The 45,093-nt window shown below is 67.8% G+C and carries 40 protein-coding genes (1 of these 40 running past the window's edge); 14 read left to right on the top strand and 26 right to left on the bottom strand.

Features of this window, described 5'->3' with window-relative positions:
* Together ARTB_RS16415 and ARTB_RS16420 are read right to left on the bottom strand one after the other, a co-directional pair.
* On the bottom strand, nt 1-402 hold the 5' portion of the coding sequence (locus tag ARTB_RS16415) for an ABC transporter permease (RefSeq protein WP_243181495.1). It extends 381 nt beyond the left edge of the window; 402 of the gene's 783 nt are visible here — the first part of the coding sequence; it begins with the start codon at nt 400-402; the stop codon falls past the left edge of the window.
* Complete coding sequence (locus ARTB_RS16420; RefSeq protein WP_243181496.1) at nt 402-1,226, bottom strand: ABC transporter ATP-binding protein; 825 nt, start codon at nt 1,224-1,226, stop codon at nt 402-404. The genes ARTB_RS16415 and ARTB_RS16420 overlap by 1 nt, the downstream gene beginning before the upstream one ends.
* A gap of 215 nt (nt 1,227-1,441) precedes the next feature.
* Here ARTB_RS16420 and ARTB_RS16425 point away from each other — a divergent pair, with 215 nt between their 5' ends.
* The gene (locus ARTB_RS16425; RefSeq protein ID WP_243181497.1) at nt 1,442-2,137 is read left to right on the top strand and encodes a queuosine precursor transporter; all 696 of its coding nucleotides are present in this window, start codon (nt 1,442-1,444) and stop codon (nt 2,135-2,137) included.
* Nucleotides 2,138-2,321: 184 nt separating this feature from the next.
* On the opposite strand, the gene ARTB_RS16430 is transcribed toward ARTB_RS16425, so the two are convergent.
* The 6 genes from ARTB_RS16430 to ARTB_RS16455 all read right to left on the bottom strand — a co-directional run bounded on the left by ARTB_RS16430 (nt 2,322) and on the right by ARTB_RS16455 (nt 8,605).
* Entirely contained in the window at nt 2,322-3,263 is a 942-nt protein-coding gene (locus ARTB_RS16430; RefSeq protein ID WP_243181498.1) for a type IV toxin-antitoxin system AbiEi family antitoxin domain-containing protein, read from the bottom strand.
* 257 nt (nt 3,264-3,520) lie between these two features.
* A complete protein-coding gene (tgt, locus tag ARTB_RS16435) occupies nt 3,521-4,819 on the bottom strand; it encodes a tRNA guanosine(34) transglycosylase Tgt (RefSeq protein ID WP_243181499.1) in 1,299 nt (432 codons plus the stop codon).
* Between the two features lie 33 nt (nt 4,820-4,852).
* Complete coding sequence (locus tag ARTB_RS16440; protein ID WP_028278055.1) at nt 4,853-5,578, bottom strand: hypothetical protein; 726 nt, start codon at nt 5,576-5,578, stop codon at nt 4,853-4,855.
* 52 nt (nt 5,579-5,630) lie between these two features.
* Nucleotides 5,631-6,713: a DUF6707 family protein gene (locus ARTB_RS16445; protein ID WP_243181500.1), complete on the bottom strand. Its 1,083-nt coding sequence runs from the start codon at nt 6,711-6,713 to the stop codon at nt 5,631-5,633.
* Between the two features lie 120 nt (nt 6,714-6,833).
* Nucleotides 6,834-7,373 (bottom strand): NUDIX hydrolase family protein, encoded by a 540-nt coding sequence (locus tag ARTB_RS16450; protein ID WP_079551800.1) that lies wholly within the window; start codon nt 7,371-7,373, stop codon nt 6,834-6,836.
* A gap of 38 nt (nt 7,374-7,411) precedes the next feature.
* Nucleotides 7,412-8,605, bottom strand: coding sequence for a PucR family transcriptional regulator (locus ARTB_RS16455; RefSeq protein WP_243181501.1), 1,194 nt, complete (start codon nt 8,603-8,605; stop codon nt 7,412-7,414).
* 153 nt (nt 8,606-8,758) lie between these two features.
* Here ARTB_RS16455 and ARTB_RS16460 point away from each other — a divergent pair, with 153 nt between their 5' ends.
* Genes ARTB_RS16460 through ARTB_RS16480 form a run of 5 tightly spaced genes read left to right on the top strand, consistent with a single transcriptional unit; the run spans nt 8,759 to nt 16,204 of the window.
* Nucleotides 8,759-10,096 carry an MFS transporter gene (locus tag ARTB_RS16460; RefSeq protein ID WP_243181502.1) on the top strand — a complete coding sequence of 446 codons (1,338 nt, stop codon included), beginning with the start codon at nt 8,759-8,761 and terminating at the stop codon, nt 10,094-10,096.
* A complete protein-coding gene (locus ARTB_RS16465; RefSeq protein ID WP_243181503.1) occupies nt 10,093-11,718 on the top strand; it encodes a thiamine pyrophosphate-dependent enzyme in 1,626 nt (541 codons plus the stop codon). Before ARTB_RS16460 ends, ARTB_RS16465 begins: the two co-directional genes overlap by 4 nt.
* 12 nt (nt 11,719-11,730) lie before the next feature.
* Nucleotides 11,731-13,158, top strand: a complete 1,428-nt coding sequence (locus ARTB_RS16470; RefSeq protein ID WP_243181504.1) for a gamma-aminobutyraldehyde dehydrogenase — start codon at nt 11,731-11,733, stop codon at nt 13,156-13,158.
* Between the two features lie 19 nt (nt 13,159-13,177).
* Entirely contained in the window at nt 13,178-14,932 is a 1,755-nt protein-coding gene (locus ARTB_RS16475) for an amidohydrolase (RefSeq protein WP_028278062.1), read from the top strand.
* 9 nt (nt 14,933-14,941) lie between these two features.
* On the top strand, nt 14,942-16,204 hold the full coding sequence (locus ARTB_RS16480; protein ID WP_243181505.1) for a M20 family metallo-hydrolase: 1,263 nt from the start codon (nt 14,942-14,944) through the stop codon (nt 16,202-16,204).
* 77 nt (nt 16,205-16,281) lie between these two features.
* On the opposite strand, the gene ARTB_RS16485 is transcribed toward ARTB_RS16480, so the two are convergent.
* The gene (locus ARTB_RS16485; RefSeq protein ID WP_243181506.1) at nt 16,282-17,052 is read right to left on the bottom strand and encodes a VOC family protein; all 771 of its coding nucleotides are present in this window, start codon (nt 17,050-17,052) and stop codon (nt 16,282-16,284) included.
* A 92-nt stretch (nt 17,053-17,144) separates the two neighbouring features.
* Here ARTB_RS16485 and ARTB_RS16490 point away from each other — a divergent pair, with 92 nt between their 5' ends.
* A complete protein-coding gene (locus ARTB_RS16490) occupies nt 17,145-17,744 on the top strand; it encodes a YdeI/OmpD-associated family protein (RefSeq protein WP_028278064.1) in 600 nt (199 codons plus the stop codon).
* 79 nt (nt 17,745-17,823) lie between these two features.
* A complete protein-coding gene (locus ARTB_RS16495; protein WP_243181507.1) occupies nt 17,824-18,606 on the top strand; it encodes a phosphatase PAP2 family protein in 783 nt (260 codons plus the stop codon).
* Here the strand turns inward: ARTB_RS16495 and ARTB_RS16500 are convergent.
* From ARTB_RS16500 to ARTB_RS16520, 5 genes are all read right to left on the bottom strand, one after another.
* Nucleotides 18,559-20,487, bottom strand: a complete 1,929-nt coding sequence (locus ARTB_RS16500; RefSeq protein WP_243181508.1) for a glycogen debranching N-terminal domain-containing protein — start codon at nt 20,485-20,487, stop codon at nt 18,559-18,561. The two genes, ARTB_RS16495 and ARTB_RS16500, sit on opposite strands and share 48 nt — an antisense overlap.
* A 164-nt stretch (nt 20,488-20,651) precedes the next feature.
* The gene (locus ARTB_RS16505) at nt 20,652-21,731 is read right to left on the bottom strand and encodes a tartrate dehydrogenase (protein ID WP_243181509.1); all 1,080 of its coding nucleotides are present in this window, start codon (nt 21,729-21,731) and stop codon (nt 20,652-20,654) included.
* Between the two features lie 35 nt (nt 21,732-21,766).
* On the bottom strand, nt 21,767-22,714 hold the full coding sequence (locus ARTB_RS16510; RefSeq protein WP_243181510.1) for a phosphoglycerate dehydrogenase: 948 nt from the start codon (nt 22,712-22,714) through the stop codon (nt 21,767-21,769).
* Between the two features lie 118 nt (nt 22,715-22,832).
* The gene (locus ARTB_RS16515) at nt 22,833-24,209 is read right to left on the bottom strand and encodes a cation:dicarboxylate symporter family transporter (protein ID WP_243181511.1); all 1,377 of its coding nucleotides are present in this window, start codon (nt 24,207-24,209) and stop codon (nt 22,833-22,835) included.
* A gap of 93 nt (nt 24,210-24,302) precedes the next feature.
* A complete protein-coding gene (locus tag ARTB_RS16520) occupies nt 24,303-25,469 on the bottom strand; it encodes a mandelate racemase/muconate lactonizing enzyme family protein (RefSeq protein WP_243181512.1) in 1,167 nt (388 codons plus the stop codon).
* 237 nt (nt 25,470-25,706) lie between these two features.
* On the opposite strand from ARTB_RS16520, the gene ARTB_RS16525 reads away from it, so the two are divergent.
* Nucleotides 25,707-26,408, top strand: coding sequence for a GntR family transcriptional regulator (locus ARTB_RS16525; RefSeq protein ID WP_243181513.1), 702 nt, complete (start codon nt 25,707-25,709; stop codon nt 26,406-26,408).
* A gap of 83 nt (nt 26,409-26,491) precedes the next feature.
* Here ARTB_RS16525 and ARTB_RS16530 read toward each other — a convergent pair whose 3' ends face one another.
* From ARTB_RS16530 to ARTB_RS16555, 6 genes are all read right to left on the bottom strand, one after another.
* Complete coding sequence (locus tag ARTB_RS16530; RefSeq protein ID WP_243181514.1) at nt 26,492-26,773, bottom strand: DNA gyrase subunit A; 282 nt, start codon at nt 26,771-26,773, stop codon at nt 26,492-26,494.
* A 162-nt stretch (nt 26,774-26,935) separates the two neighbouring features.
* Nucleotides 26,936-28,075 carry an aminopeptidase P family protein gene (locus ARTB_RS16535; RefSeq protein WP_243181515.1) on the bottom strand — a complete coding sequence of 380 codons (1,140 nt, stop codon included), beginning with the start codon at nt 28,073-28,075 and terminating at the stop codon, nt 26,936-26,938.
* A gap of 130 nt (nt 28,076-28,205) precedes the next feature.
* Nucleotides 28,206-29,390 (bottom strand): ABC transporter ATP-binding protein, encoded by a 1,185-nt coding sequence (locus tag ARTB_RS16540; protein ID WP_243181516.1) that lies wholly within the window; start codon nt 29,388-29,390, stop codon nt 28,206-28,208.
* Nucleotides 29,387-30,886 (bottom strand): ABC transporter permease, encoded by a 1,500-nt coding sequence (locus tag ARTB_RS16545; RefSeq protein WP_043436715.1) that lies wholly within the window; start codon nt 30,884-30,886, stop codon nt 29,387-29,389. The genes ARTB_RS16540 and ARTB_RS16545 overlap by 4 nt, the downstream gene beginning before the upstream one ends.
* A 110-nt stretch (nt 30,887-30,996) precedes the next feature.
* Nucleotides 30,997-32,052, bottom strand: coding sequence for an iron ABC transporter substrate-binding protein (locus tag ARTB_RS16550; protein WP_243181517.1), 1,056 nt, complete (start codon nt 32,050-32,052; stop codon nt 30,997-30,999).
* Between the two features lie 153 nt (nt 32,053-32,205).
* A complete protein-coding gene (locus ARTB_RS16555; RefSeq protein WP_243181518.1) occupies nt 32,206-33,423 on the bottom strand; it encodes a glycoside hydrolase family 76 protein in 1,218 nt (405 codons plus the stop codon).
* 194 nt (nt 33,424-33,617) lie between these two features.
* Between ARTB_RS16555 and ARTB_RS16560 the strand changes: the two genes are divergently transcribed.
* Together ARTB_RS16560 and ARTB_RS16565 are read left to right on the top strand one after the other, a co-directional pair.
* Nucleotides 33,618-34,439 (top strand): SDR family NAD(P)-dependent oxidoreductase, encoded by an 822-nt coding sequence (locus ARTB_RS16560; protein ID WP_243181519.1) that lies wholly within the window; start codon nt 33,618-33,620, stop codon nt 34,437-34,439.
* Nucleotides 34,436-35,638 carry an acyl-CoA dehydrogenase family protein gene (locus ARTB_RS16565; protein WP_243181520.1) on the top strand — a complete coding sequence of 401 codons (1,203 nt, stop codon included), beginning with the start codon at nt 34,436-34,438 and terminating at the stop codon, nt 35,636-35,638. The genes ARTB_RS16560 and ARTB_RS16565 overlap by 4 nt, the downstream gene beginning before the upstream one ends.
* Nucleotides 35,639-35,683: 45 nt before the next feature.
* On the opposite strand, the gene ARTB_RS16570 is transcribed toward ARTB_RS16565, so the two are convergent.
* The 4 genes from ARTB_RS16570 to ARTB_RS16585 all read right to left on the bottom strand — a co-directional run bounded on the left by ARTB_RS16570 (nt 35,684) and on the right by ARTB_RS16585 (nt 38,909).
* Entirely contained in the window at nt 35,684-36,562 is an 879-nt protein-coding gene (locus tag ARTB_RS16570; protein ID WP_243181521.1) for a DUF1684 domain-containing protein, read from the bottom strand.
* Between the two features lie 19 nt (nt 36,563-36,581).
* Nucleotides 36,582-37,202, bottom strand: a complete 621-nt coding sequence (locus tag ARTB_RS16575; protein WP_243181522.1) for a TetR/AcrR family transcriptional regulator — start codon at nt 37,200-37,202, stop codon at nt 36,582-36,584.
* Nucleotides 37,203-37,302: 100 nt separating this feature from the next.
* Entirely contained in the window at nt 37,303-37,896 is a 594-nt protein-coding gene (locus tag ARTB_RS16580; RefSeq protein WP_243181523.1) for a TetR family transcriptional regulator, read from the bottom strand.
* Nucleotides 37,893-38,909, bottom strand: coding sequence for an aldo/keto reductase (locus ARTB_RS16585; protein WP_243181524.1), 1,017 nt, complete (start codon nt 38,907-38,909; stop codon nt 37,893-37,895). The genes ARTB_RS16580 and ARTB_RS16585 overlap by 4 nt, the downstream gene beginning before the upstream one ends.
* A 166-nt stretch (nt 38,910-39,075) precedes the next feature.
* On the opposite strand from ARTB_RS16585, the gene ARTB_RS16590 reads away from it, so the two are divergent.
* From ARTB_RS16590 to ARTB_RS16600, 3 genes are all read left to right on the top strand, one after another.
* Complete coding sequence (locus ARTB_RS16590; protein WP_243181525.1) at nt 39,076-39,756, top strand: NADPH-dependent F420 reductase; 681 nt, start codon at nt 39,076-39,078, stop codon at nt 39,754-39,756.
* A 249-nt stretch (nt 39,757-40,005) separates the two neighbouring features.
* The gene (gene ppc, locus ARTB_RS16595) at nt 40,006-42,819 is read left to right on the top strand and encodes a phosphoenolpyruvate carboxylase (protein ID WP_243181526.1); all 2,814 of its coding nucleotides are present in this window, start codon (nt 40,006-40,008) and stop codon (nt 42,817-42,819) included.
* A gap of 187 nt (nt 42,820-43,006) precedes the next feature.
* Nucleotides 43,007-43,312, top strand: coding sequence for a hypothetical protein (locus ARTB_RS16600; RefSeq protein ID WP_018774310.1), 306 nt, complete (start codon nt 43,007-43,009; stop codon nt 43,310-43,312).
* Here the strand turns inward: ARTB_RS16600 and ARTB_RS16605 are convergent.
* Nucleotides 43,309-43,944, bottom strand: coding sequence for a DedA family protein (locus ARTB_RS16605; protein ID WP_243181527.1), 636 nt, complete (start codon nt 43,942-43,944; stop codon nt 43,309-43,311). The two genes, ARTB_RS16600 and ARTB_RS16605, sit on opposite strands and share 4 nt — an antisense overlap.
* Before the next feature lie 27 nt (nt 43,945-43,971).
* Nucleotides 43,972-44,934, bottom strand: coding sequence for an RluA family pseudouridine synthase (locus tag ARTB_RS16610; protein ID WP_243181533.1), 963 nt, complete (start codon nt 44,932-44,934; stop codon nt 43,972-43,974).
* Nucleotides 44,935-45,093 lie beyond the last annotated feature (159 nt).

A 45,093-nucleotide genomic window follows, 5' to 3' on the forward strand; every position in this document is an offset into this window, starting at 1 on the left:
GAGGACTATGACGATGAGCGCCGTCCACCACACGGCCGCGACCGCCAGCTTGGCGACGGCGAACCAATGACGGGCCACGGGCAGCGCGAGCATGTTCTTGGCGGTGGCATCACCGTACTCCCGGCCAAACAGGTAGGCGATGATGAAGGTCAGCAGCAGCATCCCGCCGACACCGAAGACCAGCGTGAGCATGTAGAAGTATTGGAGCCACGTCGCCTCAAGCCCGGCAAGGCTCGCTTTGGTACCCAGAAGCCCCAGCTGGGCCGCCCGCCCCGGTTCGCGCACGATCCACATGAAAAGCGCAATACCGAGCGGCATGATCGCGAGCACCGCCAGCGTGGCCCACGTCGCCTTGGCACGGTGGAGCTTCATGAACTCGGTGCCAAGAACCTGACCGAACATCAAACCGCGCCGCCTTCGGACGAAGCGCCGGTCCTCCGGCCATCGGCACCGCGCGCATCGCCCGTCCGCGCCAGGAAGTAGCGCTCCAGATCCAGTGTGAGCAGCGCCTGCTCGCGCTCTTCCGGGGTGTAGGCGTCGGTCGCGAACGCGCGCGCCTTCGCGGCGAGTTCGTCGCGCGACGACTCCTCGATGAGACGGCCGTCGTGGACGATACCGATGCGGTCGGCCAGGTGAGCGACCTCGGCGAGGATGTGGCTCGACATGAAGACGGTGGCGCCGCGATTGTCGGCGAGCGAACGGAGCAGCTCGCGGATCTCGACTATGCCGGCCGGATCAAGGCCGTTGGCGGGCTCGTCGAGCACGAGCAGTTCGGGGGAGTGCAGCAGTGCGCGGGCGAGGGCTAGACGCTGTTTGTTGCCGAGCGAGAGCTGCCCGGCGCGCCGATCGGCATAAGGATCCAAGCGCAGCAGCGTGATCGAGTCGGCGACCGACCGCGGCGGCGAGCCGGTGAGCCGGCGCTGGATGTCCAGATTCTCGCGCACGGTGAGGTTGGGGTAGGCGGTCGCGGTCTCGACGAGGAAGCCAACGCGGGCGAACACAGCGGTCTCGCCAGGGATGATGCGCTTGCCCAGGACGGTCACCTCCCCGCTGCTCGGCCGGATCAGGCCGAGCATCATGCGGATGGTTGTCGTTTTGCCCGCCCCGTTCCTGCCGAGGAACCCGTAGATCTCGCCCCGGCGGACGTCGAGGTTGAGCGAGTCGACGGCGGTGACGTCGCGGTACCGCTTGACGAGGGCGCGCGTGGAAACTGCGGTGTCAGGCATGGGGCTCCTCCTTGGCCCCATCCTGCCACCACGCCCGGAGCGTTCACAGGGTGAAGCTGCGGCTGCATCAGGCTCCCGCGCCGTCGGGTGCGAGAATGGAGGCGGTTCCGGCTGCTTGTGTTACCGGGACCGTCCAGTGCTAATACAGCCGGCCGCCCAGCGTGTTCCCTTTGCGGGTGTGGGCCGCCGAGCGAACCACTACGAATGGAATACCCATGACTTCCGCCAAGACCTTCCCGGCGTCAGCCGCACCAAGGTTCGCCTCGATCGGATCCCCACATTTCGGCATCATGCTCGCTGTCATGGCCGTGGTGCTGATCCTGTCCAACATCGGGGCGTCCAAGGGCGTAGCGATCGGCCCCGTCATCACCGACGGGGGCTTCTTCCTCTTCCCGCTGGCGTACATCCTGGGCGATGTCATCAGCGAGGTCTACGGCTTCAAAGTGGCGCGCAAGGCCATCATCACCAGCTTTGCGCTGTCCGTCTTCGCGTCGCTCTGCTACTGGGTCATCATCGCCCTTCCGGGGTTCGACAACGAATACGGTTCCGTCAAGCAGGCAGCTCTGGAAGGCGCACTGGGACCGGTCCCGCAGATTGTGCTGGCATCGCTGCTGGCCTTCCTCGCCGGCCAGACCATCAACTCCTGGATCCTGGTGAAGATGAAGGCGCGGACCGGGGAAAGGTCCCTGTGGGCGCGCATCATGGGCTCCTCCGTGGCGGGTGAGTTCGTGGACACCCTGATTTTCTGCAGCATCGCCGCATCCGTGATCGGGATTACCGACGCCGCGATGTTCGTGAACTACGTCCTCGTGGGCTTCCTCTACAAGACCCTCGTGGAGTTCGCCTTCGTCCCGCTGACCTCGCTCGCCATCGGCTGGGTCAAGAAGCGCGAACCGAGCTACGGCGCCTAGGACTCCTCCTCATCCTCCGGCCGCCGGCCAGTTGGGAGCCGGCCGGTTCGGAGCCAGCAGCCGCCCAATTCGCCGGAAACCCGCGGTGTCGCCGTAAGTTTCCGACGACATGGCGCGCTACCGGCGAATTCGAGTCTTTGGGGTGCGGGCTGCGGGGTGCCGGGCGCCGCAACGCATTCGACGCTCAGGGGTACCGGCGGCCGGCCAGCGCATGCAGCAGACGGTGCTTGAATTCCTGCTCGCGAAAGAGGTCCTTCCACTCCACGCGGACGAACCGCCAGCCCTCTTCCACCAAGGCCTTCTCCCGGCGCCGTTCCTCGAAGAGCACCTCGGCCGTGGGACTGTAGTCGAAGTACTTGATTTTGCCGTCGAACTCGAGGGCGACCTTTTCCTCCTTCCATGCAAAGTCCAGGCGATGGCGCCCGGCGCGGCTCGACACTTCCAGCTGCGGCTCAGGTGGCCGGATCCGCAGCCGCAGGATCAGGTCGCGGGTCAGGGTCTCGCCGGGAGATTCGGAGCGCGGATCGGCCGCGGCCAGGACGCGGCGGAAAGTCCGAATGCCCCGGCGGCCGTCCAGATCATCTGCCATGGCCTGCAGGGCGCCCGGGTCCGCGCCGAGTCGAAGCGCGTGGTCGGTGAGGATCAACGCCTGCCTGTAGGGCAGCAGCATGGCGCAGTCGGCCGTCGTGCGCTCCAGGGAAGTGGTCCGGAGGCCGTTCACCACGGCGACGTCATGGTCGGCGAAGGGGCGCGTGTGGCAGCGGACGTCCCTGCCGTGACGCTCGTTCGAAGGCCGTACCTTCTGGAGGACATGGATCACGTCATCCACTTCCCACAGGTGGAGAAGGCGGAGGCGCGCTGCGGAAGTGTGGCTGTAGTGGAAGGCACCTGTCGACGTCGTACGCGTTCCGTGGGCATGCGCGTAGATGAGCTGCCGGCTCCGGACAGTAGGCGACTGGACGTTCCAGAGACTGGCGCGGATGTAGCAGCCGTGCCGGAGCCGGACGAGAGTGCCTGAATCGAGGAGCGAGCGGATGGCGCGCGAGCTGAAGCCGAGATCCAGGAGCTGTTCGGTGCGCCAGAGGTTACCGGTCGGCGGCAGCTCCAGCACGGGGTTATGCGTCATGCCACCAGCTTCGGCCGCCGCAGGAGCGGGCGGGAGGCCCCGCCGTCGCTATGTGGATAACACGAGAGCGCCGCACCTTGGCTTCTTTTGGGGACGGCTGCTTTGGACGCCGCCCAATTCGCCGGAACTTGGCGAGGGCGCCGCAAAGTTACGGCGAAGTCGGTGGTTTCCCGCGAATTCGAGAGGCCGGCCGCTTCGGGTGGGAACGCGGGCGGTGGTGCCGCGGACGATGAGGTCCGGCTCGACGCCGGGACGCCCTAGGAGTAGTAGTTCGCCAGGGTCTCGGTCTTGAACTCGAAGAACTTGCCTGCCTCGATGGCGAGCCGGGCGTCGTCGACCATCTTCACCACGAAGCGCTCGTTGTGGATCGAGATCAGGGTGGCCGAGACCATCTCCTTGGCCTTGAACAGGTGATGGATGTAGGCCCGCGAATAGTTCAGGCAGGCGTAGCAGTCGCAGCCTTCCTGCAGCGGGCCGAAGTCGCGTTTGTACTTGGCGCCGGAGAGGTTGAACCGGCCGGTGGGGTGGTAGAACGCCGAGTTGCGGGCCACCCGGGTGGGGGAGACGCAGTCGAAGGTGTCCGCGCCGTTTTCAATGGCCGTGAAGATGTCGTCCGGTTCGGAGATGCCCAGCAGGTGCCGCGGCTTGTTCTCCGGCAGTTCCTCGTTGCACCAGCGCACGATCGTGCCGAGGTTCTCTTTCTCCAGCGCCCCGCCGATCCCGAAGCCGTCGAAGTTCATGGCGCCGAGATCGCGGCAGGCCTTGCGGCGCAGGTCCTCGTATTGGGCGCCCTGGATCACCCCGAACAGGGCCTGGTAGGGCTTGCCGGCGCGCTCGTCCGTGAGCCGCAAGTGCTCGGTGATGCACCGCTCGGCCCAGCGCCGGGTCCGCTCCAGGGACTCCTCCTGGTAGCCGCGGGAGTTCTGCAGCGTGGTGAGCTCGTCGAACGCGAACATGATGTCCGCGCCGATCTGGTGCTGGACGTTCATGGAGATCTCGGGGCTGAAGCGGTGCCGGTCGCCGTTGAGATGGCTCTTGAACCACACGCCTTCCTCGTCCACGTGGGCCAGGCGTTCTTTCCCGGGGGCGACGGCGTCGTCGGGCCCTGAATTGTCCACCGACTTCATGTCGATGACCTTCTTGAACCCGGAGCCCAGGCTCATCACCTGGAAACCACCGGAATCGGTGAACGTGGGCCCGCGCCAGTTCATGAACGCGCCCAGGCCGCCGGCCTCGTCCAGGATGTCCGCGCCCGGCTGCAGGTACAGGTGGTAGGCGTTGGCCAGCACCGCCTGCGCGCCGAGTTCGGCGATGGATTCCGGCAGCACGGACTTGACCGTGGCCTTGGTGCCGACGGCGATGAACGCCGGGGTCTGGATCTCCCCGTGCGGGGTGGCGATGGTGCCGGTCCGGCCCAGGAACTCACCGCCGTTGGCGGCAACCTGCCCGGCCGACGGCGGGCACGCCTCGCTCAGGCGTTTGCCCACGCGGAAGGAGAATTCGGACTGCCGGGCGGGCGCGGGGGACGAAGACGCGAAGTCAGGATTGGCTGGCACGGTTCAAGTGTGCCAGCTAACGCAGCTCAGGACTCAGTGGACGGGATCCGATGTGGGGTAGTTCTCAGCCCGCCACTTGTCCCAGTAGTCGCGGACCGCCTCCAGCTGGTGGGCCCCGAGGTCGTAGGTGGAGACGATTGCGAGGGATCCGCCGTCGGGCCGGACGTCGGCGATGGCGGGCTGGTCCGCCACGATCAGCAGGCCGTCCCCGTGCTCGGCATAGTTGTGGACCGTCAGGCCCACCTGGTGGTTGCTGCGGAACCACACTTTGCCGGAGATTTCCTCGCCCGTGGGCAGGGTGAGCGAATACGGGTCCCCCGGCGACGGGACATCATTGAGCCCCAGTTTCTCTATCGCGGAACCGCCGGAGCCGGGCACGGAGAAGAAGAAGGTCCGGCGCTTGCCGTGCGGGTGCCGTTCCAGGGAGAAGCGCAACTGGTGGAGGAATGTCAACCAGCCCTGGGTGATGTCCTCGTCCCAGGCCGCCCACTCGGAATTGTGGTCGATTGCCGCCCGGGTGACGCTGACCTCCGTGCCCGTGGGGACAGGTTTCAGGGTGAAAACGTCGCCGCCGTCGACCACCAGGGAGGTGTGGTCGGCGCCTTCGACCACATTGGGGCCGAAGTAGATTTCGTTGATTTCGGCCTCTTGGTCATCGGCCACCCAGCCGTGCCATTGGGCGATCTTGGCGGGTTCGCGCAGCATGGTCCAAACTTGCTGCGCGTCGGAATTGATCACAACGCTCAGATTGTTCGTCATGGGGTGAATCTACAACTCCGTGCCCGCCACGGGTAGGGCCCAACGCTAGACCTCAGGCGCGGACCGATTCGAGCTCGTTGGCGATCCGGCGTTCCAGCTCAACGGTGCCGATCGTTTCGGAGCCGCCGTGCGCGCGCAGGAACAGGAGCGCCTCGAGCCGCAGCAGGCGCCAGTCGCGTTCCGCATCCTGGTTCGCGTTGTCGATCGAGCGGAAGATTTCCTTGTCGTACAGGTTGGGCTCGTTGAGCGAGCGCTGGCGCACCTTGGCGTTGATCCTGGCCTTGAACGGGTCCGTTTCCATGGCCTCCGGCGCGCGGAGCAGTTTCTCGTAGATCCCGGCGCGCTGGTCCTGACCCAGCTGGCGGCAGATGTAGCTGGAGAGCGCCAGCGATGACTCCACGGAGGCCCAGCGGTCGGGGTTGCCGTCGAACGGCAGGACGTTGAGCAGGTCCGCGACCGCCAGGGCGTTGTCGGGGTCCTTGAGGGTGACGAAGAGCTCGTGCGCGAGGTCGCTGAGATCCTTCAGGCAGCTCCCGGACTTGGTGTTGATGCCCTTGGCGAGCCGTTCACTGAGCAGGAGCACCCCGACGGCGCCCGGATGGGCCTCGGCCGCGGCCTCCACCACCGACTCCGGCGTGCCGTCGGGTGCCGGGATGAGCGCCAGGTCCGCTTCGCTGGGTCCGCTCACGGCGGGGGGCGCAACAGGCTGGGGAGGAACGACGACGGCGGCGGCCGCCGTATTGTCGGGCCCGGCAGCGTCGGAGCCAGGTGCGTCGGACCCAGCAGTGTCGGATTCAGCTGCGTCGGGCCCAGGTGCGACCGGCTCAGCCTCGTCCGGCGCGGGGGCGCCGAAATCGGAAGGAGCTGGCGTGCCGGTCGCGCCGCCGTCGGACGCCGGGGTGCCGGCCCCGGCGTCGTCCGTAACGCGGACCAGTGATCCCGCCGCGATCCGCAGCACACCGCCACCGCTGAGGGTCGCCAACACCATGGCGGGAGTCCCAAAGTCGTCGGTTTCGACATCCACGCGATGGATCTCGGCGGAGCGGTTTCCGTCGGGCAGAATCAGGTGGTCACCGGCCCGCAGAGATCCAGCCTGCTGTTCACTGTAGTTCCGGGAGGCTGGGGGGTGGGTCATCGGGAGTCCTTAAAGTTCTCTTGCGGTCCGCCCAACAGTCTACAAAATCGGCCGCACGAAGTCGGGGACGCAGGGGAGCCCCCGAGAGTCCCCGGCCGGCGCCGGGCCCAAGGGAACCGGCTAGTTGCCGACTCCCGCGAAAGCCAGGGCCTGCCGGATCAGGGCCCCCCGGCCGCCGCTGAATTCGAGCTGCACGTCCGTGCCCATGACCTCCTGCGGGGTCATCCAGGTCAGCTCAAGGGCGTCCTGCCGTGGGGAGCATTCGCCGGTCACAGGAATGATGTACGCCAGGGCAACGGCGTGCTGGCGGTCGTCCGTGAAGCCGGTATGGGACGGCGACGGGAAGTACTCGGCCACGGTGAACGGCACCGGGCTGACCGGAAGCTGCGGGAAGGCGAGCGGGCCCAGGTCCTTCTCCATGTGGCGGAGCAGGGCGGCGCGGATGGTCTCGCGGTAGAGAACGCGGCCGGACACCAGGGACCGGACCATGGTGCCGTCCTCGTCGGCCTGCAGGAGGGTGCCGACCTCGTTCACGAACCCTAGGGGGTCCAGCCGGACCGGAACGGCCTCGACATAGACCATCGGCAGCCTGCCCCGCGCTTCGAACAGGTCGTCGTCGGAGAGCCAGCCGGGATTCGGGTCAGGGGTGCGCACATTCATGGTTAAGTTCTACCCCATCCCGTCCCCGAACCCCGGCGTCACGCCCAAGCGACGACGAGCCGGGCCGTCTGCGCCGGGACCGCCAGGTCCACGCCTGTCAGATCCTGAAAGCGGCTGATCCGGTTGAGGATGGTGTTGCGGTGGCAGAAGAGCTGCTGCGCTGTCGCCGTAATGCTCCCTGTTTCCAAGTAATGCTGGACGGTTTCTTTCAGCCGCTCCCGTTCGCCGCCGCGGCACCCGGACAGGCCGGCCTCAAGGTCGGCCAGCAGGTCCAGGCCGACGTCGAGCATTTGCTGCTTGGCCAGCCGGGCCCAGGCGGCCTCCGCTGACAGGGGCCCGGAATCGGAAGGCCGCAGCAGGGAGGCGAGGCTTCCGGCCGTGCGGGCGGCCGCGGGCAGCGCCCGCAGCCCGGCGACGCCCGGAACATAACCGCATGGGATGTCGGTCAACGCGGCGGGAACAGAGTGCCGGGCGCCGTCCCGGTATGGCGGGAGCGGCCAGAACGCGTAGGTGTTCCCACCGAATTCGTGGACGAAGAACCGGCTGCGAGTCTGTTGCCCGGAGCCCAGGCTGGTCGCGGCCGTTCGGAGACTCACTGCTGCGTCGCCACTGGCCGCCACGAGTCCGAAGCGGGCGGTCGAGTCCACGCCGAGGGCGGCGGCGACCTGGCTGACGGTCTCCGCGGTGGGGCTAGCCTGGTTGAAGAGCCGGGCAATGAATTCGCGGCGGATGCTGGACTCCTCCTGGGCCATCCGCACGCGTTCGGTCAGATAGCTCGTGTGGGTGCGCGTGGCGAATTGGTCCACGACGCGCCAGACCCTGTCCACACTGGATGCCAGCAGCGCGGCGTCCTCGGCATCGGCGATCTGCAGCAGGCCTTCCCAGATGATGCTGAAGTCCAGCCGGACGGCCGAGATGAGCGCCTCCGGCGGGATGCCGGCCCGGGCGCGTTTGGCGCCCAGATCGGCAGCAAATTCGAGGAGCGACTCCATCGCCGGACCAAGGGTGGACTGCTGCCGGAGTTCCTGTCCGCGCAGCCCGTCCACCAAGCGCCTGAATGTTTCGCGCGCAGTCACTTCGAGATCGCCGGAGCCCACCTGTTTTTCGGCATACTCGGGGATGTCACGGACCCTCGCCGTAAATGTTTCGGCCAGCGTGTCCAGCCGCCCGTGGAGCAGCTCCACCAGTTCGGCCCAGCGCAGGGAATCACCCGGCGAATGAAAATTGTGCATTCACACATTTTAGGCATGGAAATGCGTGATGCAATGCTAGTTTTTTGGACGAAATGTACTGGCAGAATGGAACAAGAGAAACCGGGTGAGCGCAGTCACACCCCGTCGGCCTTATCGGCCGGTTCCATCCCTTCCGCATTATTTGGAGTAATCATGGCAAGCAGCGCAAGCAACGCCACCACCACCGCCAGTCCGCAGTTGCCCCGGGTTGTCGATGAGAGCGTGGCCAAGAAAGTCGCCCTCGCGGCCCTCGTCGGAACGGCGCTGGAGTGGTACGACTTCTTCCTGTTCACCACGGCCGCAGCGCTGGTGTTCAACGCGCAGTACTTCGTGTCCCAGGACCCCTTCGTCTCGGCCATGAGCTCCTTTGCCACCCTGGCCGTGGGCTTCGTGGCCCGCCCGATCGGCGGCTTCATCTTCGGGGCCCTGGGGGACAAGGTGGGGCGCAAGAAGATCCTGATGGTCACCATCGTGGGCATCGGCCTCGTGACCGGGCTCATCGGCCTGCTCCCGAACTACATGACGATCGGCGTCGCGGCCCCCATTCTGCTGGTTGCCCTGCGCATCCTGCAGGGCCTCGCCGTCGGCGGCGAGTGGAGCGGCGCGGTGATCATCGCAGTCGAAAACGCCCCGGTTGCCAAGCGCGCCCGCTACGCTGCCCTCCCGCAGCTCGGCTCGCCTATCGGCACCATCCTGTCCTCCGGCGGCTTCTTCGGAATGCTCTACCTGGTGGGCCAAGCCAACTTCGATGCCTGGGGCTGGCGCATCCCGTTCATCGCGGCGATCCCGCTGCTGGCCATCTCGATGTGGATCCGCAGCAAGCTCAGCGAGTCCCCGGAATTCGAAGCCCTCATGGAGTCCGGCGAGACCGAGCACGCCCCCATCCGCGGCGTCCTGACGAAGAGCTGGCGCCAGATCCTGGTGGGCATGTGCTCGGCGCTGCTGGGCATCGGCGGCTTCTACCTCATCACCAGCTTCGTAGTCTTCTACGGCACCAAGGTGCTCAAGATGCCCTACGAAACCTTGCTTCTCGGCTCGCTCCTCGCTGCCGTCTTCGAAATCTTCGCCCTGATCTGGGCCGGGCGCATGGGCGAGAAATACGGTGCCAGCAAGGTCATCCTCTGGGGCGGCATCGCATCCGCCGTCATCGCCGTGCCGGTCTTCCTGGCCATCGACACCGCCAACCCCGCCCTGGTCATCATCGCCATGATCATCGGCGTGTGCACCCTGTCCATCCCTTACGCGGTGTCCGGAACGGCCCTGACCGCACTCTTCGCCACAAAGGTCCGGTACACCGGCGTCGCCATCACCTCCAACAGCGCGGGCGTCATCTCCGGCTTCGTGCCGCTGATCGCCACCGCCCTCGTGGCCGCCAATGGCAACTCATTCTGGCCCGGCGCCATCATCTTGCTGGTGGTGTCCGTATTGACCGCGCTGTCCGGCATTTTCCTCCCCGCACTGAGTATCGAAGAAAAGGGAATGAAGCATTGAGTACAACAACCACCGCCGGGCACCTGATTGTTGCCCAGCTGGAACGAGCCGGTATCCAGCGCGTCTACGGTGTTCCCGGGGAGAGCTTCCTGGATGTGCTGGACGGCTTGCACGGATCCTCCATTGAAACCGTGGTGACCCGCCACGAAGGCGGCGCCGGGTTCATGGCCCTCGCCGAAGGCCGGCTCACGGAGCTTCCGGGCGTGGCCATGGTGACCCGTGGCCCCGGTGCAGCCAACGCCTTCATCGCCATCCACACCGCGCACCAGGACGCCACCCCGATGATCCTGTTCGTGGGCCTCATCCCGGTCGCGGACCGCGGCCGGGAGTCGTTCCAGGAATTCGAAATCAACGCCTGGTTCGGCAGCACCGCCAAGAAAGTCGTGACGCTCGACGACGCCGCCTCCGCCGCCCGCGTGGTTGACGACGCCATCTTCACAGCACTCAGCGGCCGGCCGGGACCCGTGGTGATCGGCCTGCCCGAAGACGTGCTGGTCCACGCGATCGAATCGGCCACGGTGGAGCCCCGGACCGTCGCCCGGACTGAACCTGCAGCAGCCGATCTCGCCGGCCTCGAGACGCGCCTGGCCGCGTCCAGGAAACCCCTGATCGTGGTGGGCGGCGAAGGCTGGGACCAGGCATCCTCCGACGCGCTGGCCGGCTGGGCCACCCGCCACGGCGTCCCGGTGCTCGCAGACTTCCGCGCCTACGACGCCGTCCCGCACAACAGCGACGCCTACGCCGGCTACCTCGGCTACGCCCGCAGCGACGCCAACGCCCGCCGCCTCGACGAGGCCGACCTGCTGGTCTTCGTCGGCTGCGTCCGCGCCGACGTGCTCTCCGACGGCTACAAGCGCGGACTGGATGCCGTCACCGTCGTCGCCCACCCCGGCGCCGATCTGCTCGGCCACTTCGGCCGGCTGGACCAGCACATCCCGGCCCACGTCGCGTCCTTCGCCAACGCACTCGCCGCCACGGAATCCGCGGTGGAACCCGCGGCCGGCTGGCTGACCGGGGCCCGCGCGGACTACGAAAAATTCTCCACCGCGCAGCCGGATGGAGGCACGGGGGTGGACCTCGCCGTCGTCATGGAAATCCTCAAGCAGGAAATGGACGACGACGCCGTCATCACCTACGGGGCCGGGAACCACTCGCTGTGGCCGGCCCGCTACCTGAAGCACAACACCGCGAACTCACTCGCCGCACCCCGCAACGGGGCCATGGGCATGGGGATCCCGGCGGCGGTGGCTGCATCCCTGGCCTACCCCGGCCGCCAGGTGATTTCCGTGGCCGGTGACGGTTGCTTCATGATGAACGGCCAGGAAATGGCCACGGCCATGGGCCACGGCGGGAAGTTCATCGCCCTCGTGGTGGACAACGGCATCTTCGCCACGATCCGTGAGCACCAGGAAGGCCACTACCCGGGCCGGCCCTCGGGCACACACATGACCAACCCGGACTTCGCCGCACTGGCCCGGTCCTACGGCGGCTACGGCGAACGGGTCGAGACGGCAGAGGACTTCGGCGCCGCTTTCCGCCGTGCCGTCGACTCCGGGCTGCCGGCAGTCCTGCACCTCCCGCAGGACCCCACCACCCGCTCGCCCAAGACCGCCAGCAACTGACCGGAGCCTGTCATGATCACCCTGCACAACATCATCAACGGTGAGATCGTCCAAGGCAGCGCCGCAGACGGTTCAGCCGCTGCCGCCCTGCCCTTCTTCGACCCCGCCACCGGAGTCCAGCTCGGCACCGCCCCGGACAGCGACGCCGCCACCGTGGACCGCGCCTTCCAGGCCGCCCACACCGCCTTCCAGAGCTACAAGCGGACCACCCCGGCCGAACGCCAAGCCATGATGCTCAAACTCGCCGACCTCATCGAAGCCAACGTCGACAGGCTCCTCGACGCCGAGGTGGCCTGCACCGGCAAGCCTCGCCAGGTGACCCGCGAGATCGAGATCCTCCGCGGCGCCGACCAGCTGCGCTTCTTTGCCGGCGCCTGCCGCGTGGTGTCCGGGACCGCCCAGACCGAATACGTCCACGGCTTTTCCTCCACCGTCCGGCGTGAACCCCTCGGCGTGGTCGCCCAGATCACCCCGTGGAACTACCCGTTCATGATGGCCATCTGGAAGATCGGACCGGCGCTCGCCGCCGGCAACACGCTTGTCCTGAAGCCGGCGGACACCACCCCCTGGTCCACCCTGGTCCTGGGCGAGCTGGCGCAGGAGGCCTACCCGGCCGGCGTCGTGAACGTCATCTGCGGTGGCCGAGGGACCGGTGCCGCCATGGTGGATCACGAGATCCCGGAAATGGTGTCCATCACCGGCTCTACCCGGGCCGGGGCGCAGGTGATGTCCGCGGCGTCGAAGACCCTCAAGGACGTCCACCTGGAACTCGGCGGCAAGGCACCGGCGATCGTTTTCGCCGACACCGACATTGACCTGGCGGCCAGGGAGATCGCGCTCGGTGCGTTCTTCAACGCCGGGCAGGACTGCACCGCCGTGACCCGTGTGCTCGTCGAGGACTCCATCCACCAGGAGTTCGGCGCCGCGCTCGCCGCGGCAGCCGCAGCGCTGCAGGTGGGCGGCGACGCCGCGGACCTGGGCCCGCTGAACAGCGCCGCCCAGCTTGACCGGGTGGAAGGCTTCATGTCCCGGTTGCCCGCGAACGCCAGGGTCCTGGCCGGAGGCAAGCGGACGGGCGCCGGCTTCCACTTCGAACCCACCGTCATCGACGGGGTGTTCCAGGCCGACGAGGTGGTCTGCGAGGAAATCTTTGGACCCGTCGTCACCATCCAGCCCTTCCGGGACGAGGCCGAAGCCTTGGAGCTGGCCAACGGGACCAAGTACGCGCTGGCCTCCAGCGTCTGGTCCAACAACCACGGAGTGGTTACCCGGGTCTCCAATGAGCTGGACTTCGGCGCCGTCTGGATCAACTGCCACCAGGTGATCCCGGCCGAGGCACCGCACGGCGGTTTCAAGCACTCCGGGACAGGCAAGGACCTCTCCGTCTTTGGCCTGGAGGACTACACCCGCATCAAGTCAGTCACCACCTCCCACCGCTAAAGAACCACGTAGGTAACCCTTGAAACTCGATCTGCTGCTGCGCAACGCGGACATCATCACCATGGATGAGCGCCGCCCGCATGCCACCTCGCTGGGAGTCTGGCAGGGCCGGATTGTGGGCCTCGACGACGACCTGGCCGGCCTGGACGCGGCCGAAGTCCTGGACCTCGGCGGCGCCACCGTGACCCCCGGCTTCATCGACGCCCACTGCCACACCACCTGGTTCGGGCTCGGCCTGGGCGAACTGGACGTCTCCGCCGCGCGCGGCCTGACGCAGCTCTACGCCCTGCTGGAGGCCGGCATGGCGGCAGACAGCGCGCGGCCTGAGGCAGGGCAAGAGCCCGGGACCGGAGCGGCGCCGGACTGGCTGCTGGCCACCGGCTTCAGCCAGCAGCAGCACGGCGGCGAGTTCCCGGACATCACCGTTTTGGACCGGATCACGGGAAACCGGCCGCTGTTCATGCGGCACAACTCCGGGCACATGGCCGTAGTCAACACGGCCGCGCTCCGGCTGGCCGGCGCCGAACCGGCGTCGTTTCCGGATCCCGACGGCGGCGTCATTGTCCGCGACGCCGACGGCCGCCCCACCGGGCTGGTCCAGGAAACCGCGCAGCAGCTGATCCAGCAGCTGATCCTGCCGTACTCGTCCGAGGCGATCGAAGCCGCACTGGACCGGGCCACCACCTACTACGCCGCGGAGGGCATCACGAGCTTCACCGAGGCCGGGATCGGCGGCGGCTGGATCGGCCACAGCCCCGTGGAGCTGGCCGCCTACCAGCGGGCGGCCTCCGCGGGCAGGCTCCACGCCCGGGCGCAGCTGATGCCCGTTCTGGATGTCCTCCACCCGCTCGGCGGGCAGCACCCGCCGGGCACCACGCCGGCCGGACTGGATCTGGGCATCGCCAGCGGCTTCGGCGGCGACTTCCTGTCCCTGGGCCCGGCGAAGGTTTTCCTGGACGGGTCACTGCTCGGCGAAACGGCCGCGGTCAGCCATGACTACTGCAGCCACGGCGGGACGGACAACACCGGCAACACCGGCTACTTCCAGGCCGAACCGGACGCGCTCCGGGCAAAGATCGAGGCCGCCTACGCGGCCGGCTGGTCGATCGCGGCGCACGCCATCGGCGACCGCGCCGTTGACCTCGCGATCGACATCATCACCGGCTGCGCCGCCAAATACGGCCCCCGGACCGTGCCCAACAGGATAGAACACGCCTCGATGACCCGGCCGGAACAGCTGCAACGGCTGGCCGCCGCGGACATCGCCGTCACCCCGCAGGCGAGCTTCTTCGCCGACGGCGGGGACGGCATGACGCTGTCCCTCGGCCCGGAACGGCTCGGTTGGGCCTACCGGGCGGCGTCGTTCCTGTCCGCCGGTGTGACACTCGCCGGCAGCTCCGACCGCCCCGTGGCCGACGGAAACGTGCTCCGCGGCATGCAGGCGTTCGTGGACCGGCGCACCGCCTCCGGGGCCGTGTTCGGGAACCCGGACGAGCGGCTGGGCCCGCTCCAGGCCTTGGCGGCCTACACCACCGGAGCCGCCGCAGCCACCGGCGCCTCCGGCGTCAAAGGCTCACTGACCGCCGGAAAGCTGGCCGACTTCACCGTCCTGTCGGGGTCCCCGCTTACCGCGGACAGCATCGCCGAACTCCAGGTGCTGGCCACCGCCGTCGGGGGGAACTTCACGTTCCGGAGCCCCGGCCTCACGTCCCCGGTTGCGGTCGATTCGGCCGCAACCGGTCCATTCTTCAGCACAGCCACCAATCGTTCATAGGGGAAAACCGTGACCACTCAGACCTCTTTCAGCACCCGCGACGCCGCGTTCGTGCGGGACTTCCACATCATGAGCGAATTCGGCGCCACCGAGAACGGCGGCGTGGAACGCCAGGCCGCCAGCGTGCCGGACGGCCAGCAGCGGCAATGGCTCACCGGCCTGCTGGAGGCCAACGGCTTCACCGTCCGTTTCGACCGGGCCGGCAACCAGTGGGGCCTGTACGAGGCCGTCCCGGGTGCCCCCTTCGTCGTGGTGGGTTCCCACATGGATTCCCAGCCGACGGCGGGACGCTACGACGGCGCGTACGGCGTGCTCGCCGCGGCCCATGCGGCGTTCCGGCTCGTGGAGCAGTGGGCCGCGGCCGGGGACGCCGGGCAGCCCCGGTTCAACATCGCGGTGGTCAACTGGTTCAACGAGGAGGGCTCCCGCTTCAAGCCGTCCATGATGGGCTCCTCCGTCTACACCGGAAAGCTCGAACTCGAAACCGCGCTGGCCACCACGGATGCGGCCGGAGTCTCGGTCCGCGAGGCCCTGGACGCGATCGGCTGCCGGGGCAGCTACGAGGGCCCCGAAGCCGCGTACTGCGCCGAAATCCACATTGAACAGGGCCGGAGCATGGAACGCGAAGGCATCACCATCGGCCTGGTGAACTCCAACTGGGCGGCCAACAAATACGAGTTCGTGGTCCACGGCGAGCAGGCCCACACCGGCTCCACCGTGATCGCGGACCGGAAGGACGCGCTGCTGGGTGCGTCCATGATGGTGGTCGCCGCGCGGGAACTCGCCGACACCTTCCCCGGCGTGCTGCACACCTCCGTGGGACAACTGAACGTCTACCCCAACTCGCCCGTCGTGGTGCCGTCCCGGGTGAGCCTGCTGCTGGACCTGCGCAGCGCCGACGAGGCTGTCCTTGCCGAGGCCGACGCCTTGCTGGACGAGCGGATCGCCGGGATCGAACGGCTGGCGAACGTCACGGTGGAGCGCAACCACGCCCACACCTGGCCCGTGACCCCCTACCAGCCCGAAGGCGTGGAACTCGCAGCCAAGGTGGCGGCGGACCTGGGCCTGGCGAACAAGCAGGTCATGACCCTGGCCGGGCACGATTCGACCAACATGAAGGACCTGGTCCCGACGGTGATGCTGTTTGTGCCCAGTGTGGACGGGATCTCCCACAACGAGCACGAATACACCACGGACGAGGACATCGTGGCCGGCCTGGCGATGCTCACCGAGGTAGTGAACCGGCTCTGCAACGGGGCGCTGGAGGACTGACCGCGGCCACCAAGGGCTGAACTCCACAGGTCCTCCGCGGCCGCCGCGGAACCCCCAGGCGCATGGCCAGTGCCGTCTCAGGCGCCTTCCGGCTTCTGCGAGATCCAGAGCATCCCCCCGTTGGGGTTCCCAGGCAGGTCAGCCGCGTCCGGGTTGGCCACGTGCAGGGTCCGCCCGAAGGCCTCTTCCGTCAGGCTGACCCGGTGGCCGGCGGCCGCCAGGCGGTCCCGCAAGCCGGCGAGGTCGCCGGTGTATTCAAACCCCAGGCCGGTCCGGGCGGCGCCGCTGGCGGGCCGGACCATCAGCACACCGCCGTTCTTCGCCGTGAAATCCGCGGTTTCGTCGTCGTCCGGGGCCGGCCGCAGCCGGGCGCCCATGTTCCGCAGGGTTTGCGCGGCGGAGGCCGCGTCCGGCGTGAACCAGACTTCGACGACGGCCAGGGCCGGATCGGCGTCCGCGCACTGCGCGCCGTGGGCGGCCTTGTCCGCGAAGAAGCCGAACCCGTCCTCGCCCGTGATCCGGCAGGTATCGCCGTGGCGGGCGCTGACCAGCTCGGCCGGGGTGGTCCCGTCCTCCGCGCCGGCCAGATTGGTGCGGCGCGCGAACTCCGCCAGATCCCCGACCTCGACGCCGAAGTCAGTCTTTCCATCCAGCACGATTCCGGCACCGGCACCGGCATCAGCCCCGGCGGCACCCGCCGCTACCCGGTGCAGCGCGAGGCGGCCCGAGCCGGCGTCGAACTCCTGCCAGTCGCCGTCGTCGACTGTGCGCACCATGCCGAGGGCGGACAGCAGGCCCTCCCACTGGTCCATGCGGGAGGTGTAGTGGATCGGGCGGACGCGCAGCATGGGATCTCCTTGCGAGGGACGGTTTTTGGCTCCTCCTGACATGGTGCCACCAAAGCACCCCTCCGGTCAGCACAGCAGGGCACAATGGGGCCATGGCTGCTGAACTTGAGGAATTGCTGGTGAAGGACGCCGCCGAGTGGCGCGCCTGGCTGGAGCAGCACCACGCGCAGAGTCCCGGCGTGTGGCTCGTGCTGCACAAAAAGGGCGGATCGGTGACGGAGCTGGACTACGAGGCCGCGCTGCAGGAGGCGCTGTGTTTCGGCTGGATCGACGGGCAGGGGCGGCGCCGGGACGAGGAAAGCTCATTCCAGCGGATGACCCGGCGGGGACCCAAGAGCGTGTGGTCGGCCCGGAACGTGGAGCGAATTGACCGCCTGGAGGCGGCGGGGCGGATGGCCCCCGCCGGGCAGGCGGCCGTCGCCGCCGCCAAGGCGGACGGGCGCTGGGAGGCCGCCTATTCGGGCGCGGCGACGGCGGAGGTCCCGGATGACCTCGCCGCCGCCATCGCGGCGGACCCGCGGGCGCAGGCGATGTTCGAGGTCCTGACGTCCGTGAACCGGTATGCGCTGATCTACCGCACCAACTCGGTCAAGCAGGCCTCCACCCGGGAGAGGAAGATCGCCGGGTTCGTGGAGATGCTGGCCAGATTCGACACGCCGTACCCGCAGACCAGGCGGCCCCCGGAACCGTAGCGCTCGCCCGCCGCGCATCCCAGAGAATTCCCAGCGGCCTTGCTGGCTGCAGGGAGTTGCCTCTGGCAGGATTGGGCGAATGCTCCTTGCCCAGCGTGCCCCGCGACCCCCTGCCCGCCTGCCGCTGCCGTCCCAACAACGGCTCTTCTTCGTGGCAGCGGGCCTGTTAATTGCGGGTGAGACGATCTTCTGGACCGTGCTCGCCGCCGTGCAGTCGAACAGCGGCGTGGCTGACCTGGACGGGCCCGTACACGACGGAATAGTGGCGTCCCGGACCCCCTTGGCCACCGCCATCCTGGCGGCCGTGACCACGGTGACGTCGCCGCTGTGGATGACGGTGATCGGCTGCGCCGTGGCACTGGCCTGGGCGGTCTTCAAGCGTGAAGTCTGGCGTCCAGCCCTGCTGGTCGGCGCTATGGCGGCCACCTTCGCGGTGTCCACGCTGGTGAAGCACGACGTCGGCCGGAGCCGGCCCGCCGCCAGCGGGTTCATGCTGGGACCGGACGACGCCCTGTCCTTTCCCTCCGGCCATACCTTCGGGGCCGGCGTCTTCCTGTGCGTCCTCAGTTACCTGCTGCTGGCGGCCCGCGGCACGCGGACGGGCAAACGGACGACGTCGGTGCTCGGCTTCGCGGCAGCGGCTGCCGGGACACTGGTGGTTGCCTTCAGCCGCCTGTACCTGGGGTATCACTGGCTGACGGACGTGCTCGCCTCCATGGGCCTGGCGCTCGCCGTTACCGGGATCGTTATCCTGGCCGACGGGCTGCGCGCCGCCGCGGCCCCTTCCGGGCAACACCCAGTGGACGCGGGACCGTCAGAGTCCGACGCCCATCGCCTGGGCGATCACCACCGCCGAGGCTGAGGACCACGCCTGCGGGTGGCACGACGCCGGATACGGTACCGCGACGCTAGAGTCCTCGGCCCGCACCCCGGCGAACACCTCCGGCAACCGGTGCCCGAAGGAGGCCGCCGCCGCGATCAGGCCGTCGGCGAGGGTGCGTGCCTCTGCGACGAAACCGTCGGCCAGGAGGCCGCGGATCGCGATGGCGGTGTCGTGGCTCCAGACCGAGCCGCAGTGGTAGCTGAAGGGCCAAAACCCTGCGGCCCGCCGCGAAATCGTGTGCACGCCGTAGCCGGAGAACAGCTCGGGGCTCACCAGCCGGTCCGCGACGATCCGGGCTTCGGCCGCGTCCAGGATGCCCGTGCCCAGCAGATGTCCCATGTTTGAGCCCGGGATGTCCAGGGGGACCCCGTGCCCGTCCAGCGCCATGGCCGGGAACGGCCCGCCGTCGTCCTCAACCCAGAAGCGCTCCCGGAACCTGAGCCGGAGGGCCGCGGCGAAGTCGCGCAGCGCCTGAGCGCCCGGTTCCCCGAACGCGTCGAACAGTTCCGCCGTCTCCATGGCTCCCTGGTACGCGTAGCCCTGCACCTCTGACAGGGCGATAGGACCCTCGGCCTGCCGGCCGTCGCGGAACTGCATGGCGTCCCGGGAATCCTTCCAGCCCTGGTTGCTTAGGCCGTGGCCCGTGGAGTCACGGTAGCTGAGGAACCCGCCGTTGCCGGCTGCGCCGTCCGCTCCGGTGGAGCCGGCGGCGAGCAGCCACTCCGCGGCGCGAGCCGCGTTCGGCAGCAGCGACAGCACGGCGTCCTCGTCCCGGCCGGTGCGCCAGAGTTCACCGAGCAGGCAAAGCCATAACGGGGTGGAATCCACCGCCCCGAAGTACACCGGCGGCAGGCGCAGGTTCTGGCTCTCCAGCACCAGTTCCTTGGACCGCAGTTCGTGCAGGATCTTGCCGGGTTCCTCGGCGGCCGCCGCGTCCGTCCGGGTGCCCTGGAAAGCAGCCAGCGCGCGCAGAGTGCCCGCCGCCAGCCCGTTGTCCGTGCCGGTGTCCAGAGGCAACAACAGCCGCGCAGCCCACAGCGAATCCCGTCCGAACAGCGTGAAGTACCAGGGCGCCCCGGCGGCGATGAACGGGGCGTCCGGCAGCTGGCGGGTGGCCAGGCGGAGCCCGGCCACGTCATCGAGGGAGTTATCCAGGAGCAGGCCCAGGGCCCCGGCCGGACCGGTCCGCGGCGGCCGGGCCGCGGGCGGGCGGGCAGCCACCACGGCGTCATCATGGTCGGTGAGGACGGCCTGCCATTCGGCCTCGAACGGCCGGCCCCGGCCCAGGGCTCCGCGCCAAGCGAGGTGGCCTTCCGGGGTGACGGCGCCGGGGGCCGCGACCGCCAGGGTCTTGCCACCCTCCTGCCAGCGCAGCGTGGACTCATCGGCAGAGACCGGCGCGGACGGGTCACGGAAGCGGCTGAGGCGGATCTGGGCCATGTCGGTGAAGTCGGCAGCGAGGGCTACGTCGATTTCGACGTCGAGGGAATCCAGCGAGGTGCGCAGCTGCAGGGTGTGCCGCACCACGCCCGGCGTCACCGTCCAGGTCTGGAGGAGCTCGACGGCGGGATCCTCCGTGGGTCCCGGGATGCCCCGGACCAGGCCCCGGACGCGCAGGACGCCGCCGGGCTCCGTCTCGACGGTGGCCGGTTCGGGTTCCAGGCCGTTGACGCGCACCAGCGCCCGGCAGAGCATCCGGGTATCGCCGTGGAGCAGCCCGGTGAACCCGGCCGGATCAGCGGAGTCACCGGCTCCGGGCGCTTTGACCTCACCGGCCAGGCGGCCGTCAGGGTCGAGCCACAGCTGGGTGGGGGCGGCAACGGAGCAGTGTTGGCGGTGCAGGCCTGGCTGAACAGTCATCCGCCTACCCTATGCCGGGCACTGGGCGGTCTCAATGCGCCACAGCCCGCCGCCGACCGCCTAACATGTCATGGCGTCGGCCGCCGGCCGCCGGAAGGTCCGCCGGCTGATATCGATCCGCTCTCCGAAGGATGCCTGCCGGGTGCCGGGTCCGGTTGACGGGGTCATGGTGCGGTCAGGGCTGATGCCACCGCTGTGCCCAGTTCTTCTGTGGTGGCGTTGCCGCCCATGTCGGGTGTGAGGGCTTGTTGCCCGCGGGCGAGCACGGTTTCCATAGCGGTGGTGATGGCGGCCGCAGCTTCGGGTTCTCCCAGGTGTTCGAGCATCATGGCGGCGCACCAGATTTGCCCGATGGGGTTGGCGATGCCCTTGCCGGCGATATCCGGGGCGGAGCCGTGGACGGGCTCGAAGAGGCTGGGGAACTTGCGTTCGGGATTGATGTTGCCGCTGGGGGCGATGCCGATGGTTCCGGTGCAGGCCGGTCCGAGGTCGGAGAGGATATCGCCGAAGAGGTTGCTGGCGACGACGACGTCGAACCAGTCGGGGTGCATGACAAAGTTAGCGGCCAGGATGTCGATGTGGTACTTGTCCACCTTGATCCCTGGGTACGCGGCGGACATGGCCTGCACCCGTTCGTCCCAGTAGGGCATGGTGATGGAGATGCCGTTGCTCTTCGTGGCGGAAGTGAGGTGCTTTTTGGGCCGGCTCTGGGACAGATCGAAGGCGTACTTCAGGATCCGGTCCACGCCGGTGCGGGTCATGACGGTTTCCTGGACCACCGTTTCGCGGTCGGTGCCTTCGAAGATCTTCCCGCCGATGCTGGAGTATTCGCCTTCGGTATTTTCGCGCACGACGTAGAAGTCGACATCGCCCGGAACCCTCCCGACCAAAGGGCTGGGCACGCCGGGCAGAAGCTTGACCGGGCGCAGGCTGACGTACTGGTCGAAGTGGCGGCGGAACTGCAGGAGGCTGCCCCACAGTGAAACGTGGTCGGGGACGACGTCAGGCCACCCGACAGCGCCGAAGAAGATGGAATCGAACTGGTTCAGTTCCTCGAACCATCCGTCGGGCAGCATTTTCCCGTGCCGGGTGTAGTAGTCAGCCGAGGCGTAGTCGAATTGTTCATAGGTGAGGTTCAGGTCGAACGCTGAGCCGGCGGCGTCCAAGACGCGCAGTCCTTCGGGCACGACTTCGGTGCCGATTCCGTCGCCTGGAATGACTGCGATGCGGTGGTGTTTCGACATCAGGATCCTTCTTTGTCGTTGTTAGGTATTCGGGGTTAGCGGTCCACCGGGTGTGCCGGTTCGCGGTTTTCGAGGACGTCAATGACGGCGTGCGCGGCTGCCAGCCCGGCCCGTGTCCGTGCCTCGATCGTTTGTCCGGCGAGGTGGGAGGTGATGAGCACGTTGTTCAGGCCCCGAAGGGGGCTGTCGCCGTTCAGGGGTTCGCTCTCGAGCACGTCCAGCGCGGCACCGGCGATGGTGCCGTCGTAAAGTGCCTTGGCCAGGGCCTCTTCATCCACGAGTGAGCCGCGGGCCGTGTTGATGAGGACGGCGGTGGGTTTCATCGCCTGCAACCGGGGCGCGTCGATGAGTTTGCCTGTGCTCTGGCCTCCGCGGGTGTGCAGGGAGAGGTAGTCGGCGTCGCGGATGACGGCGTCGAGATCGGTGAACTGGACCGCGGTGTTATCGCGGTCGGGGTGGGCGGTGCTGACCAGGACGGTCATGCCGAGGGCGACAGCAAGGTTCGCGGTCGCGCGACCGCCGGGGCCGTAGCCGATGATGCCCAGGGTGGAACCGTGCAGTTCGTGGCCGGCTTCCCGTGGCCAGTGGCCTTGACGTACGGCGGCGGTGACCTCCACGAGGCGGCGTGCGGCCATGATGATCAGCCCGATGGTCAGTTCGGCGACCGAGTGGTGGTTTGTTCCGGGGGCGTTGCAGACCCTGATCCCTCGCGCCGCGGCGGCTTCGACGTCGATTGAGTCATACCCCACGCCGCTGCGCGCGATGACTTGCAGAGCGCCAGCGCCGGTGAGCATGTCGGCCGTGACCGTTTCGCTGGCGAGGATCGCGCCGGACATGCCATCGAACAACGAGCAGCGTTCCTCAAGGGTCCGCGGCCCCCGGGCTGGCGAGTAGACCGGTTCCAGACCGCGTTCCCGGAGGAGCTGGTCAACGGTGTCTCCGGGGTGGAGGTAGTCGGTGGTGATCAGGATGCGTGGAGCCATGGTGCCGGTGGGTCCTCTCTTTGCTCGATCGGATGCGCGGCCGTCGGTGGCGGTGGCTTCCGGTCTACGCGGGCCAGGGCCGCCGCGGCTTGTGCGGCGGCCCTGGGGATCTTTGGTGTTAGTGGACCTCGATCTTTTCTGCTTCCACTTCGGTCGGTGTGTTTGACTCGATCTCGTTCTTTTTCTGGCCTGAGGCGTGCAGGGCTTTGCGGGCTTGTTCCGGGTCGAAGTCCTTTTCCCATTTGCCGACGACCACTGCTGCCATCGCGTTGCCGAGGACATTGATGAAGACGCGCCCTTCGTTCAGGAGCCGGTCGATGCCGACGATGAGTGCGAGGGCGGCCAGCGGGATGCCGCCCACGGAGCTCAAGGTGCTGGCCAGGACGATGAATGCGCCGCCGGCGATGCCCGCAGTGCCTTTGCTGGTGAGCATCATGACGCCGACCATGACGAGCTGCTGTTCCCAGGACAGGTCCATGCCGACAGCCTGGGCCAGGAACACGGAGGCCATGGTCAGGTAGACGGCGGATCCGTCGAGGTTGAAGGAGAACCCGGACGGGATCACGATGCCCACAGTCGACTTGCCGACGCCCATATTTTCGAGCTTCTTGATCAGCTGCGGGAGGACTGCTTCGCTGGAGCAGGTGCTCAGGGCGATCAGCAGTTCGGCCTTGAGGTAGCGCATCACCGTGAAGATGTTCAGTCCGCAGGCACGGGCGATAGCGCCCAGGACCACGACGACGTACACGATGCAGGTTCCGGTGAACAGCAGGACGAGGTAGCCCAGCTGCTGGAGGCTGGCTGTGCCGTAGTTGGCCACGACGGCCGCGAGTGCGCCGAACGTGCCGATGGGGGCAAGGCGCATGACCCAGCTGACGATTTTGAAGATAACAACGGACAGGGCCTGGATGCCCTTGGTGAGGAACGCGCCGGATTCTCCGGAGACGTTCAGGGCGGCACCGAACACGATGGAGACCATCAGCGCGGCGATGATGGTGTGGCCGGTCAGGGCCCCGAACAGTGATTCCGGGATGATGTTGCTGACGAATTCGAGACCATCGAAGCCTTTGTTGGCGGCCGCCGGCACTTTGCTTGCGTCCAGTTTGGACGGATCGATGTTCATGCCCGTGCCGGGGTGGAAGACGTTGGCGACCATCAGGCCGATCAGCATCGACACTAGTGACAGGGCGATGAAGTAGCCCAGGGCCTTGACGCCGATGCGGCCGGCTTTGCGCAGGCTGTCCATCGAGGCGATGCCCAAGGACACCACGCAGAACACCACAGGTATGACGATCATCTTCACCAAGGCGATGAACCAGTCACTGAGCGGGGTGAGCTGTTTGCCGACGGACGGCAGGAGCAGGCCGACGGCGATGCCCAGGACGGCGCCCAGGACGACTTGGAACCAGAGCTCGCGCAGCAGCCGGCCGAACCGGGATCGCTGCTTGGGCGGTTGGGCTGAGTGTTGCGGGTTCTGCATGGTGTGGGACGACATCGTGGGTGCTCCTTTGCACGTCAGACTGAGAAAATTGGGGAGGTGCGGTCCCGGGCAGTGGTGCTGCCCGGGACCGGGGCACTGCCGGATGGTTTAGTTGTGCAGTGCGCTCAGGACCTTGTAGAACTCAGCCTTGCCTTCGAGCCCGATGCCCGGCAGATCGCCCGGGGCCACGCGGCTGTTGACGATGACAGCATCGTCAGTGAAGCCGCCGGTGGGCTGGAACTCGCCCGGGTAGGATTCGTTGCCGCCGAGCTTGAGGGCTGCGGCAATATGCAGGGAGAACTGGTGTCCGCCGTGAGGGATGCAGCGGCGTGAGGACCAGCCGTGCTGGGCGAGCATGTCCTGGATCCGGCGGTATTCGGTCAGGCCGTAGCTCAGGGCCGGGTCGACCTGGATGAAGTCGCGGTCCGGGCGCATGCCGCCGTAGCGGACCAGGTTCCGTGCGTCCTGGAGGGAGAACAGGTTCTCTCCGGTGGCGATCGGGTTCTTGTAGTGCTCAGAGAGGGTGGCGTTCAGGGCGTAGTCCAGCGGGTCGCCGACTTCCTCGTACCAGAACAGCCCGTACTGGTCGATGGCTTTGCCGTATTCCAGCGCGGTCTCGAGGTCGAACTTGCCGTTGACGTCCACCATGAGGCGGGAAGCGTCGCCGTCGAGGACCTCGATCACGGCTTCGATGCGGCGAAGGTCTTCGGCGAGGTCGGCGCCGCCGATCTTCATCTTGACCACGTTGTAGCCCTTGGCGAGGAAGCCGCGCATTTCGTTCTGCAGGTCCTCGAGGCTCTTGCCGGGTGCGTAGTAGCCGCCGGCTGCGTAGACGAAGACGTCCTTGTCCGGGTTTCCGTCGCCGTAGTGGTCTGAGATCCACCGGTAGAGCGGGACGCCAGCGATCTTCGCGGCAAGGTCGTGCAGGGCCATATCGGCGACGCCGACGGCGACTGAGCGTTCACCGTGTCCGCCGGGCTTTTCGTTGGACATCATCAGGTCCCACGCCTTTTCCGGCGAGAGCTGGCCGTCCTCATCGAGAAGGTCTTCGGACGGGGCATCCATGATGCGGGGAAGAATGCGGTCTTTCAGGATGCCTGTCGCGTTGTAGCGGCCGTTGGAGTTGAAGCCATAGCCAACCAGGGGCTTGCCGTCGACGAAGACATCGGAGACGAGGGCGATGATCGTGCAGTCCATCTTGGTGAAGTCAATGAAGGCGTTCCGGATCGAGGAACTGATGGGAATGGTGCCGACGTGGGCGGAAACGATTTTCATCTTTGAATCTCTCCTGAGTGGGAATCTTATTTCTTATAAGACCTGCATCGAGACTGACCCCAAGCGATGAAGGACATTAGCCCCTCGAACGAATATCTTATAAGACCTTGGATCAAAGGCTAGCCCAGGGGTGACGGGGGGCACAAGCCTTCCCGTGGAATTTCTTATAAGATGTTTCCAAGGAACTACACTGTGAGCAACGGGGGCCACACCTCGGTAAGAGATTCGGAGCGGCAGATGAGCACCACGAACGTCTTTTCCAGTAAGGGCAGTCTCGCGTACAACGAACTCCGCCAGCTGATCCTCTCCGGTGGCCTTGCCCCCGGCTCGCGCATCTCCCAGTACGAGCTGGCCGACAACATGCAAATGAGCATCACCCCCCTGCGAGAAGCGATCCGCCGGCTCTCAAGTGAGGGCCTGATCATCATGGACACCCACCGGGATTCCAGGGTGGCAACCATGAGCGCCTCCGAGGCACGGGAACTCCTTGAAGTCCGTCTCTCACTCGAACCATCGGCAACAGAACTGGCAGCCTCCCGCCGGACTGACGCCGATATAGCAGCAATGCGCGCAGCCGCCGGGAAGCTCCTGCCTGTCACGCGGGTCTGGGGCGAGGAAGCGATCACAGTTCACCGGGAATTCCACCGGGCCGTCTACGCCGCCTCGCACAACGACGTCATGATCAAGCTCCTTGATGACCTGTGGGACAAATCCGACCGCTACCGCCGCATCGGTCTCGAACTCCCCTCCGGGGATGAGCCCCGCACGATCGACCTGAACCAGCACCACCAGATCCTTGAGCTCGTCATTGCCGGGGATGGCGCCGGTGCGGCCGAACTCGCCCGCACCCACATCGCCAACAGCCTGACAGCCTCAGTAACCGGAGCCCTGGAGGAACGCGAGAACGTCCAATCGACGCCCCTGGAGAAAACCGCCTAGTATCCGCCGGCTTCCCTCCGGTCGTCAGGAGCCGTTCGCGGGCGGGTCATATGGGAATCAGAGAGCACCTGCATAACGGCTTTCTATGGTTGCCCGCCAGACGACAGGCTCGATCTGATTTCTTCCGCGTGAGCAGCAATAATCCGGCGCCGTTCGCGAGTGAACCCTTTGACTTGCATGTCCAGGATTACCCGGCAGGACAATTCATCCAGCTCCAACAGTTCCATCAGACGACGGATCGCTTCGTCTAGGTCCTCTGAATCCTCGACCACGTGGAAGACATCCTCCCGCCGACCCATCGCCGTCACGAGGGCGTCCACGACTCTCAGAGTGTCCTCAGCACGCCTCCGCTGCTCCGCATTCATGGTGCGATTCTTCCATGCACGACTATTGCCGGAGGAGGGGACCGCCGAGGGCGGCGCCGAGCACATGATGTGCATGGGAAACGCCGTCATCTACTTCGCAATCACCGCAGGTGAAGCGATCCCGTTCCGAGGCCACGTCAGATCGTGGACCAGGTCGGCTACCTAGTGGACGATTCTCATCTCGTGCGAGGTCTGATTGAGTCGCCGTCCGCCGTCGGGAACGACCGTCACAATGTCCTCGATCCGTACGCCGAACCTGCCCGGCAGGTAGATTCCGGGTTCGATCGAGAAGCACATGCCGGGCTGGAGGATCTGGGTTTCGCCCTCCACCATGTACGGCGGCTCGTGAGTCGTCAGCCCGATTCCGTGCCCGACGCGGTGAATGAAGTAGTCGCCGTAGCCGGCTTCAGTGATCACCGCCCGGGCCACGCGATCAATTTCCTGGCACTCGACGCCTGGCCGCACAGCCTCGAACCCGGCCTGCTGCGCGAGTCTGACGACGTCGTGAACCTCGCGCTCCTCAGCGGTGGGCTCGCCGACGTGCACGGTCCGCGTCGTGTCTGATCCGTAGCCGTGTTTGAGGCCGCCGAAGTCGAGCACCACCATGTCTCCGTCCTCGATGATCCGCGGGCCGATCTCGTGGTGAGGGTTGGCTCCATTCGGACCCGAACCGACGACGGTGAAGTCCACCTGCGAATGACCGAACTGGCGAAGCAGGTCGGCGAGATCAGAACCGACGTCGGTCTCGCTGCGCCCAGCGAACCGCACGGTGACGATCTCCTCGTACGCCTGGTCTGCAGCCGCGCCGGCCGCCGCCAGCCGCTCGATCTCGTCGTCATCCTTGATCGCCCGAAGCATCGGCAGGGCGGTCGTCATCGAGACGTAGGACGACTTGGGCAGTCGATCCTGCAGGCCGAGGAGGTGCATGGCCCAGGCCGAGTCAGAGACGGCATAACGTCCGGTGCCGGCCATCAGCGTGGCAGATTCCGTGTAGGGGTCGCTCCCGTCAGTCCAGTCGGTGATCCGCAGATTCGAGGCGCCGGCGGCCGCTTCCGCGTCGGGCCTCTCGAGCCTCGGAACGATCATGGCGGGCTCCGCGTCGACGGGGATCACGAGCATGGTGATGCGTTCAGTGATGGCCACGGGTGCATACCCGGTGAGGTACAGCAGGTCCGGTCCGGGAGTGACCAGGATGCCGTCGAGCCCGGCATCCTGGGCGGCGTGGGCTGCTCGCCGCAACCGCTCGGCGAAGTCATCGGCGGTGAACGGAGCCGGCTCGGAAAGGCCGCGATGATCACTCATGGTTCGCATTCTCGTGCGCGGGACATCCCTGGTCAACCCATCGCCCGGACAGCCGCTGCAGTCACTCTGGAATCACCCGTCGCGGGTGAGCCTTCGGGGCACAGTGGCTTCAGGACGCCGAATCTCGACGTTAGGGCTGCTCATCCATCGGAAAGGCGACGGCCTCGCCCACCACGCGAAGCCGCAGCTCCGTGCCGGGGCGGGCGATCGAGGCGTTCCAGTGCCGGATCGTGATGATTTCCCCGCCGCCGGGGTAGCGGTGGTCCGGGATGGCGCCGGCGGCAAGGACCGGCGGGACGGGGAGTTGGAGCCGCACTGTGGTTTCGGGGCCGAAGTAGTCCGTGTCCACCACCGTGCCGCGGATGGGGCCGTCCTCGGAAATGCGGATCTGCTCGGGCCGCAGCATCAGCTGGACCCGGCCCTGGGCCGGCGGGCGGCGCACGGGGATCCCGCCGAGCGAACACGTGGCCAGGGAGCCTTCCATCCAGGCATCCAGGATCACGGCGTCGCCCAGGAACTCGGCGGTGGCGCGGTCAGCCGGGCGCGTGTAGACGACGAACGGGTTGCCGATCTGGGCCAGCTTGCCGCCGCGCATCACGGCCACCTGGTCGGCGAAGGACAGCGCCTCGGCCTGGTCATGCGTGACGAGGATCGTGGTGACGCCGGCGTCCTTCAGGACCTGGGCCACGGCGCGGCGGGTGGCCACCCGCAGGCCGGCGTCCAGGGCGGAGAAGGGCTCGTCCAGCAGCATGAGCGCGGGCTTGCGGGCCAGCGCCCGGGCCAGGGCAACCCGCTGCTGCTGGCCGCCGGAGAGCTGGTGCGGGCGGCGCTTGGCCATGGCCGGGTCCAGGGAGACCATTTCCAGCAGCTCGCCCACCCGCGACTTGACGCCGCGGCGCCCGCCGGGCAGTTGGGTGGCGTCCAGGCCGAAGGAGATGTTCTGCCCGACCGTCAGGTGCGGGAACAGGGCGCCGTCCTGGGCGACGTAGCCGACGTGCCGCTTGTGGGCGGGGACCCAGGCGTTCTCCCCGGCCACCTTGCTCCCGTTGAGCGAGATGCTGCCGGTGTCCGGGTGCTCGAAGCCGGCAATCAGGCGAAGGAGCGTGGTCTTGCCGGAGCCGGAGGGTCCCACGATCGCCGTCGTTCCGCCCTTGGCGACGGAGAGGTTGACGCCTTTGAGGACGGCCTGGGGCCCAAAGTTCTTGGTGACCGCGTCGATTTCCAGGTGGCTGTTGGTGCTGGTGGCCACGGAAGCCGCGACCCGCGGCTCGGGGAGGCGCGAGGGGGCCTCACGCGACGGGTAAACATCGGTCACTGTCCGGCTACTTTCTTGGACTGCTGGAAGAGGAGATAGGTCATGGGCGCGGAGATCAGGATCATCAGCAGCGCATAGGGGGCGGCGCCAGCGTAGTCGATCTCGCTGCTCTTGCTCCAGAACTCGGTGGCGAGGGTGCGGGTCCCGTTGGGCGAGAGCAGGAGGGTGGCGGTGAGCTCGTTGACAATCCCCAGGAACACCAGGGCGGCGCCGCCAGCCGCGGCGGGGGCCGTGAGCCGCAGCGTCACGCGCAGGAAGGCCAGCAGCGGCGGCTTGCCGAGCACCTGGGCGGCCTCGTCGAGTTCCTTCGGTGCCTGGGACAGCCCCGAGCGGATGTTCACGAGGGCCCGGGGGAGGAACAGCAGCACGTAGGCCGCGATGAGCAGCGCTGAGGTCTGGTACATGCTGGGAACCATCCGGATGCTCACGGTCACGAAGGCCAGGCCCACCACAATCCCGGGCATGGAGCTGGTGATGTAGTTGGACAGCTCCAGGGACTTGCTGAACCAGCCGGGACGCCGCACGGCCAGGTACGCCATGGGGAACGCGACCACGGTGGTGGCGACGGCCGCCGCGAGGCCGTAGGCCAAGGTCTGCAGGAGGGCCGGCATGAATTCCTCGGCAGCCCAGATTTCCGGGCCGCCGGCGACGATCCAGCGCAGCACAAACGTCAGCGGCAGCCCGAACGCCAGCCCGGTGAGGGCGATCAGGGACAGCTGGGCGGGGAGCTGGTAGGCGTGCAGGGGCAGGCGCAAGGCGCGCGCCTGGGCTCCGGAGCCGATCCTGGCGTACCGGGCGCTGCCGCGGCTGCGGACCTCCACGAGCAGCAGGATGAGGCAGAGGAACACCAGGACGCTGGCCAGCATGTTCCCGGCGGTGCCATTGAACGTGGACTGGTACTGGACCATGATCGCGGTGGTGAAGGTGTCGAAGCGGATCATCGCGAAGGCCCCGTATTCGGCCAGCAGGTGCAGCGCGACCAGCAGCCCGCCGCCGGTCATGGCGATGCGCAGCTGCGGGAGCACCACGCGGAAGAACGCGCGCCAGGCGCCGAGGCCGAGGGAGGCGGCGGACTGTTCGATCGCCGGGTCCAGGCGGCTGAGCGTCGCGGCGGCCGGGATGTACACGAGCGGGAAATAGGACAGGGTGGCGATCAGGACCCCGGACCACAGCCCGCCAAGGGACGGCACCGCGGAAACCCACGCGTAGCTGTTGACGAAGGCGGGGATGGCCAGCGGGGCGGCGAGCAGCACGGCCCACCACTTGCGGCCCACAAGGGACGTGCGTTCGACGAGCCACGCGCCGCCGACGCCCAGGACGAGGCACAGCGGCACCGTCACCACGGTCAGCAGCACCGTGTTCAGCAGGAGTTCGCCCACGCGCGGGCGGAAGATCAGGGCCATTGCGGTGTCCCAGCCGGTGGAGGCTGTCATGAAGACCACGTAGGCCAAGGGCACCAGGGAAAACAGGGCGATGAGGACCGCGATGATGGACACGACAGAGACGCCGAAAGGCGGGCGGGGGCGTTTACCCCTGCCCGCCGTCGTCGTGTCAGTCGTCAAATCCCCAGAGGGACCGGGGACCGCCAGCTTGTTAGTCACTGCGGCTACAGCAGTCCTGCCTGGGTCATCAGCTCGGTGACCTTGGCGGAATTGAGTTTGGCGGGATCCACGGTGGGGGCCTGCAACTCCTTGAGCGGAACCAGCTTGTCGTTGGACGGGACGTCCGAGCCGACAGCGTATTCGAAGGAGGTGCCCTTCTGGAGCACTTCCTGGCCCTTCTTGCCGGTGATGAACTTCAGGAAGGACTGGGCCGCTGCGGCGTTCTTGGAAGACTTCAGCACGCCGCCGCCGGAGATGGAGACGAAGGCGCCCGGGTCCTGGTTCTTGAAGTAGAACGGCGTGACGTTGTTGGAGTTCTCGCCGGTCTTGGCCTGGTCGCCGTAGTAGTAGTAGTGGTAGATGAGGGCGGAGTCGACTTCGCCGGCGTTGACGGCCTTCATGGCCGTGCTGTTGCCCTTGTACGGCTTGGAGTTTTCCTTCATGCCCTTGAGCCAGGCCTCAGTGGCGGCTTCGCCCTTGAGTTCCAGCAGGGCCGAGACGATCGCCTGGAAGTCGGCGCCCGACGGCGAGGCAGCCCACTTGCCCTTCCACTCGGGGTTGGCCAGGTCCAGCATGGACTTGGGCAGCTTGTCGGCGCTGATCTTGTTCTTGTCGTAGACCAGGACGGTGGAGCGGGCCGCGATGCCGGTCCACTTGTTGGTGGAGGGGCGGAATTCGGCGGGGACCTGGTCCACGGTGGCCTTGTCCACATCCGCAAAGAGGCCGGCGTTTTCCACCTGGGCCATGGCGGGGGAGTTCTCGGTGAGGAAGACGTCCGCCGGTGAGGCCTGGCCTTCCTGCACGATCTGGTTGGACATCTCGGTGTCGTCGCCCTGGCGCACAGTCACCTTGATGCCGGTCTCGGCGGTGAAGGCGTCGATCCACTCTTTGGTCAGGGATTCGTGCTGGGCGTTATAGACCGTGATCTCACCGGCGGAGGAGCCGTTGGCGGCGGTGCTGCTGCCGGCCGTGGCGGAGGAACCGGAGCCGCAGGCGGCCAGGCCCAGGGCGGCAGTGGCGGCCAGGGCGATGCCCGCCAGCGCGTTGGTGCGGATCTTCATGGGGCTACTTTCTACAAGGAAGTCGTCGTAGTGCCCTGCCCCCCGTGAGCGGGGAAGTTAGGGCATGCTCGCTAAGAAAGACTGTAGGTTAGCCAAACCTAAGCGACCAACCTGAGGCTGGTTTAAGTGATGAGGATCACATCAATTACGATACTATTGCGTGACGTAATTGTCGCCGGGTTGTGGGGCGGACGCCTGCGCGATCGAGGCGGCCGCCTCGAGCACCATCCAGGCCTGCAGCTGCGTGGAGAGTTCGACGGCGGCCCCTTCCGGGTAGCTGCGGCGTGCCGGCGCGTCGGTGCGGTCGGAGAAGACCAGATGGCTGCCGCGGCGCGCGAGGCGGTCGTGCGGAGGGAGGATCCGGCGGCCCTCCCAGAGGGCCTCGGCCGTATCGTTCACAAGCGCCGCCGCCGTGGCCCGGGTTTCGGCCGGGAGGCGTTCGTCGACGGCGGCGAGGGCCAGGTAGCGGACGAGGATCCCCGTGAAGAGCCCGCCGTCGCCCGTCCCCTCGCAGCGCAGCACCGCGGCGGTGCGGCCCAGCAGCGGGGCCGGCTGCGTGAGGTTGCCCGCCACGGCGTCCACCAATGCGGCCGCTCGCCCGAGGTTGGGCTCGCCCCCGAGTTCCAGCAGTGCGCCGAGGACGGGCCCTTGGTTGTAGGTGTAGATGGTCTCTTCCAGCACGGCTTCGCCCGTCCCGGAAATCCGGAGGCCGTCACGGTACAGGCCCTGGCCGGGCTCGTACAGCCTGGCATCCAGCCAGTCCAGCAGGGACTGCGCCTTGGTCCGGTTGCCGGTCCGCGCGTAATAGAGGGCCACCGGGGCGGTGGCGGGGGTGTTCTTGAAGTCGCGCTTCGTGCTCCAGAATGTACCGCCGCCCAGATCGTCCGTGGAAGCGGAGTCGAACTGCAGGGTCAGGCTTTGCAGGACCTTGGCGTTGCGCTCCCGGCCGGTGTGTTTGCGGGTGTCCTCGGCGAGCTTGTCCAGCCGGAGCGTGGCAAGGGCCAGCCAGGCCATGTCGTCGTAGTAGTTGTTGACCACCGTGAGGAAATTGCGCAGCCGGATGCCCGTGACGAGCCGGGAGGCGAGCCGGCCGGCGCTGGGCCGGTTCTCGCCGTCGAACTTGGTTCCAGGATTCCGGGGGGACCCCAGTTCCCGGCGGCCGGCGTCCACGAGGCAGTCCAGGTAGTGTGCCTGCCACCAGTAGTGCCAGGGCCGGGACAGGTTCTTCAGCCGGCCCGAGGGCCGGAGGATCGCGGCGATGTGGGTCCCGGGGAGGAAGAAGAGCCGCTGCCCGAAGAGCCTGGTCACCGAGCGGGCGGCCTCGTCCGCGCGGAAGGACCAGTTGGGGGCGGAGGCGTCGGCTCGGGTCATGGCTCAAGCGTAATCGCGGGAGCCCGTCCGGACCGCGACCGTGACTGTGCCCTCGGCGTGTGCGGCCCAAAGGTGCGCATTGGCCGCATTCCAGTTAACATTCACTAACTAATGTTCCCCGCGTGCCGCCTCTGCAGGCGCCGCCCGCGTCGAGGCTTCGCAGCCGGGGTTCGGTTCCACATCAAGGAGGATGGATGGACATCAAGGGTACTGTCGCGCTGATCACGGGCGGGGCCTCCGGTCTCGGAGCGGCCACGGCCAGGCGCCTGTTCGACGCCGGCGCCTCGGTGGTCCTCGTGGACCTGCCGGGTTCCGCCGGGGACGCCTTTGCCGCCGAACTGACCGCATCCGCCGCTGCCGGCGCCGGAGAAGCTGCTGCCGGAGGCGGCCGCAGGGCCGTCTTTGTCCCGGCCGACGTCACGGACGAGGCGCAGGTGCAGGCCGCCGTCGACGCCGCCTCAGCCCTCGGCCCGCTGCGCATCGTGGTCAACTGCGCGGGGATCGCCACCCCCGGCAAGGTCCTGGGCCGCGACGGCGTCCTTCCGCTGGAGGCCTTCAACCGCGTCATCCAGGTCAACCTCGTGGGCACCTTCAACGTGATCCGCCTCGCCGCGGCCGCCATGGCAGCCACCGAGCCCGCCGCCACGGAACTCGGCGGCCCCGAACGTGGCGTCATCATCAACACCGCCTCCGTTGCCGCGTTCGACGGGCAGATCGGCCAGCCCGCCTACGCCGCCTCCAAGGGTGCCGTCGCCGCCATGACGCTGCCGATTGCCCGCGAACTCGCGCGCTCGCTGATCCGGGTGGTCACCATCGCGCCGGGCATCTTCGAGACTCCCATGATGGCCGGCCTGCCCCAGGAGGCGCAGGACTCCCTGGGCCAGCAGGTGCCGCACCCCTCGCGGCTGGGCCGGCCGGCCGAATACGCGAACCTCGCCGCGCACATTGTGGAGAACGCCATGCTCAACGGCGAGATAATCCGCCTCGACGGTGCCATCCGCATGGGCCCGAAATGACCGGGTCTGAGATGGCCGGGACTGTGCTGCCCGCGGCGGACTTCTTCGACTACGAAGCCCTGCTCAGCACGGCGGAGCGGGCCAAGCTGGCGCAGCTGCGCGAGTTCCTGGCCGCCGAGGTTGCCCCGTTCGCCACGGACTGGTGGAACAAGGCCGAATTCCCGGCCCACATCCTGCCCAAGCTGGCCGCCCTGGAGCTCAGCGCCCCGGCCCAGCGCGGCTACAGCAACCTGTTCGCCGGGATCGTCATCGCCGAGATGACCCGGGTGGACACCTCGCTCGCCACCTTCTTCCTGGTCCACCACGACCTCTTCGTGGAGTCGCTCTACGGCTTCGGCTCCGAGGAGCAGAAAGCGCGCCTGCTCGAGGACGCGGCAAGCCTGCGCACCACCGGTGCCTTTGCCCTCACGGAACCGGACCACGGCTCGGACGTTGCCGGCGGCATGGAAACCCGGGCCCGCCGGGTCCCCGGCGGCGCGGCCGGCGGCGGCGACGCCTGGGTGCTCAACGGCGCCAAGCGCTGGATCGGCAACGGGACGTTTTGCGACTACATGCTGGTCTGGGCCCGGGACGAGGCCGACGGCGGCATCCGCGGCTTCATCGTCGACGCCACCTTGCCGGGCGTGAGCCGGAGCCGGATCGAGAACAAGATTGCCCTGCGCACGGTGCAGAACGCGGACATCGTCTTCACCGACGTCCGGGTGGCCGAAACGGACCGCTTCGCCGGGATCAGCAGCTTCGAGGACACCAATGAGCTCCTGCGCGGTTCCCGGATCATGGTGGCCTGGCAGGGGGTGGGGCAGCAGCTCGCGGCGTTCGACGTCGCCCGGCAGTACGCCGTCGAACGCCAGCAGTTCGGCCGCCCGCTGGCGAAGTTCCAGCTGGTCCAGCAGCAGCTGGTCACCATGCTGGGCAACGCCGTGGCCAGCATGGGCATGATGGTCCGGATCGCCCAGTTGCAGGACGCCGGCGCCGGGGACATGCCGCAGGTGGCCCTCGCCAAGTCCTATGTCAGCGCCCGGATGCGCGAAACCGTCGCGATGGGCCGGTCCCTGCTGGGCGGCAACGGGATCGTCACCGACTACCGGATGGCCAAGATCTTCTCCGACGCCGAGGCGATCTACACCTACGAGGGCTCGTTCGAGATCAACACCCTGATCACGGGACGCGCCATCACCGGGGTGTCCGCGATCGTCTAGAAGACGGCTTTGACCGTTTAGACCGTTTAGACCGTTTAGACCCGTTCAGAAGAGGCCGGGTTCCTTCTCGCCGGCCTCAATCTTCACATCAAGGCTGTTGTTCCGCACCGGCATGGGGCAGGTGCCGTACGGGGTGAAGGCGCTCGGGTAGTTGATGGCCCGGTTAAAGTCCAGGACCACCGACCTATTTCCCAAGGAGTCGACGCGGGGCCTCGCGGTGGAGACCTTCCGCCACTCGTCAGTACTTTCCCCGTTGGTCTCGTCGTGGAACGTCACCGTCAGGGCGCCGAGCTTCTCCTCCTCGGCCTGCAGGTGGAACTCGTGGTCCGCGCCGGGAAGCCGGAAGACCAACTCGCCGACCGAGCGGTGGACCCCGTCCACGAGCGGGTTGGCCGTGCCGATCGGGACATCCACGGGCTCGGGATAGGGCGCGAACCTGGCCTCGATGACCAGGTCCGGGCGGAAGTCGAAGGTGGGCACGCCGTCGAACTCCGTGAACGCCGGCGACTGCGAGTCGCGCGTGCGGATGGCGTACTTGTCCGCCCGCATGGCGAGCTCCACCACCACCTGGCGGCCGTCGTCGCCGCCGTACTGGACCCACATCAGTGATTCCTCGTCGGCGAGCACGGCGCTGATGGTCCCGTCCACGGGTTCGCCGGTTTCGACGAGGGTCAGACCGTCGGACGCGGCGGCGGTGAGGAACGCCGCGGTGCCGTCTGTGGACCAGAGGCCGGGGGCGAGCTCGACGGCGGCCGGCTCGCCTTCCAGCCACTGGAAGGAGGTCAGCGTGAGCCAGCCGTGCTCGCTGGCGAGGGCCGTGTTGCGGCTGTTCCGGAAGCGTTGCCAGCGGGCCAGCTGCGGGTTCTGCACTGCATCAGGCGTGGGCTTCGAGCCAGTCCCGGTTTCAGGGTCAGGGGTGGTCATGGGCACCTCCAAGGGGGTTTCAGCTGGTGGCGGGTGGGGTTTTGAGGCTGGCCGCCACGAGTTGGGCCGCGGTGGTTCCGGCTGCGGCGGCCGCGGCCGGGTCGCCGTCGAGCACCCCGCTTGCCAGGCCGCCGTCGAGTACCAGGGTCAGGCTGCGGGCGAGCTGGTCCGGGTCCCCGGCGCCGGCGCGTGCGGCGAGGTCCCGGATCCAGGCGCGGATCTGGCGCTTGTGGGCCACGGTCCGGTCGTGGACGCGGGTGCCGGCGGCCGACTCGGCGGCCGCGTTGATGAAGGCGCAGCCGCGGTAGCCGTCGCGCCGGCAGGCGGCTGTCAGGGCATCGAACAGGCCCACGAGCTGCTCGGCCGGGTCCTCGCCGGCGGCCTCGGCGGCGGCGTGCAGCTGCCCGGTCCAGACGCCGTCCACCTTCTCCAGGTAGGCCAGCATGAGGTCGTCCTTGGCGGGAAAGTACTTATAGAAAGTGGCTTTCGCGACGCCGGACTCGGCGATGATCGTGTCGATGCCGGCGGCCCGGAAACCCTGCGCGTAGAAGAGCCGGAAGGCCGTGGCCAGGATCTTCTCCCTGGCATGCCCGGCAGGGGTGCGGGCAGCCGGGGCGGCGGTGGCTGCTGGCGAGGTCATGGCTCAATCGTACACAGACAAGTCTGTCTACGCCGCAGTGTCATTCGCCCTGTGCCTCGTCAACGACGGACCGCCGGCCCGCCTCCGCCTGATCCGGCGGCTACGGGCGGGCGGCCAGACCCCGCACGAGCAGCCGCCAGACCTCGCGCAGCTCGGCCCCGATGGCCGGGGCCGACCATTCCGAAGCGTGCAGCGGGTGGTGGAACCGCGCCGTGGCGTGCAGGACGGCACGGCCGGCCGGCACCGGATCCGGGACGGCGAATTCGCCGCTGCGGACGCCGTCGGCAATGATCTCGGTGAGCGCTGCGGCCAGGTGGTCAACGTGGGCCGCCACCACTTCCCGCGCCTCGGCGGTCAGCTGGCCGAACGTGGCAAACAGCTCCGGATCGTTCAGCGCCATGCCCTGCTTGATGGCCGCGAGGCGTTCGAGCCAGCGGAGCAGGCGTTCCGCGGCAGGGCCCTCCGTATCGCGGGCAGGATCCAGCGGCTCCGCGAGGCGGTCCAGCCAGCGCCGGGCCACCGCGTCCCGCAGCGCCACCTTTGTGGGAAAGTGCCGGTAGACGCTGCCGTGGCTGACTCCCAAGGCCTTCGCGACGTCCACCACCGTGGCCTTGGCCGGTCCGAAGCGCCGCAGCACGTCTTCGGCGGCGTCGAGGATGCGCTCCTCGGTCAGGACGGCGGCTACAGGGGTCACCGGCGTTCGCTGTCGAGCATGGCCATCTGGCCGGCGTCGTAGCGGGTGCCCGCGGCCGAGTCGGCGGGGACGGCGGCCTCGATCGCTGCCAGGTCCTCGGCGGAGAGGAGCAGATCGACCGCGCCCAGCGATTCGGAAAGCCGTTCCCGACGGCGGGCGCCAACGAGGGGGACGATGTCCTCGCCGCGGGACAGGACCCAGGCGATGGCGAGCTGGGCGACGGTCGCGCCCTTGCGGTCGGCGATTTCGCGGAGCCGTTCGACGAGCTCGAGGTTCCGCTGCAGGTTCTCGCCGGAGAACCGGGGCAGGTGGGCCCGGAAGTCGCGCTGGTTCCCGGTTCCGGCGGCCGGCCAGTGGCCGGAAACCAGGCCGCGGGACAGCACGCCGTATGCCGTGATGCCGATGCCCAGTTCGCGGGCCACCGGCAGGATGTCCTGCTCGATGCCACGGGAGAGGAGGGAGTACTCGATCTGGAGGTCCGAGACCGGGTGGACGGCGTTGGCGCGGCGCAGGGTGTCGGCGCCGACCTCCGAGAGGCCGATGTGGCGGATCAGGCCCTGCTGCACGAGCTCGGCCAGTGCTCCCACGGTTTCTTCCACCGGAACGGACGGATCCAGGCGGGCCGGCCGGTAGATGTCCACGTAGTCGGTGCCGAGGCGCCGGAGGGTGTAGGCCAGGAAGTTCTTGATGGCCACCGGACGGGTGTCCACGCCGTTCCATCCGCCCCGGGCATCGCGCAGGACGCCGAACTTCACGCTGATCTGGGCGCTCTCGCGCCGTCGGCCGCGGATCGCGTCGCGCAGCAGCATTTCGTTGTGGCCCATGCCGTAGAAGTCGCCGGTGTCCAGCAGGGTCACGCCGGCGTCGAGGGCGGCCTGGATCGTGGCGACGCTCTCGGCGTCGTCGGCGGGGCCGTAAAGATCGGACATGCCCATCATGCCGAGGCCGATGGCGGCGGTGCTGGGGCCGGTGGAGCCCAGGGTGCGGGGGGTGCCGAGAGTAGAAGTTGTCATGCCATGACCATAAAACAATCAGCTGACAGATTTCAAACTTTGTCAGCTGAGATGAGGCGGGCGGGGCGTCGGGCGCGCGCTTATTGCCGTAGACAGGTCTGTCTGATAGCGTCATGCCCATACGTAGACGAACCTGTCTACTCCACGACTTCAGAATGAGGACGCCATGAAGATTGCAGTACTGGGAACCGGCATGGTGGGGCGCACGATTGCCGGCGCACTGGCAGGGCTGGGGCACGACGTCGTGATCGGCACCCGCGACCCGCAGGCGACGCTCGCCCGGACCGAACCGGACATGATGGGCACCGCGCCGTTCGCCGAGTGGCACGCCGCAAACGCCGGAGTCGACGTCGCCGCGTTTGCTGACGCGGCATCCGACGGCGAGCTGATCGTCAATGCCACCAACGGTGCCGGCTCGCTGGCCGCGCTGGCCGCAGCGGGGACCCCGAACCTGGCCGGCAAGATCATCATGGACATCGCCAACCCGCTGGACTTCTCGCAGGGCATGCCGCCGTCGCTGAACCCGGTGAACACGGACAGCCTCGGTGAAGAGATCCAGCGGTCCTTCCCGGAGGCCAAGGTGGTGAAGACGCTGAACACCATGACCGCGTCCGTGATGGTCGATCCGGCCCGGGTGGCCGGCGGTGACCACACGGTGTTCGTCTCCGGGGACGACGCCGGCGCCAAGGCGGCCGTGACGGAACTCCTCAAGGGCTTCGGCCACCGCGACGTGATCGACCTCGGCGACATCACGAGTGCCCGCGGTGCGGAAATGGTCCTGCCGATCTGGCTGCGGATCTGGGGCGCGCTGGGCACCGGCGAGTTCAACTTCAAGATCGCGCGCTAACCCCTTCACCCGCCAAGCTCGCAGCAGGGGCCGTTCTGGGAGCTCGGAACGACCCCTGCTGCGAACTGGTTGGGGTCCCGGGGGTCCCCGGGGGAGGGACGTCGGGGCGGCGCGGCGGGGCATGACACTATCTGAGACGGAATTCCAGCAGGGAGTGCCTGCGGGTAACATCCCATGGGAAGAAGTAATCGGGCTCACAGTATCCAGCGCAGTGTACGAGCCAAGTCGAACCCTCGAAAGATAGTTTCCATGGCTGACACTGCAATGCATTCCGACACCGATCTTGCCGCCGAACTCCGGGCTGATGTCCGCCGGGTCTCCACCCTCCTCGGCGAATCCCTGGTCCGCCAGCACGGCCCCGAGCTCCTGGACCTGGTGGAGCAGGTGCGCCTGCTGACCAAGGAATCCAAGGAAGCCGCCCGCGGCGGCGCCGACGCTACCGGGCCGTGGAGCTCGTACGACGTCGTCGCCCAGGTCCGCGAACTGCTCGGTTCCCTGCCGCTGGAGCAGGCCACCGACCTGGTCCGCGCCTTTGCGTTCTACTTCCACCTGGCGAACGCCGCCGAGCAGGTCCACCGGGTCCGCGGGTTGCGCACCCGGCAGGAGAAGGACGGCTGGCTCGCCAAAGCCGTGGAGGAGATCGCGGACCAGGCCGGCAACTCCGTGCTGCAGGAAGTCGTCAATGAACTCGACGTCCGCCCCATCTTCACCGCACACCCCACCGAGGCCTCCCGCCGCTCCGTGCTGGACAAAATCCGCCGGCTTTCGGATATCCTGTCCGAATCCACGGCGGAGGGCACGTCCGCGCGCCGCCGCCAGGACCGCCACCTGTCCGAAGTGATCGACCAGATGTGGCAGACGGACGAGCTCCGCCAGGTCCGGCCCACCCCCGTGGACGAGGCCCGGAACGCCATCTATTACCTCACCGGCATCCTCAGCGACGCCATGCCGGAAATGCTCTCGGACCTCTCCGAGCTGCTTGCCGAGCACGGCGTCACGCTGCCGCCGCAGAAGGCCCCAATCCGCTTCGGCTCCTGGATCGGCGGGGACCGCGACGGCAATCCCAACGTCACGGCCGCCGTCACCCGCGAAATCCTCCAGATCCAGAACCAGCACGCCGTGCGGATCAGCATCGGCCTGATCGACGGGCTCATCTCCATCCTGTCCAACTCGACCGCGCTGGCCGGGGCGGACCAGGAGCTCCTGGACTCGATCGACGTCGACCTGGGGAACCTGCCTGGCCTGGACCGCCGCGTCCTCGAGCTGAACGCTCAGGAGCCCTACCGGCTCAAACTCACCTGCATCAAGGCCAAGCTGATCAACACCGGCCGCCGGGTCGCGGCCGGATCCGCGCACGAGCCCGGCCGCGACTACACCGCCACCGCGGAGCTCCTCGCCGAGCTCGGCCTGCTCGAACGGTCGCTGCGGAACCACCACGCGGCCCTCGCCGCCGACGGCGCCCTGTCCCGGGTCCGCCGCGCCATCGCCTCCTTCGGCCTGCACCTGGCCACCCTCGACATCCGCGAGCACGCCGACCACCACCATGACGCCGTCGGGCAGCTCATGGACCGCCTTGGCGGGCCCGGTGTCCGGTACGCGGAACTCAGCCGCGCCGAGCGGCTCGAGGTGCTGGGCTCCGAACTTGCGTCCCGGCGCCCGCTCTCCGGCCACCCGATCAAGCTCGACGGCGTCGCCGACGGCACCTACGACGTCTTCCGGGAGATCCGCCGCGCCCTGCGCACCTACGGCCCCGACGTGATCGAGACCTACATCATCTCCATGACCCGCGGCGCGGACGACGTCCTGGCCGCGGCCGTGCTGGCCCGCGAGGCCGGCCTGGTCAGCCTGTTCGGCGAGGCGCCCTACGCCAAGATCGGCTTCGCGCCGCTGCTGGAGACCGTCGACGAACTCCGCGCCTCGGCCGAAATCGTGGACCGGCTGCTCTCCGATGCCTCCTACCGCGAACTCGTCCGGCTCCGCGGAGACGTGCAGGAAATCATGCTCGGCTACTCGGACTCCAACAAGGAATCCGGCGTCATGACGAGCCAGTGGGAAATCTACAAGACCCAGCGCAAGCTCCGCGACGTGGCGGCCAAGCACGGAGTCCGCGTGCGCCTTTTCCACGGCCGCGGCGGCTCGGTGGGCCGCGGCGGCGGGCCGACCTACGATGCCATCATGGCCCAGCCCAACGGCGTGCTCGAGGGCGAGATCAAGTTCACCGAGCAGGGCGAGGTCATCTCGGACAAGTACTCCCTGCCGGAGCTGGCCCGCGAAAACCTCGAGCTCTCCCTGGCCGCCGTACTGCAGGGCTCGGCCCTGCACCGCACCCCGCGCACCTCGGAGGACCAGCGGGTGCGCTACGGCCACGTCATGGAAACCGTCTCCGACGCCGCGTTTGCGCGCTACCGCACGCTGATTGATGACCCCGATCTGCCCGCCTACTTCATGGCGTCCACCCCGGTGGAGCAGCTGGGATCCCTCAACATCGGATCCCGTCCGTCCAAGCGCCCCGACTCCGGCGCCGGGCTGGAGGGTCTCCGCGCCATCCCGTGGGTGTTCGGCTGGACGCAGTCGCGGCAGATCGTGCCGGGCTGGTTCGGTGTGGGCTCCGGCCTCAAAGCCGCGCGCGAGGCCGGTAACTCGGCCCAGCTCCAGGAGATGATCGAGGGCTGGCACTTCTTCCGCTCGGTGCTTTCCAACGTTGAGATGACCCTGGCGAAGACGGACATGGACATTGCCGGCTACTACGTCTCCACCCTGGTGCCGGCGGAACTGCACCACCTGTTCCGTGCCATCCGGGCCGAATATGAGCTCACGGTCGAGGAGATCCAGAACCTTACCGGCGAGCACGTGATCCTCGATGCCCAGCCCACCCTGAAGCGCTCCCTCGAGATCCGGGACCAGTACCTCGACCCCATCAGCTACCTCCAGGTGGAACTGCTGCGCCGCGTCCGGGCCGAGGCCGCGGAGGGCATGACCGGGGCCGAGATCGACGAACGGCTCCAGCGGGCCATGCTGATCACGGTCAACGGAGTCGCCGCCGGGCTGCGCAACACCGGGTAGCCCCCTCCGACGCTCCCTCAGGTATGGCGGCCTTTCCCACGACGCTCCCTCACCTTCTGCGGGGAATTTCCAAACGCTCCCTCAGGTCCTGCGGTTCTTCCCCGGACGCTCCCTCTCCCGGTGAGGGAGCGTTGGGGTTTTGGGTGCGGAAGGTGAGGGAGCGTGGCGGCGCGGCTAGGGTTGTTCCATGCCGTCGTTCCAGACCAGACTGAAGATCACCGGGCTCAAGCCTGGCACCGCTCCCGAGGCCGTCATGGCCGCGGCCATCGAGGCGCTTGGGACGCGGCACCACGTCGAATCGCACCAGCTTGAGCTCGCCGGCGGCGTCCCACAGCTGAACCTGCGCTTCCTGGTCGATGCCACCGCCTACAGCGCCGAAAACAGCCAGGCGCTGGAGTCGGCAGCCATGATGCGCGACGCTGTCGAACGCGTTGCGCTCACCGGTGCGCTGACCGTGCTGCGCCGCAGCCGCGGCCGCTGGGCACCCGTCTAAAAGTCCAGTTCCTCGTCCGGGTCAACCACGGCGGACTCCACGGGGGAGGGGCTGCCCCGGCGCCGCGTCACGATCACGCCCACGACCGCTCCGACCAGCAGCCCGACGCCGACGCCGATCAGGGAGCTCGCCCAGAAGGGCAGCCCGGTGGCGGAGCCCATGAAGTAGCCCAGCGCCACGGACCAGGCTGCCCAGAGCAGGCCGCCGAGGGCCGCGCAGAGGCTGAACCCGCGGGTGGAGACGTTGGCGATGCCCGCCGCGGCCGTCGTGGCCAGCCGCCCGCCGGGGATGAAGCGGAGGCCGATGATCGCGCCGTAGGTGGAGGACCGGCCGGCTTTCGCGATCGCCGAATGCACGGCCGCGTGGAACCGGAGACCCCATTTCCAGCGGTCGAGCACGTGGCTTAGCCGCCGTTTGAACAGCTGGAAGACAAGAAGGTCACCAAGCCATGAGGACACCGCGGCGAGGAGCACCACGAGGAACGCGTTGATGTGGCCCTCTGCGGACAGCGCGCCGCCGGTGATGACCAGCATTTCCGAGGGGACGGGCGGGAAAATCGCATCGCCGATCACGAAGGGGAAGATCCAGAAATAGATCGCGGCGCCCCAGCTGTCCGCATTTCCGAAGTCCATGGGCACAAGGTACCGCACTTCCAGCCGCTAGCGTGCCTCGCTGAGTTCCAGTCTGCTGCGGTATTCCACCGGGCTCCCGGAGATGGGGTCCACGAAGCGGATCCCGCGGGCCAGGAGTTGCAGCGGCTTGGCGTAATTGTCCGGAGCCTTGTCCAGCAGTTTCGGGTAGAACGCATCGTTGACGATGCCGAGGCCCAGTGAGGCCATGTGCACGCGGAGCTGGTGGGTCTTCCCGGAGTGCGGCTCCAGCCGGTACAGCGCGCGGCGGTGCGGGCCGCCGTCGGCGTCGGGTGCGCCGTCGGGTGCGCCGGAAGCGTCAAACGTGCGCAGCCGCTCGATCCGGGTTTCCGCATTGGGTTCGCCATCGACAACCTCGGCCAGCAGGTAGCTGCGGGACTTGGTCATCCGGTTCCGCACCACCACAGGGAAGTCCACCGCGGGATGGCCCGGTGCGGGCTCTGCGGCGGACACACACTCGTATTCCTTCTGGACCTGGCGCTTTTCGAAGAGCACCTGGTATTTGCCCCGGGTCTCGGGGTTCGTGGAGAGCAACAGGATGCCGGCGGTCATGCGGTCCAGGCGGTGCATGGGAATCAGGTCCGGGAGGCCGAGCTGGTTCCGGAGCCGGACCAGGGCCGATTCCTGGATGTACGTCCCGCCGGGGGTGGTGGGCAGGAAGTGCGGCTTGTCCACCACCAGCAGGTGATCGTCCTGGTGCAGGATGTTCAGCTCCACCGGGATCCGGGTCTCCGGCGGCAGGGTCCGGTAGTACCAGATGAACGTGTGGTCCTGCATCGGGGTGCTGCGGTCCAGGGCGATCCCCGCCTCGCCGACGATCTCGCCGGCGTCGAACCGGTCCTCGATGCCCTGCGGATCGATGTGCCCCCAGCGGTGCATCATGTAGTCCAGCGCGGTCTCCCAGGGACCCTCGTCCGGCAGGCGCAGACGGGTCGCATTGACGCCGTCGCGCACGGGAAGGGGGGATTGCATCACCCGACCATTCTACGGGCCCGGCCTCCCGCGCCCCCGCGCAGCCCTCGCCCCCCGCGGCCGCCGCCGCGACCCCGGCCCCCCGCTGTCTCTTCTCCACATCTGACGCGGCCGCCGGTATGTAGGCGTGGGAGATCTCCGCGTTGTACGCTTCGCATC

The organism is Arthrobacter humicola (assembly GCF_022803015.1).
Lineage (GTDB): Bacteria > Actinomycetota > Actinomycetes > Actinomycetales > Micrococcaceae > Arthrobacter > Arthrobacter humicola_A.

What these genes read in the sequence shown, in the direction of transcription:
- ARTB_RS16420 (WP_243181496.1), bottom strand. Translation starts at nt 1,226, where the DNA reads ATGCCTGACACCGCAGTTTCCACGCGCGCCCTCGTCAAGCGGTACCGC.
- ARTB_RS16425 (WP_243181497.1), top strand. Translation starts at nt 1,442, where the DNA reads ATGACTTCCGCCAAGACCTTCCCGGCGTCAGCCGCACCAAGGTTCGCC.
- ARTB_RS16430 (WP_243181498.1), bottom strand. Translation starts at nt 3,263, where the DNA reads ATGACGCATAACCCCGTGCTGGAGCTGCCGCCGACCGGTAACCTCTGG.
- ARTB_RS16440 (WP_028278055.1), bottom strand. Translation starts at nt 5,578, where the DNA reads ATGACGAACAATCTGAGCGTTGTGATCAATTCCGACGCGCAGCAAGTT.
- ARTB_RS16445 (WP_243181500.1), bottom strand. Translation starts at nt 6,713, where the DNA reads ATGACCCACCCCCCAGCCTCCCGGAACTACAGTGAACAGCAGGCTGGA.
- ARTB_RS16450 (WP_079551800.1), bottom strand. Translation starts at nt 7,373, where the DNA reads ATGAATGTGCGCACCCCTGACCCGAATCCCGGCTGGCTCTCCGACGAC.
- ARTB_RS16455 (WP_243181501.1), bottom strand. Translation starts at nt 8,605, where the DNA reads ATGCACAATTTTCATTCGCCGGGTGATTCCCTGCGCTGGGCCGAACTG.
- ARTB_RS16460 (WP_243181502.1), top strand. Translation starts at nt 8,759, where the DNA reads ATGGCAAGCAGCGCAAGCAACGCCACCACCACCGCCAGTCCGCAGTTG.
- ARTB_RS16470 (WP_243181504.1), top strand. Translation starts at nt 11,731, where the DNA reads ATGATCACCCTGCACAACATCATCAACGGTGAGATCGTCCAAGGCAGC.
- ARTB_RS16485 (WP_243181506.1), bottom strand. Translation starts at nt 17,052, where the DNA reads ATGCTGCGCGTCCGCCCGATCCACTACACCTCCCGCATGGACCAGTGG.
- ARTB_RS16490 (WP_028278064.1), top strand. Translation starts at nt 17,145, where the DNA reads ATGGCTGCTGAACTTGAGGAATTGCTGGTGAAGGACGCCGCCGAGTGG.
- ARTB_RS16495 (WP_243181507.1), top strand. Translation starts at nt 17,824, where the DNA reads ATGCTCCTTGCCCAGCGTGCCCCGCGACCCCCTGCCCGCCTGCCGCTG.
- ARTB_RS16500 (WP_243181508.1), bottom strand. Translation starts at nt 20,487, where the DNA reads ATGACTGTTCAGCCAGGCCTGCACCGCCAACACTGCTCCGTTGCCGCC.
- ARTB_RS16505 (WP_243181509.1), bottom strand. Translation starts at nt 21,731, where the DNA reads ATGTCGAAACACCACCGCATCGCAGTCATTCCAGGCGACGGAATCGGC.
- ARTB_RS16510 (WP_243181510.1), bottom strand. Translation starts at nt 22,714, where the DNA reads ATGGCTCCACGCATCCTGATCACCACCGACTACCTCCACCCCGGAGAC.
- ARTB_RS16515 (WP_243181511.1), bottom strand. Translation starts at nt 24,209, where the DNA reads ATGTCGTCCCACACCATGCAGAACCCGCAACACTCAGCCCAACCGCCC.
- ARTB_RS16520 (WP_243181512.1), bottom strand. Translation starts at nt 25,469, where the DNA reads ATGAAAATCGTTTCCGCCCACGTCGGCACCATTCCCATCAGTTCCTCG.
- ARTB_RS16525 (WP_243181513.1), top strand. Translation starts at nt 25,707, where the DNA reads ATGAGCACCACGAACGTCTTTTCCAGTAAGGGCAGTCTCGCGTACAAC.
- ARTB_RS16530 (WP_243181514.1), bottom strand. Translation starts at nt 26,773, where the DNA reads ATGAATGCGGAGCAGCGGAGGCGTGCTGAGGACACTCTGAGAGTCGTG.
- ARTB_RS16535 (WP_243181515.1), bottom strand. Translation starts at nt 28,075, where the DNA reads ATGAGTGATCATCGCGGCCTTTCCGAGCCGGCTCCGTTCACCGCCGAT.
- ARTB_RS16550 (WP_243181517.1), bottom strand. Translation starts at nt 32,052, where the DNA reads ATGAAGATCCGCACCAACGCGCTGGCGGGCATCGCCCTGGCCGCCACT.
- ARTB_RS16555 (WP_243181518.1), bottom strand. Translation starts at nt 33,423, where the DNA reads ATGACCCGAGCCGACGCCTCCGCCCCCAACTGGTCCTTCCGCGCGGAC.
- ARTB_RS16560 (WP_243181519.1), top strand. Translation starts at nt 33,618, where the DNA reads ATGGACATCAAGGGTACTGTCGCGCTGATCACGGGCGGGGCCTCCGGT.
- ARTB_RS16565 (WP_243181520.1), top strand. Translation starts at nt 34,436, where the DNA reads ATGACCGGGTCTGAGATGGCCGGGACTGTGCTGCCCGCGGCGGACTTC.
- ARTB_RS16570 (WP_243181521.1), bottom strand. Translation starts at nt 36,562, where the DNA reads ATGACCACCCCTGACCCTGAAACCGGGACTGGCTCGAAGCCCACGCCT.
- ARTB_RS16575 (WP_243181522.1), bottom strand. Translation starts at nt 37,202, where the DNA reads ATGACCTCGCCAGCAGCCACCGCCGCCCCGGCTGCCCGCACCCCTGCC.
- ARTB_RS16585 (WP_243181524.1), bottom strand. Translation starts at nt 38,909, where the DNA reads ATGACAACTTCTACTCTCGGCACCCCCCGCACCCTGGGCTCCACCGGC.
- ARTB_RS16590 (WP_243181525.1), top strand. Translation starts at nt 39,076, where the DNA reads ATGAAGATTGCAGTACTGGGAACCGGCATGGTGGGGCGCACGATTGCC.
- ppc (WP_243181526.1), top strand. Translation starts at nt 40,006, where the DNA reads ATGGCTGACACTGCAATGCATTCCGACACCGATCTTGCCGCCGAACTC.
- ARTB_RS16600 (WP_018774310.1), top strand. Translation starts at nt 43,007, where the DNA reads ATGCCGTCGTTCCAGACCAGACTGAAGATCACCGGGCTCAAGCCTGGC.
- ARTB_RS16605 (WP_243181527.1), bottom strand. Translation starts at nt 43,944, where the DNA reads ATGGACTTCGGAAATGCGGACAGCTGGGGCGCCGCGATCTATTTCTGG.
- ARTB_RS16610 (WP_243181533.1), bottom strand. Translation starts at nt 44,934, where the DNA reads ATGCAATCCCCCCTTCCCGTGCGCGACGGCGTCAATGCGACCCGTCTG.